The sequence below is a fragment of the Psychrobacter sp. PG1 genome, from assembly GCF_014897815.1.
In the GTDB taxonomy this organism is placed as follows: domain Bacteria; phylum Pseudomonadota; class Gammaproteobacteria; order Pseudomonadales; family Moraxellaceae; genus Psychrobacter.
The window spans coordinates 1-57,671 of sequence record NZ_JABUZG010000084.1; the positions used below are offsets into that span (position 1 = coordinate 1).

The 57,671-nt window shown below is 43.6% G+C and carries 47 protein-coding genes and 1 pseudogene; 20 read left to right on the forward strand and 28 right to left on the reverse strand.

All coding sequences use genetic code 11. From position 1 onward, the window contains the following. Nucleotides 1-344 precede the first annotated feature (344 nt). The 4 genes from msrAB to INT03_RS13245 form a co-directional block, all read right to left on the reverse strand. Nucleotides 345-2,159: a bifunctional peptide-methionine (S)-S-oxide reductase MsrA/peptide-methionine (R)-S-oxide reductase MsrB gene (gene msrAB / locus INT03_RS13230; RefSeq protein WP_193009306.1), complete on the reverse strand. Its 1,815-nt coding sequence runs from the start codon at nt 2,157-2,159 to the stop codon at nt 345-347. Nucleotides 2,160-2,448: 289 nt separating this feature from the next. Continuing rightward, complete coding sequence (locus INT03_RS13235) at nt 2,449-3,357, reverse strand: ATP-binding cassette domain-containing protein (protein WP_193009307.1); 909 nt, start codon at nt 3,355-3,357, stop codon at nt 2,449-2,451. Nucleotides 3,358-3,432: 75 nt separating this feature from the next. Then, entirely contained in the window at nt 3,433-5,364 is a 1,932-nt protein-coding gene (locus tag INT03_RS13240; RefSeq protein ID WP_193009308.1) for a glycine betaine ABC transporter substrate-binding protein, read from the reverse strand. Between the two features lie 349 nt (nt 5,365-5,713). Beyond that, a complete protein-coding gene (locus INT03_RS13245) occupies nt 5,714-7,198 on the reverse strand; it encodes a coniferyl aldehyde dehydrogenase (protein WP_193009309.1) in 1,485 nt (494 codons plus the stop codon). 602 nt (nt 7,199-7,800) lie between these two features. Here INT03_RS13245 and lipB point away from each other — a divergent pair. From lipB to INT03_RS13270, 5 genes are all read left to right on the forward strand, one after another. Further along, nucleotides 7,801-8,634 carry a lipoyl(octanoyl) transferase LipB gene (gene lipB, locus INT03_RS13250; RefSeq protein ID WP_193009310.1) on the forward strand — a complete coding sequence of 278 codons (834 nt, stop codon included), beginning with the start codon at nt 7,801-7,803 and terminating at the stop codon, nt 8,632-8,634. A gap of 208 nt (nt 8,635-8,842) precedes the next feature. Continuing rightward, nucleotides 8,843-9,373 carry an inorganic diphosphatase gene (locus tag INT03_RS13255; protein ID WP_010198287.1) on the forward strand — a complete coding sequence of 177 codons (531 nt, stop codon included), beginning with the start codon at nt 8,843-8,845 and terminating at the stop codon, nt 9,371-9,373. Between the two features lie 161 nt (nt 9,374-9,534). Then, nucleotides 9,535-10,002 carry a hypothetical protein gene (locus tag INT03_RS13260; protein WP_045452183.1) on the forward strand — a complete coding sequence of 156 codons (468 nt, stop codon included), beginning with the start codon at nt 9,535-9,537 and terminating at the stop codon, nt 10,000-10,002. A 156-nt stretch (nt 10,003-10,158) separates the two neighbouring features. After that, a complete protein-coding gene (locus INT03_RS13265) occupies nt 10,159-10,452 on the forward strand; it encodes an Imm40 family immunity protein (protein WP_193009311.1) in 294 nt (97 codons plus the stop codon). Nucleotides 10,453-10,557: 105 nt separating this feature from the next. Continuing rightward, nucleotides 10,558-11,190, forward strand: coding sequence for a hypothetical protein (locus tag INT03_RS13270; RefSeq protein ID WP_193009312.1), 633 nt, complete (start codon nt 10,558-10,560; stop codon nt 11,188-11,190). A 310-nt stretch (nt 11,191-11,500) separates the two neighbouring features. On the opposite strand, the gene cueR is transcribed toward INT03_RS13270, so the two are convergent. Together cueR and INT03_RS13280 are read right to left on the reverse strand one after the other, a co-directional pair. Further along, a complete protein-coding gene (gene cueR / locus INT03_RS13275) occupies nt 11,501-11,893 on the reverse strand; it encodes a Cu(I)-responsive transcriptional regulator (RefSeq protein WP_045452174.1) in 393 nt (130 codons plus the stop codon). A gap of 65 nt (nt 11,894-11,958) precedes the next feature. Continuing rightward, nucleotides 11,959-14,436, reverse strand: coding sequence for a heavy metal translocating P-type ATPase (locus INT03_RS13280; RefSeq protein WP_193009313.1), 2,478 nt, complete (start codon nt 14,434-14,436; stop codon nt 11,959-11,961). Between the two features lie 150 nt (nt 14,437-14,586). Between INT03_RS13280 and INT03_RS13285 the strand changes: the two genes are divergently transcribed. Next, on the forward strand, nt 14,587-14,781 hold the full coding sequence (locus tag INT03_RS13285; protein ID WP_193009314.1) for a heavy-metal-associated domain-containing protein: 195 nt from the start codon (nt 14,587-14,589) through the stop codon (nt 14,779-14,781). A gap of 141 nt (nt 14,782-14,922) precedes the next feature. On the opposite strand, the gene cadR is transcribed toward INT03_RS13285, so the two are convergent. After that, a complete protein-coding gene (cadR, locus tag INT03_RS13290; protein ID WP_226950197.1) occupies nt 14,923-15,333 on the reverse strand; it encodes a Cd(II)/Pb(II)-responsive transcriptional regulator in 411 nt (136 codons plus the stop codon). A gap of 152 nt (nt 15,334-15,485) precedes the next feature. Here cadR and INT03_RS13295 point away from each other — a divergent pair, with 152 nt between their 5' ends. Continuing rightward, nucleotides 15,486-17,639, forward strand: a complete 2,154-nt coding sequence (locus tag INT03_RS13295; protein WP_193009315.1) for a heavy metal translocating P-type ATPase — start codon at nt 15,486-15,488, stop codon at nt 17,637-17,639. Between the two features lie 115 nt (nt 17,640-17,754). Here the strand turns inward: INT03_RS13295 and INT03_RS13300 are convergent, their stop codons facing one another. Further along, nucleotides 17,755-18,735 (reverse strand): GlxA family transcriptional regulator, encoded by a 981-nt coding sequence (locus tag INT03_RS13300; RefSeq protein WP_060490872.1) that lies wholly within the window; start codon nt 18,733-18,735, stop codon nt 17,755-17,757. 108 nt (nt 18,736-18,843) lie between these two features. On the opposite strand from INT03_RS13300, the gene INT03_RS13305 reads away from it, so the two are divergent. The 4 genes from INT03_RS13305 to INT03_RS13320 all read left to right on the forward strand — a co-directional run bounded on the left by INT03_RS13305 (nt 18,844) and on the right by INT03_RS13320 (nt 22,128). After that, entirely contained in the window at nt 18,844-19,389 is a 546-nt protein-coding gene (locus INT03_RS13305) for a cysteine hydrolase family protein (protein ID WP_193009316.1), read from the forward strand. Between the two features lie 93 nt (nt 19,390-19,482). Then, entirely contained in the window at nt 19,483-20,397 is a 915-nt protein-coding gene (locus tag INT03_RS13310; RefSeq protein ID WP_193009317.1) for an MBL fold metallo-hydrolase, read from the forward strand. 92 nt (nt 20,398-20,489) lie between these two features. Then, nucleotides 20,490-21,587, forward strand: a complete 1,098-nt coding sequence (locus INT03_RS13315; protein WP_193009318.1) for an LLM class flavin-dependent oxidoreductase — start codon at nt 20,490-20,492, stop codon at nt 21,585-21,587. 262 nt (nt 21,588-21,849) lie between these two features. Further along, nucleotides 21,850-22,128, forward strand: coding sequence for a peptidylprolyl isomerase (locus INT03_RS13320; protein WP_045446094.1), 279 nt, complete (start codon nt 21,850-21,852; stop codon nt 22,126-22,128). Nucleotides 22,129-22,189: 61 nt separating this feature from the next. On the opposite strand, the gene INT03_RS15045 is transcribed toward INT03_RS13320, so the two are convergent. Both INT03_RS15045 and INT03_RS13325 read right to left on the reverse strand, forming a co-directional pair. Beyond that, nucleotides 22,190-22,312, reverse strand: a complete 123-nt coding sequence (locus tag INT03_RS15045) for a hypothetical protein (RefSeq protein ID WP_264298288.1) — start codon at nt 22,310-22,312, stop codon at nt 22,190-22,192. A gap of 192 nt (nt 22,313-22,504) precedes the next feature. Next, nucleotides 22,505-23,392, reverse strand: a complete 888-nt coding sequence (locus INT03_RS13325) for an SDR family NAD(P)-dependent oxidoreductase (protein WP_193009319.1) — start codon at nt 23,390-23,392, stop codon at nt 22,505-22,507. Between the two features lie 189 nt (nt 23,393-23,581). Between INT03_RS13325 and INT03_RS13330 the strand changes: the two genes are divergently transcribed. Beyond that, a complete protein-coding gene (locus tag INT03_RS13330; RefSeq protein WP_226950198.1) occupies nt 23,582-23,971 on the forward strand; it encodes a DUF1622 domain-containing protein in 390 nt (129 codons plus the stop codon). A 51-nt stretch (nt 23,972-24,022) separates the two neighbouring features. Here the strand turns inward: INT03_RS13330 and dusB are convergent, their stop codons facing one another. The 3 genes and pseudogenes from dusB to INT03_RS13345 form a co-directional block, all read right to left on the reverse strand. Beyond that, nucleotides 24,023-25,054 (reverse strand): tRNA dihydrouridine synthase DusB, encoded by a 1,032-nt coding sequence (gene dusB, locus INT03_RS13335; RefSeq protein WP_193009320.1) that lies wholly within the window; start codon nt 25,052-25,054, stop codon nt 24,023-24,025. 132 nt (nt 25,055-25,186) lie between these two features. Next, nucleotides 25,187-27,248 (reverse strand): annotated as a pseudogene (locus INT03_RS13340) (BCCT family transporter). Nucleotides 27,249-27,567: 319 nt separating this feature from the next. Then, a complete protein-coding gene (locus tag INT03_RS13345) occupies nt 27,568-28,008 on the reverse strand; it encodes an HIT family protein (RefSeq protein WP_193009321.1) in 441 nt (146 codons plus the stop codon). 225 nt (nt 28,009-28,233) lie between these two features. Here INT03_RS13345 and INT03_RS13350 point away from each other — a divergent pair, with 225 nt between their 5' ends. The 3 genes from INT03_RS13350 (at nt 28,234) to INT03_RS13360 (ending at nt 32,577) form a co-directional block, all read left to right on the forward strand. Then, nucleotides 28,234-29,028, forward strand: coding sequence for a hypothetical protein (locus INT03_RS13350; RefSeq protein ID WP_193009322.1), 795 nt, complete (start codon nt 28,234-28,236; stop codon nt 29,026-29,028). A gap of 205 nt (nt 29,029-29,233) precedes the next feature. Continuing rightward, nucleotides 29,234-31,120, forward strand: coding sequence for a dihydroxy-acid dehydratase (gene ilvD, locus INT03_RS13355; RefSeq protein ID WP_193009323.1), 1,887 nt, complete (start codon nt 29,234-29,236; stop codon nt 31,118-31,120). 209 nt (nt 31,121-31,329) lie between these two features. Beyond that, the gene (locus INT03_RS13360) at nt 31,330-32,577 is read left to right on the forward strand and encodes a cation:proton antiporter (RefSeq protein ID WP_193009324.1); all 1,248 of its coding nucleotides are present in this window, start codon (nt 31,330-31,332) and stop codon (nt 32,575-32,577) included. A 27-nt stretch (nt 32,578-32,604) separates the two neighbouring features. Here INT03_RS13360 and INT03_RS13365 read toward each other — a convergent pair whose 3' ends face one another. The 4 genes from INT03_RS13365 to INT03_RS13380 form a co-directional block, all read right to left on the reverse strand. After that, nucleotides 32,605-34,011, reverse strand: a complete 1,407-nt coding sequence (locus INT03_RS13365) for a serine hydrolase domain-containing protein (protein ID WP_193009325.1) — start codon at nt 34,009-34,011, stop codon at nt 32,605-32,607. 263 nt (nt 34,012-34,274) lie between these two features. Continuing rightward, nucleotides 34,275-34,817, reverse strand: coding sequence for a beta-lactamase hydrolase domain-containing protein (locus tag INT03_RS13370; protein ID WP_193009326.1), 543 nt, complete (start codon nt 34,815-34,817; stop codon nt 34,275-34,277). Between the two features lie 176 nt (nt 34,818-34,993). Further along, entirely contained in the window at nt 34,994-35,911 is a 918-nt protein-coding gene (locus tag INT03_RS13375; RefSeq protein ID WP_193009327.1) for a MaoC family dehydratase, read from the reverse strand. A 360-nt stretch (nt 35,912-36,271) separates the two neighbouring features. Further along, a complete protein-coding gene (locus INT03_RS13380; protein ID WP_193009328.1) occupies nt 36,272-37,672 on the reverse strand; it encodes a 3-oxoacyl-ACP reductase in 1,401 nt (466 codons plus the stop codon). Nucleotides 37,673-38,249: 577 nt separating this feature from the next. Here INT03_RS13380 and INT03_RS13385 point away from each other — a divergent pair. Both INT03_RS13385 and ppk2 read left to right on the forward strand, forming a co-directional pair. Beyond that, nucleotides 38,250-39,809 (forward strand): acetyl-CoA C-acetyltransferase, encoded by a 1,560-nt coding sequence (locus tag INT03_RS13385; protein WP_193009329.1) that lies wholly within the window; start codon nt 38,250-38,252, stop codon nt 39,807-39,809. A gap of 248 nt (nt 39,810-40,057) precedes the next feature. Then, nucleotides 40,058-41,071: a polyphosphate kinase 2 gene (ppk2, locus tag INT03_RS13390; RefSeq protein ID WP_264298290.1), complete on the forward strand. Its 1,014-nt coding sequence runs from the start codon at nt 40,058-40,060 to the stop codon at nt 41,069-41,071. A gap of 286 nt (nt 41,072-41,357) precedes the next feature. Here the strand turns inward: ppk2 and INT03_RS13395 are convergent, their stop codons facing one another. The 10 genes from INT03_RS13395 to rsmG all read right to left on the reverse strand — a co-directional run bounded on the left by INT03_RS13395 (nt 41,358) and on the right by rsmG (nt 51,294). Continuing rightward, nucleotides 41,358-41,705, reverse strand: a complete 348-nt coding sequence (locus tag INT03_RS13395) for a PilZ domain-containing protein (RefSeq protein WP_045446052.1) — start codon at nt 41,703-41,705, stop codon at nt 41,358-41,360. A gap of 55 nt (nt 41,706-41,760) precedes the next feature. Next, entirely contained in the window at nt 41,761-42,897 is a 1,137-nt protein-coding gene (locus tag INT03_RS13400) for a DNA polymerase III subunit delta' (protein ID WP_193009330.1), read from the reverse strand. Between the two features lie 84 nt (nt 42,898-42,981). Next, a complete protein-coding gene (kdsB, locus tag INT03_RS13405) occupies nt 42,982-43,794 on the reverse strand; it encodes a 3-deoxy-manno-octulosonate cytidylyltransferase (protein ID WP_193009331.1) in 813 nt (270 codons plus the stop codon). 37 nt (nt 43,795-43,831) lie between these two features. Further along, nucleotides 43,832-44,965 (reverse strand): tetraacyldisaccharide 4'-kinase, encoded by a 1,134-nt coding sequence (gene lpxK / locus INT03_RS13410; protein WP_193009332.1) that lies wholly within the window; start codon nt 44,963-44,965, stop codon nt 43,832-43,834. 86 nt (nt 44,966-45,051) lie between these two features. Further along, nucleotides 45,052-46,839, reverse strand: coding sequence for a lipid A export permease/ATP-binding protein MsbA (gene msbA / locus INT03_RS13415; protein WP_193009333.1), 1,788 nt, complete (start codon nt 46,837-46,839; stop codon nt 45,052-45,054). 94 nt (nt 46,840-46,933) lie between these two features. Beyond that, a complete protein-coding gene (locus INT03_RS13420; protein WP_025651795.1) occupies nt 46,934-47,365 on the reverse strand; it encodes an ExbD/TolR family protein in 432 nt (143 codons plus the stop codon). A 100-nt stretch (nt 47,366-47,465) separates the two neighbouring features. Then, a complete protein-coding gene (locus tag INT03_RS13425) occupies nt 47,466-48,200 on the reverse strand; it encodes a MotA/TolQ/ExbB proton channel family protein (protein WP_193009334.1) in 735 nt (244 codons plus the stop codon). An 85-nt stretch (nt 48,201-48,285) separates the two neighbouring features. After that, a complete protein-coding gene (locus INT03_RS13430; RefSeq protein ID WP_193009335.1) occupies nt 48,286-49,431 on the reverse strand; it encodes a ParB/RepB/Spo0J family partition protein in 1,146 nt (381 codons plus the stop codon). 141 nt (nt 49,432-49,572) lie between these two features. Further along, nucleotides 49,573-50,352 (reverse strand): ParA family protein, encoded by a 780-nt coding sequence (locus INT03_RS13435; RefSeq protein WP_060490851.1) that lies wholly within the window; start codon nt 50,350-50,352, stop codon nt 49,573-49,575. A gap of 225 nt (nt 50,353-50,577) precedes the next feature. Beyond that, complete coding sequence (gene rsmG / locus INT03_RS13440; protein ID WP_193009336.1) at nt 50,578-51,294, reverse strand: 16S rRNA (guanine(527)-N(7))-methyltransferase RsmG; 717 nt, start codon at nt 51,292-51,294, stop codon at nt 50,578-50,580. Between the two features lie 372 nt (nt 51,295-51,666). On the opposite strand from rsmG, the gene INT03_RS13445 reads away from it, so the two are divergent. The 3 genes from INT03_RS13445 to INT03_RS13455 all read left to right on the forward strand — a co-directional run bounded on the left by INT03_RS13445 (nt 51,667) and on the right by INT03_RS13455 (nt 56,560). Further along, nucleotides 51,667-54,522, forward strand: a complete 2,856-nt coding sequence (locus tag INT03_RS13445; protein WP_193009337.1) for an ATP-binding protein — start codon at nt 51,667-51,669, stop codon at nt 54,520-54,522. 165 nt (nt 54,523-54,687) lie between these two features. Then, entirely contained in the window at nt 54,688-55,824 is a 1,137-nt protein-coding gene (locus INT03_RS13450; protein ID WP_193009338.1) for a helix-turn-helix transcriptional regulator, read from the forward strand. 88 nt (nt 55,825-55,912) lie between these two features. Further along, a complete protein-coding gene (locus INT03_RS13455; protein ID WP_045452128.1) occupies nt 55,913-56,560 on the forward strand; it encodes a TerD family protein in 648 nt (215 codons plus the stop codon). Nucleotides 56,561-56,673: 113 nt separating this feature from the next. Here the strand turns inward: INT03_RS13455 and INT03_RS13460 are convergent, their stop codons facing one another. Continuing rightward, complete coding sequence (locus tag INT03_RS13460; RefSeq protein WP_087814355.1) at nt 56,674-57,657, reverse strand: ion transporter; 984 nt, start codon at nt 57,655-57,657, stop codon at nt 56,674-56,676. Between the last annotated feature and the right edge of the window lie 14 nt (nt 57,658-57,671).

The following is a 57,671-nucleotide window of genomic DNA, read 5'->3' on the forward strand; positions in this document are numbered from 1 at the left end:
AGTTTGAGCGTTTTCATGGGGTAATTATGATCTCAATGCATTTGGTTATCAAGGTATGTTCAATCTTAGATAACAACGGTTGACGCCTGATATTCACGCCCTAGAAGGACGTGGTTTTACGGCGCTAGATGATAAAAGTATTAATAATAGAAAACGCTCAGCTTTTGAGTATAACGAAGTTTGGTTGGTTTTTCATAACTCAACGGCTATAACAGCAAAAATACAACGATAATAAAACGAACCATCATGCTGTGATAGTAATTATACTCAAGGCATCAATCATAAAAAAGACGCTAAGAATTATCTTAACATCTCTATATAAAGTCGATTATCAGTATTAATAGTTAAGGTTTTGCAGGCTTAACCAACTTCACTAATGGCGCATAGCCTGACTGCGGCATCACATCGACTGGAATAAACTGTAGCGCACCGCCATTGATACAATAGCGCAGCCCGCCACGATCTTTTGGCCCATCAGGGAATACATGACCCAGATGTGAGTCTGCTATTCGCGAGCGAACTTCAGTGCGTACCATATTAAAAGCGGTGTCTTCATGCTGAGTAATGACTTGCATATCAATCGGCTTAGTAAAGCTTGGCCAACCACAGCCAGACTGGTACTTATCGGTTGATAAAAATAAAGGTTCACCGCTCACCACGTCGACATAGATACCCGGCGCAAATAAATTATCATATTCATGGCTAAAGGCGCGCTCAGTACCGGCATCTTGCGTGATATTGTATTGTGCTTTAGTCAACGTATTTTTCAATGCTTTTTTATCAAATCCTGCATAACGCTTAGGGTCTAAAGTCTCAGCAACGGTACTTACAGGTGCAAGCTTGGTACGCGCAGTACCTTCTGGTTTATCATCGGCAAGGCTTAAATCAACATGACAATAACCGTTTGGATTTTTTGCCAGATAATCCTGATGGTACATTTCAGCTAAGTAGAAATTGTCTAGCGGCTCATTTTCTACCACAATTTTTTGTTTATATTGGCTTTGTACACGTTTGAGGGCAGCATCAATCACTGCTTTATCTTCTTTATCGGTGTAATAAACGCCTGATCGGTACTGCACACCGCGATCATTGCCTTGTTTGTTGAGGCTGGTTGGATCAATCACGCGGAAGTAGTATTTTAAGATAGTATCAAGGTCTGTTTTATCCGCATCGTAAGTGACTTTGACGGCTTCGGCATGACCTGAGCCACGAATCACTTGCTCGTAGCTTGGATTGGGGGTATCGCCGTTGGCATAGCCTGATACAGCGTCGACCACACCCTCGACGCGCTCCATATAAGCTTCTACGCCCCAGAAGCAGCCACCCGCCAAGTAGATTGAGCGCGTATTAATCGCTTTGCCTTTATCGTTATAATAAACGCCCTCTTTTTGTTTGATGGTTTCAATCTTGCTGTTGTTATCTAAGGTTTGCGCATTTGCTGGTTTAGCACTCCCTGCTTTAAGCTCAGCAAAATCATTATTGGCATTTTCAGCGAGAGCATAGGCTTGCTCTGCCGATATATTGCCTTTCACCAAATGCACCAAGTTGCCGCTTTTATCGAGTATCGCCCAGCTTGGATACACTTGCACACCAAGTTTATTAATCAGCTCGCCTGAAGCGTCAGACAATACTGGTAGCTTTGGATAGTCTGCTTGGACGCCTGCATACCAAGTGCTAAAGTCGCTATCGGCTTTTTCGTTTAGATGACCGGGACTGACAACAGTCACGACATTTAAATCAGCGAACTTGGGATCGGTGCGCCATTCTTCGGTTTCTGCCAACGTGCCCAAGCATAATGGGCACCAGCTTGCCCAAAATTTAATCAAGGTTGGTTTATTAGGGTCAATGACTGCTGTGCCCGTGTCACCTAAGCCTTTTGTCAATTGCGGCAGCGCTCGCATTTGCCCAAGCATATCGGAGGGCAACATATCACGTGAGCTAGTTACTCCACTATTTTGCTTGGCTGATTTAGTCGTGCTACTTGCATTGCTCTCCGCACTACTCATTTGTCCACAAGCGACCAATATGCCGGCACTCAGTACTGTCGTGACACCAACGGCACTGGCGTTCTTTAGCCAACGTGATGAATCACGTGGTAAGTCTATCGCTAACTTATTAGTATGACTACGATCATTATGGCGAATTTTCTTATGCGGCATGCGAGGTCCTTTTTACGAAGTCTTACGATCATAAACTGAGTTTTTATACTCGCTCATGGTCTTCTTACGTGGTCAATGAGAGTGGAGAAATCGAGATTTTAGCAAAGCTAATATGCTATTAGAGTATCTTAATAGTATACATCGATGATGGAGTTTAGTTTAATAGTAACTAAGGGGTTGCTACACTTTTTTAACAACAGTGTAAGAATAATGATATAGACAGAAATCTATCATTTTGCAGGTGCCATTTATAAAACAGCATTTAAAAAAACGTCGTATTATTTGTAAATTAAATTTTGGCACCCATAAACTGAGCCACATACTCATCAGCTGGGTTGTGGCGCAATTCACTGGGTGTATCCGTTTGTACCAAACGCCCGCCATTTAAAATACTAATCCGCTGACCGACCTTAATCGCTTCATCGATATCATGAGTGATAAAGACGATGGTTTTGTTTAGCCGTGCTTGTAGCTCAAGTAGTTGGTCTTGTAATTGGGCACGAATGAGCGGATCAAGGGCAGAGAAAGCCTCGTCCATCAGCAATATCGGATTATCGGTTGCTAAGGCACGCGCCAGCCCGACACGCTGCTGCATCCCTCCTGACAGCTCATCAGGGTAACTTTTCTCCAAATTTGCTAGCCCAACTTCATTAAGCCAATGCCGAGCAACCTCGTGGCGTTCTTTGATACTCATTTTTCGCACTCGCAAGCCGTAAGCGACGTTTTGCAGCACCGTCATATGTGGCACCAAACCAAAATGCTGAAAAACCATACTGAGTGTCTGCTGGCGATAATGCTGTAGCGCTTTATCATTTAGCTCTAAAATATTAATAGCAGGCGATGATCTTCCATTTTCTAATAAATCAGCAGAGGGTTTGGCATTAGTGGAGGGCTTAGTAATAGTAGACGGCTTAGCATTAATAGAAGTATCAACCCATATTTTACCGCTGGTTGGGTCAATCAAACGATTAATATGGCGTATCAAGGTTGATTTTCCTGAACCTGACAAGCCCATAATACAATGCAGCTCACCTGCTTTAACGCTTAAATTGATGTCATAAAGCCCGACCGAATAGCCTGTTTGTTCCTTTACCTGAATACTATCCATACCTTCTGCTAATAATGCCAATGCAGACTTTGCTTGCGAGCTATTGGCATTATAAATCTTGCTGATATTTTCCAATTGAATATGGTTCATGATGGCTCTCATTTTTATTTTTCTAGTTATCATTATGATTAGGGCGTGTTGAACATTCGACCATGTCACTGATAATTAACCAATGGGATGCCTGCCAGCATCGATGGTTTTTTGCCGAGCACGCTTACCTTGACCGAACGCTTGCGTAATGCGGTCAATAATAATGGCAACGATGACAATCGCCGTGCCTGCTTGCAAGCCCTGACCGATATTAAGCGTTTGAATCGATTGCAACACATCTTCGCCAAGCCCCGGTGCGCCAATCATAGACGCGAGCACCACCATAGAGAGCGACATCATCACTGCTTGATTCACGCCCGCCATAATACTGGGTAATGCTTGCGGCAATTTAATCCAAATGAGCAGCTGCAAGTGTGTGCTACCGAATGAGCGCCCTGCCTCGATCATCTCGTGATTGACTTGGGTAATCCCCAATGTCGTCAGCCGAATCAGTGGCGGCAAGGCATAAATAATAGTGGCAAATAACGCAGGCACTTTGCCAATCCCAAATAACATCAATACGGGTATCAAATAGACAAAACTTGGCATGGTCTGCATCACATCCAGAATCGGCGTCACAACCTTGCGAAGAATTTTACTGCCCGACATAGCAATGCCAATAGGAATACCAATCACGACGGTCACCAACACTGATACGATGAGCAGTGCCAAGGTATCAATCAATGCGCCCCATAGTCCAAATGCACCAATGAGAAACAGTCCTACGGCGCATGCCAGTGCAAACCAGATTTTACGGACACCAAACCATGCCAATACGCTCACAAGCGCAATGATAAGCCAAGGCGGCATAGTGGTTAATAGACGCTCAATCGGTAGCAATAGATAGGTTAACGCCATGGTACTGACGGTACGAAACACATCGCCATAATTTTGGACAACGCTTGCCAATGTGTTATTAAGCGGGGTTTCAAGCGACCATGAAGGAAAGCTCGATAATGAGGTCGCTCGATTAGTGCTAGAGGCGGTTGCATCCGCAGTGATAGCCTCGCCCGTTAAGCTGATGCCTAGCTTAGCCGCAAGGTTACTGGCTGCTTCATCAGACAACCATGCTTGCCAGACGCTCGGATATTTACGCAAAAATGCTAGTGCTTGCTCATCGCCACTGCGTTTATTTTCACTCATCTCCAAGATAGCGCCATTGAGCTCATCGGAGCTAAACTGAACTTTTTTAAAAACATCAGCAAGCTCTGGATTGGATTCAATAAAGGGGGTAGATACTGCGATACCTAAAGGTGAGACAGGGAAGCCAGACACACAATCGGCGGTGCCATCCGCTCGTAACAAGTCTTGCCAACAGGCATCTTTATGAGCAGGGAACTCTAATGGCGCAAAGTCATATTTTGCCATCAAGCCCGTAGGCTGCCAGTAATAAAATAGTAGTGGCTTATGTTGCTCAAAAGCAGAGGCAATCTCGGCGTCGAGCGCCGCCCCAGTACCGGGATGGGCATTGTTAAATATACTATCTAAACCAGTATTTTTCAGCAAGCGAGTATTGAAAATCTCACACGTCCAACCAGACGGACAATTCATAAAGCGTGATTTGCTAGGGTCTTCGGGATCTTTAAACAGCTCAGCATATTTAGGCAAATCTTGATAGCGGCGTAGACCTGGGTTTTCTTCTAATACATATTTGGGTACGTACCAGCCTTGAGTTGCACCGCCTTTGAGCGTATCACCGATGACTGCTACTTTATTCTGCTCGATGGCTTGTTCCATAATTGGCGAGCGTCCAACCCACTGCTCCCCAATCACTTGAATATCGTTTTGTGACAATGCCGTTTCGAGAGCAGGACCAGCACCCGGCACCTCTTCGATCGCACAATCGTAGCCATCTTCAGCGATATACTTGAGCACCCCAGAGATAAACTGACCGCTCTCCCATGTCAGTGCGCCAAATTTGATTGGTGCATCACAAGCTGCTGATGCCGATACTGGCAGTAACAATACGCTTATGCATAGTAAACTTAACGCAATCCATTGGCGCATAAGGTGTCCTATTTATAATTTTTATTATGGAAATTAACGCCCAAGGCAATAATATTATTGCTTTACGCCAAGCGTGTATTGCTTTTGACTCATTCAGTCGTTGAAGACTAGGCAACGTCTTCATCTAAAACTAATATTGCAATCGTTTAGGCTCACTACAAAGTGTAGCGATTTATAGACAAGATGACAAATGCTCATTAATTTTTTATCGTTTACTTTTATACAAAAAAATAGCACCTACCTCAGTAGATGCTATTTTTTGACATTGCTTATATGATTGCTCACAATGATTAAGTATTTTTGTTTGCTTGAAAGAAAGCTATGTCAACTTTGCTCGCTTTAGCATTTGTTATTTTAAAAACATTGCCATGGCTTTTTTAAACAACCCGCCATAAGGTGGCAACAACAAATTCAACCCATTCAACTTGGATTGTACAAATACTGGTTTCATATGACTAAGACGCTCGAATCCCGCTTTACCATGGTAAGCCCCCGTTCCTGAATCGCCAACCCCGCCAAACGGTAAGTCATGCTGGGCAACATGTATCAGCACTTCATTAATACATAGACCACCAGAGACCGTATTATTACGTACTTTCTCTAGCGCGTTGTAGTTATCACCAAAAACGTATAACGCCAGTGGGCGTGGTCGCTCGTTGACAAAATGAATGGCATCATCAAGCGTATCGTAATGCATCAATGGCAAAATCGGTGCAAAAATCTCGTCCTGCATCACATCACTATCAGGGGCAGGCTCACTCACGATGACAGGCGGCATTAGACGCGTTTCGATATTAGACTCAGCATCAGTAAGCTTATGGATCCCATCGCTCGATAATCCATCTAAATACCCTTTGACACGCTTAAATTGCTCGCCATTGATAATACGTGAGTAATCTGGATTGGTCTCAATATTTGGATAGTGCTTTTCCATCCACTCTTTTGCTAAACGGATAAACTCTTCATGATATTGGCGTTGAATCAGCACATAATCAGGGGCAATACAGGTCTGACCCGCATTTAGTGTTTTGCCCATCATCACACGATTGACGACGTTTTCTAAGTTTGCGCCCTCTAACACGACGACCGGTGATTTACCACCCAGCTCGAGCGTGACAGGTGTTAAGTTAGGAGCTGCCGCCGCCATGACTTTTTTGCCCACAGCCGTAGAACCCGTATAAAGCAGATGATCAAAAGGCAGCTCACTAAAAGCAACCGCAATGTCTACCTCACCCAGTACTACACAAATCATGTCTGGTGAAAAATAACGAGCAATCGCACTGGCAAATGCTTGGGCGAACTGCGGTGCCGCTTCACTCATCTTGATCATAACTCTGTTGCCAGCAGTGAGTGCATCAATCATCGGTCCTACTGCTAAAAATAGCGGATAGTTCCAAGGCACCATGATACCAACCACGCCCAATGGCTGAGGTTGAATTTCATTATGAGCTGGCATATACAGCGCTGAAATAGAAGCTCGCTGAACTTTCATCCATTTTTTACCGTGCTTTTTGGCATGGCTGATACCAGTAAAGCTAGGAAACAACTCGGCAAACTGGGTCTCTGATTCGCTACGATAACCAAAGTCGGCACTGATCGCTTTGGCGAAACTGGCTTGGTTATCGCTAAGCATGATTTCCAGACTGTCTAGTTGGGTTTCACGAGTGGCCCAGTCATTGATTGGCTGCGTGCGACTGAGTGTTTGTAAGCGTGAAAATTGCGCTCGCATCTCATCAACCGTATTAGCAATACTAGGCGATTTTGGCGCAGGTTGCTGCAACATATCCGTGTCGATTGAGGTCTGCTCATTCATGTTTTGATTATTATCTGTCATTTATCTTCCTTGTCATCTGCGTTGGAATCAATATACTCTATTGGGTTAGAGACTCTGTATTTCTAGGGCTTGTCCTCATTTTAAAAATGGTGATAAACATGAGATAAATTGCCGTCAAACAAGGAAAGTAGCGCAAATAATATCGAGATATTCATAAGCTATTTGACGATGTTTGGCAAAATTTAGCCATTTTTAGCCCATTTAGAAAGCAATCGATTAAATTGAGGACACGTCCTAATCAGCGGGTTACATTGATGGCAACCCCTGAATATAAGTAATGCGATTCCATTCATTGCACTTTAATGTAGCGCATCAACGAATCAATGAACAGCACATTAAGTTGACTCCTGCGTCTGTATGAAATAAGTGTCTATAAACACGCATCACAATGCTAGAAATTTCATATTAAGCACTGAGAAATTTTGCTTATTATGGCTACTCCGTTAGGGCATTTATCAGTGTTTTGATTGTTGAGTTTTACAGCGTGACCAGAGATAATCTTGGGTACCAATCGCAAAAACTGCTACACTCACTATCGATATCACGACTGAATATCAGTGATACACCTCTTCGAACCAGACCACAATAAGACTGCGACTCTCATGCAAAACACCACGCAACAGCTTAATGACACACTGATCAGCAAATCTCTAACAACAGCCGATTACGTTCCCACTCTCGATGCGATGCTAGCACGTACGCTTGCACGTATTGACTTAAAAAAACAGCAAGGACTGCGCACACCTGACGAATTATGGATTGTCGATCACAATGATGTCTATACTTTAGGGCAAGCAGGTAAAGAAGAGCACATCTTGCAACGTACCAATACGCCTATTATAAAAACGGATCGCGGCGGTCAAGTGACATGGCATGGTCACGGACAGCTGGTTATTTATTGGTTGTTCGATTTGAATAGCTTGGGCTGGAGTGTGCGCAACTTGGTCTCGCATGCCGAGCAAGCAATCGAAGACGTCATCAATGACTGCTTGCAAAATTCTGCTTCATCAGACACAACAGCCATCAGCGCCCATGCGCGCCGTGACGCACCCGGTGTTTATCTATATGCTGATACATCTGTAGCGGATGACAGTGACAATACCGATATCGATGCACCAGCCAACAGTACCTTCCTCGATGATAAAATTATGCTTGGAAAAATGGCATCGTTAGGCTTCAAAATTAAACATGGATTTAGCTATCACGGTATCGCACTTAATTTAAATTGTGACTTGTCCGCATTTAATGCGATTAATCCGTGCGGCTATGCGGGGATGCAAATGTTACGGTTATCCGACTTTACGGCTATGCAAAAAGAGTCAGATGAACAAACTGGTGAAGCCTTAAGCTATGAGCAAGTGACCCAAAAACTTATTGATAACATTGCTAAGCGTCATGCCGGACTCATTGAGCTACGCGCACTCGCACCCAAGTGAGTTCTTTGAGTCCGTTTTTGCATAATCTTTTTTTGCATAATATCGTGCACGCTTAGACTTAAGCATTGTGAGAAAATTTGAGTCAAACTTGTTATAATCGCAGGCGGCACATATTGGGCACAGTGATAATATCGCAGTGCCGCGACGTTATTCTTTTATCACCACTTATTATTCAAGCACTTAAAACAAAAGCAAATTGGAGTACTTTATGGCAGATTTTAACAAAATTTTGGACGCAGGCGATGTAGACGGCGGCATTATCAACGTAGTAGTAGAAATCCCAGCTGGTAGCAGCCATAAAATTGAGTGGAATCGCGAACTGGCGGTATTTGAGCTTGATCGTATTGATCCACAGATTTTTGCCAAGCCTTGTAACTATGGTTTTATCCCGCAAACGCTTGACGAAGATGGTGATGAGCTTGATGTGTTACTGCTAACTGAGCAGCCACTACCAACTGGTATTTTCTTAAAAGCCAAAGTCATTGGTGTGATGAAATTCGTTGATGATGGCGAAGTCGATGACAAGATCGTCGTCGTACCTGCTGACGACCGTGATACAGGCAATGCTTATAACAGCCTAGCGGATCTACCAAAGCAGCTAATCAACCAGTTAGAGTTCCATTTCAGCCACTATAAAGATCTGAAAAAACCAGGCACTACGGTCGTTGAATCTTGGGGCGACGTTGCAGAAGCAAAAGAAGTCATCAAAGAGTCTATCCAACGCTGGAAAGACCTATAGGCTATCAAAAATTGGTAGAAATGCTAATAAATGATAGCTATTAAAATGCCGCAGTCATTATCGTGATTGCGGTATTTTTTTGATTGAATATTACTGCTATAAAATGGTTATAATAATCAACACTATCGATGCCTATTTTTCATATCGCCATAAGGACAGTCATGTTTAACCCCGACCCTAGCTCAAAACCAGTCAACCCAAAGCTGCCAAGAGACGTCATCATGATGATCGAAAAAAACAATTTAGTGATGGCGATCAAGACTTTGGCGGCAGATGAAGACATTAGTATGGATGACGCCAAGAATAGGATTGATGCCTATGAGACACAACTAAAGGTAAAGCAGCAGCAAAAACTCAACACTATCGCCAGCAAGCAAGGCATTCCTAATCATGCTATTAGCTTTGATAGAGAGCAAGGTGCTGAGGATGAAACTGGACAGCTGATCAAAAATCGCGTCAAAACGACTAAGCAAAGTCGAGGATTCAAGAGCCTACAAAATGGTGTGGACAGCCAGCTTAATGATTTAGGCTATAAAAAACCGCTGATACCCTATTGGCTGAAAAGGCTATTGGTGATTGCCATCATTATGGCTGGATTATTTTGGATATTATGGCGGGTATTTGGTTAAATAGGACAGGATGTTGTCGTGTTAAATTTTTTATAGTCTGTTATAAGTGGTTCCATTATAGCAGTCTGTTAATAGGTTTAGAGGGCTGAAATAGCTGGTTCCCTTGGGGTATAGTCAATGCACTCAAAAAATCAGTTTAGATGAGAGGTTAAAATATTGAATAGAATCTTAGATTTATGCTCACATTTAGGCGAAAGCTTGAGGGGTAATGGTATTGAGAATTTCGCTTTCCCTATACATGAAATGGATAGTGTTTTAGAGGTTTACAGAACTAATAGAGTACTAATTTTAGGTGGTGATATTTATATCAAAAATTCATCTGAAAATTTTGCTCCATTTTATGAAAACTGGTTTTATGAAGGCAGTAGTGTTGAAGATAGTATAATTAAAGCTCAAGACTACCTTAGAATATTTAAAGGAAAAGATTTATATGTCTGCTTCGTAGCCTAAAGACTAACAGTTCAACAGTTCGAAGCCTGTATAGCGCACCGAACCATATTTGAAAAAACCATAATATCAACGGACGAAATTTCTACTTCCCTTAAGGAAAATATAATGAAAAAGCTATTTTTATTATCGGGAAGTTTATTAATATTAGTTAGTTGTACTAAACCAAATATATATAACCCTAATATTCGAATTAAAGTAGGTGTAGATGGTGACAATTATATAATTCCATTAAACCATATTGTTAGACCAGACACAGGTAGTTACGCAAGTTTTAAGACGGATATGGGTCTTAGTTATTTCTTTTGGCCTAGTGGTCGAGGTCTTACCAATGAAGATGAAGATCCAAACGCATTGCAGTATGATGCGAATATTATAAAATTCCATTGGTCGGCTATGAACTCAGTTATTGAAGGCAACGATATGCTTACTAGGGTCGATATTATAAAGAAGACCAATCGTAAAGATATTAGGCATGACAACTTTGAATTAAAGGCATACGTTGATACTGAGGATAACTCGATCCTATCATATGTAGGTAATATCTACCCAAATTCGTCAACTACTATTCGCTGTTTGATGGCAACCAACAATGATCAAAACAGCGTTTGCCAAATGGAATATTTACATCCTATTTATAATAACAACGTCTTGCTTGAATTCTCAGGAAAAAACCTAGCTAATTGGCAGGCAATTAATACAATGGCTATTAATTATTTGGACAAGTGGCATAAGGATTGAATAAGAAATAGTGCCTGTTTATAAACCTTAGTAAGCAGGACAATCAGACGATATTTTAAAGCTTGTATACAGCGTTGAGCATGTTCCTATAACCGCGCTTATGGTAAATAAAAATAATGATCCAAAAGCTCATTTCATGTACATAACGAAGTACACCGCGACTACCTAAATAACTCAATATACCGATACTATTAGCCTACAGCCAAAGATTCAAGTCCTCACTAGGGAACCATAGCCTTAATTTTTTCTGAAACTATTTTTTTAGACTGAGATATGCATAAAAAACAGGTAAGATTATATCTAATTTACTTTATTTATTCTGTTCAAGATCTTTTAGTATGGCACAATCGGCGTTTGCATCACCTGAGCAATGATCAGCAGAAACCTGTAATAAGCTCACCATATCTTGCAATTGAGCTATTTTTTGGTTCAAAGTTGCGATATGTTGCAGTGTCAATTGTTTAACATCAGCACTCTGCCGATCTGTATTTTTCCGCAAATCAAGTAACTCTTTCATCTGTTTGGAGGAAAAACCTAAATCACGAGCCTGTCTCAAAAAGCATAAGTCTTTTATATCTTGTTTAGAATAGATTCGATATCCTGAATTTGAGCGTTTTGCGGCATCAAGTAACCCAATCTGTTCATAATAGCGGATCATTTTGGGAGAGATTCCTGATTGCTCTGACGCTTGACCGATATTCATAACTTTCCTCCTGATATAAAAAGGGTTAAAGCCAAACGGCTACTTTAACCCTATCTTAATATAATCTATGCTTTAATCGTTGGCACCTGAAAATACTTTAAGCGTAAGGCATTACCTAGCACAAAAACAGAGGATAGCGCCATTGCTCCTGCTGCAAAAATTGGTGACAACAAAATTCCAAACGCTGGATACAAGACCCCTGCAGCAATTGGAATCAGAGCAATATTATAGAAAAATGCCCAAAATAGATTTTGTCGAATATTTTTGATGGTGGCCTTACTTAAAGCAATCGCATTAGGAACCCCTTGTAAACTACCCGACATCAACACTACATCTGCGGCTTCAATTGCCACATCTGTCCCTGTCCCAATCGCCAGACCGACATCAGCTTGAGCGAGAGCGGGCGCATCATTGATACCATCACCAACGAAAGCCACTCGTCCATATTGTTGTTGCAGTTGACGTATTGCATCTACTTTTCCATCAGGCAACACTTCTGCGATCACTTGGTCAATATGTAATTTTTCGGCAATCGCTTGCGCAGTATGGCGATTGTCGCCTGTAATCATGGCTACTTTTAAGCCCAGTTGATGTAAACCTGCAATAGCGGCATAAGTGCTGTCTTTAATAGGATCTGCAACGGCAATAATGGCTGCTAGCTTCTGGTCAATCGCAATATATATGGGGGTTTTAGCTTCTTGTCCTAAGTGCGCGGCTTCGTCTTTAAAGGGAGTAACATCAAGTCCTAATTGCTGCATATAACGATCAGCACCAATATGAACGGCTTGACCTTCAACTTCTGCTTTGATTCCAAATCCCGTCACAGAATCAAAAGTGGTAATCGGTAATAAGCTAATATTCTGTTGCTCTGCGGCCTGAACAATGGCTAGGGCAATGGGATGTTCAGATTTTGCTTCAACCGATGCCACAATGCGCAAGACTTGGTTCTGTTCGAACCCTTGTTGGACATGAAAATCTATTAAGGTTGGTTTGCCTTCAGTCAATGTACCAGTTTTATCGACCGCAATGACTTTCACTTCCTGTAAAGCTTGTAATGCTTCACCTTTGCGGAATAAGACGCCCATTTCTGCACCGCGACCTGTGCCAACCATAATGGAGGTAGGTGTTGCCAATCCCATTGCACAGGGACAAGCAATGATTAGGACGGCAACGGCGTTGACGAGACTAAACGTCAAAGCAGGGTCAGGACCAAAAATAAACCACACAGCAAAAGTCAGAGTGGCTAAGAGCATGACCATGGGGACAAACCACATAGTGACTTTATCGACCAATGTCTGGATCGGTAATTTAGACCCTTGAGCCTGTTCAACCATGCGAATGATTTGTGCCAATACTGACGATTCCCCGATAGCAGTCGCCCGAAAATTCAAGGTCCCATTCTGATTGACCGTGCCTCCGACCACTTGATCACCCACTTGTTTTTTGACAGGCACGGGTTCACCTGTAATCATGGATTCATCAATATAACTTTGACCTTCAACGACTTCACCATCGACTGGAACACGCTCACCGGGACGAATCTCAACAATCGTTTCTGTGGTCACTTCTGCAATCGGCACTTCAATCACTTGCCCATTGTGGTGAACACGTGCTGTTTTTGCTTGCATACCCACTAGGTGTTGAATGGCTTGAGAGGTACGTCCTTTGGCTTTTGCCTCAAAATAACGCCCCAATAAAATTAAGCTTACAATCACAGCGGCCGCTTCGTAATAAACATTCACAGTGCCTTCAGGTAGAACTTGTGGAATAAATGTTGCGACTAGCGAAAAACTATAAGCTGCCAGTGTTCCAACAGCCACCAATGAATTCATATCTGGAGCAAAACGCCATAATGCTGGAATACCTTTTTGATAAAAACGTCGCCCTGGAAAGATGAGTACCAGCGTGGTCAAAACAAATTGAATCAGCCAGCTTTGTTGCGTGCCGATATTATCCATGACCCACATATGAAAAGCTGGAATCATATGTGACCCCATTTCTAGAATAAAAACAGGCACGGCTAGAATTAAAGAGATCGCTAAATCTCGTTTCAGCTGCTGCTGTTCCGTGGCTTTTTTATCCTGTTGAACACTCACACTCTGCTCAATCTGCTTAGCCGTGTACCCCGCTTTTTTAACGGCTTGAATCAAATCGCTGCTCTGTACTTGAGCGTTGCCTTGTACCCATGCGCGTTCAGTAGCAAGGTTGACGTTTGCTTGTTGTACGCCCTCGACTTTTTTTAATGCTTTTTCTACCCGTCCAACGCAGGAAGCACAGGTCATACCTTCTATCGACAGCTCAATCGGCTGAGATGCCAAGATCTTATAACCGGCTCGTTCTACTGATTTGGTTGCTGCGATAAGATCTAAAGGTTGAGACGAGGAAATCATGGCTTTTTCAGTCGCAAGATTCACCTCAGCATTTTCAACACCTTCAACTTTTTTTAATGCTTTTTCCACCCGCCCCACACAGGAAGCACAGGTCATACCTTCAATGGGTAATGTTTCATTGTAAAGATAAGACCTACTATTTTCTGAGTTCATAACACCCTCTATCATGTTCAATCTGTTATCAACAGCATAGAGGTTGACATAATGGTAAGGTCAAGCGTGTTTTTTTAAAATGTGTTTGACCTTACCATCATGACAAGGCTTAAGCTTAGTGATGAAATAAAACTTATTTGGAGAAAGGCTATGAAACTATTAATTGTAAATATGAAATGTGGCGGTTGCGCCCGTGGTGTGACAGCCATCATTCACGATATCGACTCAAACGCCAAAATTGACATGGATCTAGCAGCCAAAGTGGTCAATATCGACACCATCGCAAGTGTTGATCAGATGATGGCTGCTTTAGCAAGAGATGATTTCCCTGCACAAGTGCAATGAATCAGTCTGATAGACGCGCAGTCTATACGATTAACAGAAAGGATTATGGGCTGAATCATTTTGAATTTATTGACCACGCGCGTTTGGTGATATGTCTACTTTTACGTATGAAAAGTGGATAATGTTACCAAAATGAATACTTTATTTATGACAGGAGTTATCGGCAAGCGCATGCAGTATTCCGCAGGATTCAGCCAGCGCTTCACTTGCGCATTTTTGCCGCAACGCTAGTAGATGTTGCTTTAACTGAACCAATTCTTCCATACGTGTTTCTACCGCATCGATATGCTCATCCAATAGCACATTGACCTCACCGCAGTTTTCCTCAGGTTTATCTCTATACTGAAGCAGGGTTCGTACTTCATCCAAAGTCATATCGAGCGTACGGCAGTGCAGGATAAATTGTAGACGCTCAAAATGCGCTTCATTGTACAAACGATAATTGCCTTGGCTACGCGCAGGCTCTGGTAATAACCTCTCTTTCTCATAATAGCGAATGGTTTCGACCGTCGCACTGGTGCGCGTAGCAAGTTCACCAATTTTGATTAGCATGTGTATCTCCTTAAATAGTATTTTCTATTATCTAAAACAATAAAGTAACTATAAGGTTTGCTGATAAAAGATCAAACCCCTTTGTCGTTAAAAGCCTTGACCCTGAAGCTACTATAGGGTTCATAATGTCTTTAATAAGAGGATAAATAACTATGCAATATCATATTGAAGGTATGGACTGTGCCAGTTGTGTTGGCAAAATTGAGCGGGCACTAGCACGTATGCCTGGTGTCTCTGAGGTTCAGCTAAACTTTTCGACTCAGAAGCTAGAATTAACCCTAGAACAAGATACGAGTACTGACGTTAAAGATATCGAAAAAACTATTAAGCGCTTAGGGTTTGGTGTATCAGCGTTAACGAGTCAACAAAATGAGATGGGTATTGATGGTGGTCAAGCAGCGGTAAACGATCAGCGCTGGTGGCAAACCATAAAGGGTAAGCAGGTTATTGGTACTGGGATTTTGATGAGTGCCGCATATATGTTGTCCTTAATTTTCCCTGAATATGGCGCATGGGTTTTTATTGCCGCTGTGGCTATCGGTGTCCTACCGTTTGCCCGTAAAGCTTTTGCACTGGCGTTAGTAGGCTCACCTTTTTCAATTGAAATGCTCATGTCTGTTGCGGCTATCGGCGCTCTTATCATTGGAGAGGCGGAAGAAGCCGCTGCCGTGGTGTTCCTATTTTCGGTTGGTGAGCTTTTAGAGAGCATCGCGGCTGATCGTGCGCGCGCTGGCATCAGAGCGTTATCCTCGCTAGTGCCAAAGACTGCTATTCTATTGGACGCACAAGGACAACAACGTCAGGTGGCAGCGACTGCATTACAGATTAACGATAAGGTGCTTGTGCGTCCCGGTGATAGAGTTTCCGCTGATGGAGTGATTGTTCAAGGGATATCTAGCCTTGATGAGTCACCTGTAACTGGAGAATCTGTTCCTGTTGCCAAAACCATAGGCGATGAGGTCTTTGCTGGATCTATTAACGTTGATGGGGTACTACAAATACGCGTGGAAAAAACAGCGGCAGATAATACGATTGCGCGTATTATTGAACTTGTGGAGCAGGCGCAATCTTCCAAAGCACCGACCGCACGCTTTATTGAAACCTTTAGCCGCTACTATACGCCTATCGTTATGGCGATTGCAGCGCTGGTCATTATTATCCCACCTCTACTGATGGGAGCAGAATGGGGAATATGGTTATATCGCGGTTTGGCGCTATTACTGATAGCTTGTCCTTGTGCTCTTGTGCTGTCAACACCTGCCGCTATTGCCTCAGGTTTGGCTGTCGGCACGCGCCATGGACTGCTTATCAAAGGCGGTAATGTCATGGAGTTGGTGGGTCAGGTCAGTACTGTCGCTTTTGATAAAACGGGTACTTTGACCGAGGGCAAACCTCGAGTAACGGATGTCATTGATTTTAAAACAGTACATGACGATGCTGAGGGTCACGATAAACTACTGTCACTGTTTGCAAGTGTTGATGCTACCTCTAGTCATCCGCTTGCTATCGCTATTGTGGATCATGCCAAAGCCGCTAAGGTAGTGATACCAGATGCCGCTAATACTTTTGCCACTGCCGGTAAAGCCGTTCATGCAACGGTTGCTGGACGCTCTTTGGCCATCGGCTCACCAGTCTACGTCGCTGAGAAAGTGATGTTGCCAGCTGAGCAGCAGATTCAAATTGAGATGCTACAAAATGATGGTAAAACGGTTTCTATTTTGTTTGATGAGCATACGAGGGATGCGCTCGGATTGGTCGCTTTACGTGATGAGTTACGAGAAGATGCACAGCAAGCTATTGCCCAGCTTAATAAGATGAATGTGCGTTCTGTCATGCTCACAGGTGACAATAGCCGTACGGCAAAAGCGCTAGCCAGTCAGTTAGATATAGAGTGGCAAGCTGAGCTGTTACCTGAAGACAAGCTACGTCTACTCAGAGAGATGCAAAGCAATAGTAAAATAGCGATGATTGGTGATGGTATCAATGATGCACCCGCTTTGGCAGCGGCAGATATTGGCATTGCGATGGGAAGTGGCACGGATGTGGCTATCGAAACGGCTGATATTGCCCTATTAAAAAGCCGCGTGATGGACGTTGCTAACCTTATTGCCTTATCCCGCGCCACCATGAGAAATATCCATCAAAATGTCATATTTGCACTTGGGTTAAAAGGCATATTTCTGATAACCACTGTGCTCGGCGTGACAGGACTTTGGATTGCTGTGCTAGCAGATACTGGTGCTACGGTACTGGTCACGCTGAATGCATTGCGTTTACTGCGTTTTAAAGGAGTGTCTTCCCGTTAATGACAGTTAAAAAATAAAACGGTTATGGCTACATCAGTGGCCGTTTTATTACATCTAACTCTTATCTATAAGCAGTCAATGTGCCTACCTTTAAAAAAATCATTACCTAAACCTATCACGCCTTATTCGTATTAAATCTGCGCCGATACTCACTTGGCGTCAAACCAACAAGGCGCTTAAATATTTTACGAAATGCACTGGCATCACTATAACCAACTTTCCACGCTATTTGCTCAACAGGAGACGACGAGAACTGTAGAAAGTCTTTTGCTTCTCCGATGCGTAATCGCTGACAATATTCTGTGGATGTCATCCCCGTTGCCTTATGAAAGCGCCGCAGAAAAGTACGCTCTTCTAACTGCGCGCAATTGGCTAAGGTAGATAAATCAATATCTTGTGCATTGGTTCTTTGTAACCAATGCTGCACTTTTAATATGGCTGTGTCTCCATGGGTGAGGTTGGGTGAGAAAGCACTGTAATAACATTGTTCACGCCTTGAAGGGTCGATTAACAACATACGAGCGGTCTCATTCATCACCTGAGAACCAAGAAAGCGATCTACCATCCTAAGCCCCAAATCTGTCCAAGCCATTGCGCCCCCAGCGGTCACAATATCACCATCCTCAATGATAATACGATCCACATCAAGATCCACATCAGGGAAACGCTGCTTAAAATCCTCTACATAGCCCCAATGTGTGGTTGCCTTGCGTTTGGAGAGTAGTCCTGTTTCGCCCAATAAAAAAGCACCGGCGCAGACAGACGACAGTATCACCCCTGTCGAATGCTGCTCTTTTAGCCATTCTAGCCAAGGTTCTGCCGCTTGCTTTGCAATCGGTGCTTCTAACGTGGGTGGAATGATGACGGCTATTAATTTTCCTATGCTATCAGGATTGCTCGAAAAAGTGCGCTTAGGCTGCTGCTCAGCACCCTTAATTTCCCAGTGGCTGACTTGTAAAGGCAGATCAATTGTATCTTGACGTTTGGCGGCGAGTTTACTGGCCACCACTAATAAATCAGTCAGTCCAAGGACAGCCGCCATTTGTGCTTTCTCATAGATGACCAGCCCAATTTCAATAGCATGTTTATGACTCATATGTCGTTATTAACCTCTTATGTGTCGATGTAGCCACTCGTTAGTGTAGCATAGTACTTGTAAAATATACGCCTATACAGTCACTTCCATAAACAAAAAGGAATTATCATGAACACACAAGCATTGATCGTTGTCGACATTCAAAATGAGTATTTTCCACAAGGTAACTTATCACTTGTAGGTATTAACGAAGCCGCTGATAATGCCGCTTTGGTGATTGCGTCTGCCAGAGAAAAAGGTCATACCGTCATTCATATCCGTCATGAAATGCCTGCTGACGCACCACTCTTTACGCCGGGCAGCGATGGTGTAGAGATTAATGAAAAGGTAAAACCAATAGAGAATGAAGCCGTCATCACTAAGCATTACCCCAATTCGTTCCGTGAAACCAATCTGAAAGAGCTATTGGATAAAGAAGGTATCAAAGAAGTGACTGTGATTGGCGCCATGAGCCACATGTGTGTCGATGCCACCGTTCGTGCGGCAGTAGATTTTGGTTATACAACCACTACGGTTCATGATGCCTGTGCCACGCTTGATCTTGAGTTTAATGGCACAAAAGTACCTGCTGCTCAGGCTCATGCCACTATCATGGCAGCGATTGAGTTTCTATATGGCGAAATGATTGATACTCAAACGTGGATTGCGCGTTAATCCAGAGTTGTTAATCAAATCATGATTTAGTCATGAAATAGACTTTTAAACCCTATTCCGATTAAGAAGGATTTCCTCAATAAGGTAACTATTATGAATATCGTAAAATCACTGACTGGCACCACACTGTTAAGTGGCGTCATGTTGTTAACGGCATGTACCACCTTTGCCAGTCCAGCAGCAAATTCTAACGCGGTAAAACAGACAGCGACCAATACCGTTGAATTTCAGCAAATCCGTAATGCCACAATTAAGCTTGATTATGACGGCACCACGTTTTTAGTGGATCCGATGCTAGCGGTTAAAAACGCTTATCCAGGGTTTGATGGCACAGTAAATAACCAAATACGCTATCCAATGGTAGATCTGCCGATGTCTGTTGACGAAGTGCTTAAGGCTGATGCCATTATTTTGACCCACTTACATGACGATCATTGGGATGAAGCTGCACGTAACCTTGTGCCTCGTGACATGCCAATTTTCACCCAAGATGCAGCCGATGCGGCAATCGTACGTAAAGATGGTTTTACCGATGTCAGAGTATTAACCGAACAAGGCGTTGTGTTTAAAGGCGTTACAATTCATAAAACCATCGGACAGCATGGTACTGATGAGATGTACAAAGTGGCACCATTAGCTGAACTACTGGGCAAAACGATGGGGATTGTATTCCAGAAACCAAACTACAAGACCGTTTATGTCGCAGGGGATACCGTTTGGAATAAGGAAGTGGAAGATGCATTCACTCGCTATAAGCCTGATGCGGTCATCCTTAATACAGGCTATGCGAAGTTAACTACCTTTGTTGATGACTCTATCATTATGGGTAAAGAGGATGTATACCGTGCGTATAAACTCTCTCCTAATGCTCAGATCGTGAGCGTGCACATGGATACGGTCAATCATGCCACCCTCACCAAGGCAGAGCTGCGCCGCTTTATCGAAGAAAAGCACTTAGACAAGCAGCGTGCGCTTGTCCCTAATGATGGTCAAACCTATAAATTCTAGTGCCTGATGGTTGGGTCTTTAAATCTTCCCTGTGTGGCAATACCCAAAGTGTGTTGCTATGCATCGTTAATACGGTAAAAATGAGATCGTTTATGAATATGCCAAATCATTCAGGTAGCGCCCCTTTCGTTCTTTCGGTGCTCGACAATGCCTTCACCGGCGTTGGTCACACGGCAGAGGACACCTTTCAAGAGATGATTGCTCTTGCAAAACTGGCAGATAGTAGAGGCTTTCAGCGGTTTTGGATGTCTGAACATCACGCCATGCCTGGTGCTTCGGTGCCTTCGCCGCAGATGATGGTGGCTCGGCTGACTGGGGAAACTGAGCGAATTAGACTTGGTGCAGGCGGCATCATGCTACCGAATCATGTGCCTTTGGTCATTGCTGAACAATTTGGTATGCTCGATGCGATGGCGCCAGGACGAATTGATCTTGGTTTGGGACGGGCACTGGGTACGGATGGTGCAACGGCTTCCGCTTTGCGTCGGCATAAGGCAGCAAACGATGAATTTCCTCAGCAAGTCGCAGAGTTGTTGGGCTTTTTAGAAAACAGCTTTCCAAAAGACCATCCTTATAGTGAGGTTCATGCGGTGCCAGGTCCGTGGCAAGCTGAGCAAAACCGAGTACCACCATCAAAGACAGCCACTGATGTTTGGATCCTGGGGTCATCGACTTATTCAGCCCACATGGCAGCACAGCTTGGCAGACCATATGCGTTCGCTCTACAGTTTGGTAGTTCTGATGTTTTAAATGCGATGCGCATTTACCGAGAGAATTTCCGTCCTTCAAAAATTCTAGCCAAGCCATACTGCTTAGTCAGCATTGGCGCGATTGCGGACGAAGATCCTGTAGAGGCACGTCGCCAATCAACATCGACTGCCATGGCAATGTTGAGAATGTTTCAGCGCAAGCCTTTTGCTTTACTGCCTCCTGATGAAGTGGCGGCTTTTCAAGGCAATATGCAAGAGCGCCAGATTATTGAACAGTATACCGATCAAACTCTGCATGGCACTGCTGCCGAGGTCGCAAAAGGTTTAGAGAATCTTCAGGAGCAGACAGGTGTCGATGAGATCATGATAGTTGTTCAGGGCTATTCGCGCCGCGCCCAATCGCGTACTGTTGAGCTAATCGCAGATCACTATCGTATGCCAAGTCACTATATCCTGTTGGAAATAACGATTAATGCCTAACCATTAGGCTTGATTGGGCTCGTAAGCTACCCTTGATTCTTAGCTCAGATCAAGGTGCGATTGATCTGCTCATGCACATCTGCCAAATGCATTGCACCGATGTAATGACAGCGACATTCAAAAGACACCAATTCTCATCCAAATTGTAGCCCCTGTGTAGATAATGACTTTTGAGAAAATAGCGCATACAAGTGAAGTTAGCAACCAAGATAAGCCGTGATATAATGACCCGATAATCGATACTTTATAAAAGGTTTACATTATGGCTCGTACAGCTAGCGCATTACACATTTTAGTAAAACACAAAGAACAGGCTGAAGACATTATTGCCAAGCTTCAAAAAGGCGCTAAGTTCGATGTGCTGGCGAAACGACATTCAACCTGCCCATCAGGTAAAAAAGGCGGCAGCTTAGGTGAGTTTCAACAAGGCGACATGGTACCGCCATTTGATAAAATCTGCTTCAGCGGCAAACTTTTCACCCCACATTTAGTAAAAACCAAATTTGGCTGGCATGTGGTCAAAGTACTTTACAGGACATAAGCATTAGGGGCGGAGCTTTCATTATAAGCCGACTGACATATGCCTTAAAAATTATTCTGACTCATACAGGATCTAACATCATGGCAATCACGATTTGAGCTGCCATGATTGACTCATTTATGACCCGAAACGACTTATGATCTAATGTCCGTACCATATCTAAATCTAAATTTGAGTTGAACACACTTTAGTTCCCATAAAAGTGATGATGATAGACAGTTATAAATAGGTTTTGATCATAATAAAGCGTTAAGAACAAAAGGCTGCTACTGCCCTCTCTCCTCTTTTGTATCAACATTAATAATTTTTAAGGCATTAAAAAAGGACACAGCAGCGTCCTTTTTTATTCTAAATCAAGGCTCATATACAGCCTATTCTAATGATGCTCACCAGGAAGTATTCTGGCAAAGGCACGCTGAGCAAGGTTTGGCTTCTTATCGGTAGTCAGTCCAGCGCGGGTGCTTGGGAAAATACGATAACCCATCGACTGAATACCAACATTGATTGCTGGTGCCAGTGAATAAGTAGCTGACGCAAATTTACCCATGTTGCTGGCAATACTGTTTGGTTTATGGACAATCGCTTTGGCAACCATCATCGCGGCTTCATCAGGCATTAACGCAGGCATGTAGCGGTACAACTTAGTAGGCTCAATCATAGGCGTACGCACCAATGGCATAAAAATATTGGTGATCGTCACATTATCGCCTTTCACTTCAGCAGCTAAGCAGCGGCTAAAAGCATCCAATGCCGATTTTGAGGCAACATAAGCGGCAAAACGCGGACTGTTTGCCAATACGCCAATAGAGGAGATATTCACAATTTGACCAGTCTGACGTTCAATCATCGTCGGCAAAACCCCAAGAACTATTTTAACCGCGCCAAAGTAATTGATATCCATAGTACGCTCAAAATCATGGAAACGATCAATAGACTCGTGAACCGAACGCCGAATTGAACGACCAGCGTTATTGACCAAGACATCAACATGTCCGAAATCTGCCAAAATTTGCGTGCTAACTTTTTCGATATCATCCATATTGGTCAAATCACAAGGGTAATAACTGGCATTGCCACCAAGCTCCTCGATACTTTCTTTAACGGCTTTTAGTTTGTCTTCGGTACGTGCTAATAAGATAACATGCGCACCGCATTCACTGAGTAAATACGCTGTACGCTCACCAATACCGCTTGATGCCCCTGTGATAATGACATGCTTATCTTTGACCGCTTTGTTGATTGCTTTTTTTGAGGGATTGGCCATAAAAAATCCTTTTTGTTGTTTCTATGCCTATGAATGTTCGATTACAGCATAGCAAAAAATTATGGCTTAAAGTGAACAAAACCGCCGTCTCAGCCAGATAATTTGACGATTATAAGGATTGATAAACGTATAATCGCAGTACTGCTTAGACTTACGCTTTTCACCGAACATCGATAAGGAGTATCTGTTTTGATTGCAACTCTAGCTCATTACATTGATTTAATTGCTAAGATAGTCGAAATCATAGGTGTACTTATTATGTTTTTTGGACTATTTTTTGCTTTTTATCGAGGGATTCGCCTAACCAGTGGTTTTAATCACGAGACCTATATCGAAATCAGACAAACTGTGGGTAAATCTATTTTGTTAGGATTAGAAGTCCTCATCGCCGCTGATATTATGGCGACTGTCGTCACAGAACCGACGTTACGCAGCGTTTTAGTACTAGGTTTTATCGTACTCATTCGGACTTTTTTGAGCTTGTCACTACAAGTAGAGTTAGAAGGCAAATTTCCTTGGCAAAAAGAAGATACAGTGCTCAAAAAAGAACCACATACCGCTAAAGTGGACGAGCTTTAAAGCTTTTTTTGTCATGTAACAAACGCTTAGCGTGAACCCTCTGCTCACTTACTATCCGTGCGCCTGCAAAAAATCTTCGACCACGCGAAACTGTCCAGCGGTACTTTCTTCGCCATACATTGCTTGGCGAAAAGCATTAGAATTAGGAATGCCTGTGGTATACCAAGCAATGTGCTTGCGAGCGATACGGCAGCCGGAGTACTCACCATAAAAGTCATATAGCTCTTGCAAATGCGCCAATACGATCTCTTTTATCTCATTGACACTGGGTGCATCAAGACTCTCACCAGTGCGTAAGAAATGCTCGATATCGCGGAATATCCATGGTTGTCCTTGGGCAGCACGCCCAATCATCACCGCGTCACAGCCTGTCAACTCATAGACACGCTGGGCTTTTTGCGCACTGTCGATATCGCCATTGGCAATGACGGGAATGTTGATGCTTTCTTTAACTTCGCGTATCAGCTCATAACGCGCCTCGCCAGTGTACATATCCTCGCGCGTGCGCCCATGAATGGCAATCGCTGCAATACCTGCTTGCTCAGCGCGCTTCGCCACACGCAAGATATTCTCACGACCGTTTTCATAACCCAATCGCGTTTTTAAGGTCACGGGGGCATTTACGGCATTTACCGCCGCATCTAGTAAACGGGCAACCAAATCTTCGTCTTGCAACAGTGCAGAACCTGCCAGCCTACGGCAAACTTTTTTGGCAGGGCAGCCCATATTGATATCAATAATTTGCGCGCCATTATCAATCTGATAACGTGCCGCTTCTGCCAATTTATCAGGCTCAGCCCCTGCAATTTGCGCTGAAATAGGCGCAATTTCATTGTCAAAATTGGCACGATACAAGGACTTTTTGCGTGCGTAAAGCGCCGTATCAGCGATAATCATTTCACTCACCGCATGACCAGCGCCAAAGGATTTACATAAACGCCGAAAAGGATTGTCCGTCACGCCCGCCATAGGAGCAACCATGAGGCGGTTTTCAATCGTCAGGCCGCCGATATTCAATGGCTGCAATAAAGGATGATCAGATACTGGTAAAGACGACGGTAAATCAGGAGAATCAGTAGACATAAAAAGCGGCTTGCCATTAATTAAAATAAGATAATAAAAACAAGCCGTTATTCTAAGGAATCGTACGCATATTGCAAGCTATTAACGTGAATAACTTGCATTAAGAAACACTACTTTTTCAACAGTACACCCTTACTTATCAAACACACTGCCCTGCTCTAGTGTGATGTCCTCATCATGCTCCTGCATACGCCACGGCAAACTATCTGGCGACACATTTAAGAAGTGTAGGTATTTTTCGAACTGATCAATAATATCGTTAATCACCGACTCTGATTGATAGCCATATAAATCATAGGTTTGACCACCACGGCGCAAATACACCTCAGCACGATGATGGTGCTCTTGTGGTAATTCATTGGCCATATCTTCCGTATAATAATCAGGAATTTCATGCTCTGACAAACGAACTTCATACCAGAACTCTACATTGTCACCGCGTCTTAATTCCAATACAGCACGGTTATTGACCTCATCATAATTTACATCAGGCAACCAGCCTGTTTCGGCAAACTTCTCTGCCACCTCATGCATCGATGATAAAACCGTACCTTTGATATAACCCAGCACTTTATCTCGCGTTGGTTGATTGGTGATATAGTCAATACGATCACGCCATGCGTCAAGCTTAAGTAGATGCGGCGGCAGATGGTTGTCATTGGCTAGGCTTTGATTGCGATGTCCTTCAATACGTAGCGCGCGCCACATACCAAATGTCGAAATCAATATAATGATCGCAAACGGTAAAGCACTAACGATAGCCGCTGTTTGTAGTGCACTCAGACCACCCGCGATAAGTAGAACTGCCGCGACCGCACCCTCAGTTATCACCCAAAACGAGCGCTGCCACCAAGGCGTATCACTACGTCCACCTGCGGCGAGCGAATCAATCACTAATGACCCTGAATCCGATGACGTCACAAAAAAGGTAATAATTAACAGTACTGTCAATGATGAGACAATCTGTGTAAATGGTAAATTCTCTAGCAATTTAAATAACGCAATTGCTTGGTTGTTTTGCACTTCGCTAATCAGCGCGTCGTAGCCATCAACCATAATCATATGCAGTGCCGTATCGCCAAACACCGAAAACCAAAAGAAGGTAAATAACGTTGGCACTAACATGACGCCCAATACAAACTCACGAATGGTGCGACCGCGACTGATTTTGGCAATGAACAGACCCACAAAAGGCGCCCAAGCAATCGTCCATGCAAAAATAAATAGTGTCCAACTACCAATCCAATCACTCGATTGATACGCTTGCAAGCTAAAAGTACGCTCAACGATATTGCCCAGATAGCTGCCCGTGTTTTCCATAAAAGCATTGAGAATAAAGATCGACGGACCAACGATAAAGACAAATAACATGAGTGCCGTTGCCAATACCATGTTTAGAATAGACAAGCGCTTGACGCCTTTATCCATACCTGCCAGCACGGATACCAAGGCAGCTGCTGTTACTAAGGCAATGATAATAACCTGCACGGTCGTATTAACTGGCACCATCTCTGGTAGCAAATAATTTAGACCTGCGTTAATTTGCGCCACCGACAGACCCAAGCTGGTGGCGATACCGAACATCGTGCCCACGATCGCAAACACATCAACCGTATGTCCGATAGGACCATAGATTTTGTCACCGATTAATGGATATAGCGTTTAATGGATATAGCGTTGAGCGTACCGACAATGGCAAGCCATGACGAAAAGAGAAATACGCCAGCGACAAACCTACTACGCCATAAATCGCCCAAATATGAAAACCCCAATGGAAATAGGCAATTTGCATGGCTTCTTTAGCAGCTTCAATCGTCTGCGGCGTGGAAAGTGGCGGACTGGCAAAATGCAATACGGGCTCTGCTACGCCATAAAACAGCAAGGCTATGCCGTAGCCTGCGGAAAAAAGCATGGCAAACCATTCCAGAAACTTATACTCAGCCTCCGCATGGTCAGGGCCCAATTTAATACTGCCATAAGGCGAAAATGCCAAGGCGATAATAAACATCAAAAATATGGCGACTGCCAACATATAAAACCAGCCGAAAGTGTCGGTGGTAAATGCCAGCACTTTGCTGAACAACTCGCCAGCAGCGTCAGGGTTGATTGCTGTACCGATCACCAATAACAGCATAATCGCTGCTGCTGGTACGAATACAGGCAACAAAATAGTGGAGCGAGGTAATTTACTCATAGAAAGTGATATCCCCAAAAAGTAGCAATGAAAAATAATCTTCGATATAAAGATTAATAATCAGAAGGAGCAGTGCCTTTTTTATAAAAAGTGACTCACAAAGGCGAAAATGCATCAGTTGTTATTAAATAAATACAATTTTTATCACACTATGTTCAAAAACCCCAGACAAGCGCCCAACTTGTAACATGACTTTAACGATTGTTACATGACTATTACCAAGTAATAAAAAAGGCCGCTTGTTAGCGACCTTTTTATTTTGTTCTGGAACAATTTACGTTTTGCTTGTTAATTCGACAGACATCTCGTTTTTTTATTATTAAACAGTAATGGCAGCAGCAAGTTGCTTTGCCATTTCAGCCAGTTCTGTGTGATCAGCTTGGGTCACTGCATGGCGACCGAGCTCATGAATACTCGATGGAATGAGATGTACATGGTAATGAAAAACGGTTTGACCCGCTTCGCTACCATTTAATTGCATCTGAATAATGCCTTCACGCGCAAATACTTGACGCTGTGCTTGCATGACCTTTTTAGCGGTCATTAACACCGCGGCGGCATACTCTGGTTCAAGGTCTGCCAAATCAACGGCTTTTTGCTTAGGAATCACCAGCACATGCCCCTCTGCTTGTGGCATGATATCCATAAAGGCAAGAGTTTTATCATCTTCATAGACTTTGTGATAGGGGATGTCACCGTTTAGCATTTTGGCAAAGATATTGTTATCGTCATACGCGGCTTGCTCATTGGCTTGGGTCATTATTTTTTCCTTTACTTGTTTGATTATTGGTTGCTCGACAGCTTTTAGAAGGGATGGAATAGCCTGTAATATAGTGGACGAAATGTCGTTTAAGCACAAGTTGCTATAGCACTCGTTATTAAAAATTAGCAATACATAAGCTAATCGCGGTAGCTCACTAATTTGGTTGGCGAGTCAGGCGCTTTAAATGTTATATTAACCCTCTACTTTAACAACGCTACGTTTATGGATTCGTCTACTTTGCCGACTCAATCAAATATGAGTAACATTTATACAGAACCTGCTCAAGCAGCGCAAACGTCTATCACAGCTGACTCTGTATTCAATAATGAAAAAGAACCAAGCAGCGCTGAGACTGAAAATGAGACTCAAGCCCCCATTCAAAGCATTGAGCCTAGCGCGCTCATTCTGGCCGAAGCACTGAGCGACAAGACGATTGGTTGGAAAATACACAATTGCAAAATCACTAAAAAGACAGTGACACAGGATTTACCACTACCGTTCTTATATCATTACGACAGTTTAAATGATGCGATTAAGCAAGCAAATCCGCTCACACCTGCCCTACTGTCACAGTTCAATACGCCCATGAGCGCTCGTGAAGCAGCCAAGCTGATTGGTATTAGCGAAGCACTAATCACCAGCCCTTGGCATGTCAAAATCATCGGGTCATTGGTGGTTTTTAGCGAAGCGTTGCAGTTAGCCGTACGCTTGCATTGGACCAATACAGGCAAAGACACCCAACAACTTTATACCCAGAATGAAGCAGACGCTATTACAGCCGCTTTTAAAGATTGGCAGTTTTTTGGTCGCATCGATGTACTCTACAAAAATAATAAGCAAACCTTAATCAGTATAGATGAACAAGCTGAAGGCAATGAGCAACTACTTCGTATTGAAGCAAACGCTGATTATCAATGCTTGCCAGCGACTCATGCGTTAGTGGTTATCGCTAAATTGGAAGCGGACAAAACAGAGCTACCTTGGTTTGAGACGGCGATAGTAGAGCGCGTCGAATAACATCTTGTCTTCCAATTATTTACGATGTTATGACTACTATTGACTTGGCATTATCAATGAATAGTTTTCAGTGATTCATATCTAATGGTATGGTAACGACCTAGTATTATTCACTAGTCCTCGCATTTTATAAAAAGCACACTATCAATATTAAAATTGAGGGTGCACATTTTCACAAACCTCGCCTATTTGTAAGGAATATCACATGGATTATCGCTCAAAAACCTCTACTGGCGGCCGTAATATGGCAGGCGCGCGCGCATTATGGCGTGCGACTGGCATGACTGATGGCGACTTTGGTAAACCAATCATTGCCATTGCCAACTCGTTTACCCAGTTCGTACCCGGCCATGTGCATTTAAAAGACTTGGGGCAACTGGTCGCACGTGAGATTGAACAAGCAGGCGGCGTGGCTAAAGAGTTCAATACCATTGCGGTCGATGATGGTATTGCCATGGGTCATAGCGGTATGTTGTACTCACTGCCAAGTCGCGATTTGATTGCCGACTCTGTAGAATACATGGTCAATGCCCATTGCGCAGATGCCTTAGTTTGTATCTCCAACTGCGATAAAATAACGCCGGGTATGTTGATGGCAGCCATGCGCCTCAATATTCCAGTAGTGTTTATTTCAGGTGGCCCAATGGAAGCGGGCAAAATCTTAGCCAGTACCGTTGGTAAAAGCCATAATACCGATGGTAGTGACAGTAGTGCCATTCGCAAACTTGACCTCGTTGATGCGATGATGGATGCCGCTGATGACAGCATTAGTGATGAAGATGTAGCCGCTATTGAAGCCTCTGCCTGCCCAACTTGTGGTTCGTGCTCTGGTATGTTTACGGCCAACTCAATGAACTGCTTAACCGAAGCGTTGGGCTTGGCATTACCGGGTAATGGCTCGTTACTCGCCACCCACTCGCTACGTCGCGAGTTGTTTTTAGAAGCAGGACGCACCATTGTCTCACTTGCCAAACGTCGCTATGAGCAAGATGATGATTCAGTATTGCCACGCTCCATCGCTAGCAAAGCAGCTTTTGAAAACGCGATGACCTTAGATATCGCAATGGGCGGCTCAACCAATACTATTTTGCATCTGTTAGCGGCTGCTAACGAAGCAGAAGTCGATTTCAAAATGTCAGATATCGATCGTCTAAGTCGCGGTGTACCTTGCCTTGCAAAAGTCGCCCCTGCCTCGCAGAAATACCATATGGAAGATGTGCATCGTGCTGGCGGTGTCTTTGCGTTATTGGCCGAGCTTGATCGTGCTGGATTACTGAAGACTGACGTACCGACCATCCATAGTCCAACGATGAAAGCTGCAATTGATAAGTGGGACATCATGAATCCTGATAATCAAGAGGCTCGCGCACGCTTCCTTGCAGCACCGGGTGGCATACGTACCACTGAGGCATTTTCGCAATCAAAAGAATGGTCAAACCTCGACGTCAACCGTGAGTCAGGTTGCATCCGTAGTGCCCAACATGCCTATTCTACAGATGGTGGTTTAGCAGTATTGTATGGCAATATCGCTGAGCGTGGCTGCGTAGTCAAAACCGCAGGTGTGGATGACAGCATCCTAGTATTTACTGGTCGTGCTCGTCTATTTGAGTCACAAGATGATGCTGTCGCTGCGGTATTGGCTGACGATATCGTTGCAGGCGATGTGGTTATCATTCGCTACGAAGGCCCTAAAGGTGGCCCTGGTATGCAAGAAATGCTGTACCCAACGACTTACCTAAAATCTAAAGGCTTGGGTAAAGAATGCGCCCTACTCACTGATGGTCGTTTCTCTGGTGGTACGTCAGGTTTATCCATTGGTCATGCCAGCCCAGAAGCAGCGGAAGGCGGCGCAATTGGTCTGGTTGAAGAAGGCGATACCATCCATATCGACATTCCTAATCGTACGATTAACATGCAAGTCAGTGATGCCGATTTGGCCACTCGCCGCGAGGCGATGGAAGCTCGTGGCCGCGATGCATGGAAGCCTGTAAGCCGTGATCGTCATGTGACCCCTGCGCTACGTGCCTATGCTGCCATGACTACCAGTGCCGATACCGGTGCGGTACGTGACGTGAGTCAAGTTGAGCGCTGAGCCTTCAATTATTAATCGTTAAAGTATATTGGTAAAAATCTATTAAGCCTGCGCTATGCAGGCTTTTTTTTCACCAAAAAACAACGCATATGTCGTTTTGATAACGATTTTTTGCGGTAATCATTATTTTTTAGCGTCATTATAATGGACTAGTAAATATGGCCTCACTCTAACTTTTTAAGATAAACATAACAGCGTGCACCTACCTTATGATTGAAAACTACAATTTATTTTTATTGGTCTGCGGCATCGCTTTTTTACTGGGGGCGTTGTTCCCCATTATATTTAAGCGCACGCCTATCTCTTTGCCTATGTTGCAGGTCAGCTTTGGACTACTCATGGGGTACTGGTGGACGACCTTATCATTTTTAGACCCTATGAATAACGGCTTAATTATCGAAAAATTAACCGAAATTGTAGTGCTCGTATCCTTGGTTGGTGCTGGTATTAAAATTGATACGAAGCTGTCTTGGCAATTGTGGCGGCCAACCGTGCGTCTGTTGCTTATTACCATGCCGATTGGCATCTTTGCGATGGCGGTACTGGGCTACTATGCATTTGGTCTCAGTCTGGGAGCTGCTATATTGCTGGGCGCAGTACTGGCTCCAACCGATCCCGTATTGGCTTCTAGTATTCAAGTAGGGCCACCCAACACAGGTCGCGAAGACACACCGCGCTTTACTTTGACCTCAGAAGCAGGATTGAATGACGGACTGGCTTTCCCATTTGTTTATTTGGCCATAAAAATAGCGGAAGCCTTTAGCCAAGGCAATCGCTTTACCCTTGAGATGCTCTGGTCATGGTTCACTCATGATGTCTTATGGAAAATTGGTGCTGGGCTGGTGGTTGGGATTGTCGTTGGTAAAATTATGGCCAAGCTGGTATTTTCAAAATATAGCCAAAACACCACTATTTCTCAAGGATATGTGGTCATTGCGCTAACGTTAGTGGCTTATGGACTTGCCGAATTTGTACATAGTTATGGCTTTATCGCCGTATTTATCGCGGCATTTGCCTTTCGCCGCTCAGAACATGAGCACAGCTATCACCACAAGCTCCATGATTTTGCAGAACAATCAGAAGGCTTACTCATGTCTCTAGTGCTGGTCACTTTCGGCATGTTTCTTGGTCAAGGATTGCAGTCGGGTGTTGAGCTGACATGGCGTGTTTACATCGTCAGCTTCACTTTCCTCTTGTTGATACGTCCCATTGGCGGGTTTATTGCTTTATCAGGACTAAACATGGCACACACTGAAAAATATGCCATCTCTGCTTTGGGCATCCGTGGCATTGGTACGCTATACTATTTATCTTATGCACTCAACCAAGGTTTTTTCGGTGATGAAGATGCGCTTAAGCTATGGGTCGTCTGTTCGATTGTCATTTTGGCGTCAATCTTTATTCATGGTCTTAGCGCCACAAGGTTGCTTAAAATGACGCCGAATAAATCACATTAACCTTATCGATAGAGCTATTTAGCGCTTTTAAAGCTCCGAATCGATTAAGTTAAGTACCGCTTCCGTTAGTGCAAACTGACGGACATCATTCAGCATCGTGGTGTCAAAATTATGGATAAAGGCAAATGACAATTGACGCTCTGGGTCACACCAAGCCACTGAACCGTTATAGCCCATATGCCCAAACCCTTGCTTGTTTGCATCAACTTTTTCACTGTCTGTATGCTGACAAAGACTAAATAACCGATGATAACCCAAGCGCCAATCCATGTTTGCTGGCATGACGGCATCTATCCCTGTGACTTGCGGTTTGGATAGTTGCTCAAAAGTGCCGCTATTAATAAATGTGTGTCCTTGCCATGTTCCGCCGTTGGCTAACATCGCATAGATGGTGGCCAATGCCTGAGCTGAAGCGACACCATTTGCTGCTGGAATAATCGCCTGTAGTGTCTCACGACTGTGATAATCGATCGCTTGTTTGCCAGCAGGTATGAGTGCCGCCTTATAATTTTTTAGATTAAGCTGACTGGTATTGAAGTACAAACGATTAATATGAGCCGTGTCTAATATCGGTAAAGTATTTTGCTCATCATCTGAACTTAGGTCTGCCGCTTTGCCATCCATTAAAGCTTGCTGCTGCCAGCAAGCATAACTAGGCAGACTAGCATAAGTACGTAAAGTACTTTGTGAGTCGGCTTTTAGCGTTGGTTTATGACGTTTATTACGCAGTTGTGAGCCAGCCTCATTTGATACTTCGAAGTCTTTGGCGAGTCTTGCTACTTGGTTGACTTTATTCTTTGGTACACCAAAATAGCAACTATCAGCAATATCTAAAGGCTCAGTGAGATAATGGCGCAATGCCTCAGCTAAAGACATTTCAGTAACGGCTTCTATGACCCCGCCCAACACCCAACCATATACCAGAGCACTATAAGCGCTGTCATATAGCTCGCCATGGTCTGGTGCTGTGATTGGCATGGCAGCAACTTTATTGAGCATTTGATCCCAATCAAGCAAAGTTTCGCTATCCACATCAATACTCTGAATTGAGAATAAGTTGGCTTGATGTGACATCACGCTACGTAGCGTAATATCCCCTTTATTCTGTGCAGAAAATGCGGGCCAATAATGGGCAATAGGTTGGTCATAATCAAGCATCTGCTGCGAAACCAATATATGCACAAGCGTCGCCAATACACCTTTACCCGTCGAAAAGTTAATCGCCAAAGTATCAGGCTGCCATGGCATCTCTGGACGTGCCATCCCCACACTCGCCTGTGCAATACATTCTCCTGCCTGATAGACAACCACGGCACCCCCTGCTGGTGCATCATCAAGCTGTAAGTCGGTGAGTATTTGCTGCAAACGTTGTTGCAACGTTATATTTATCTGTTGATCAAAAATCTGCGTGGTTTTATTATTATTGTCGATCATGGCTACCCTGCTCCATTTCTATAAAACAGCTAAACGGTAAAAAACTATTTAGCCCCCAATATTAAGTATTCATATGATAAAAAATACATTATTTGCTAAGGCGTAACTGTTCAATATCTCAATATTAGCAATTTATCTTTTCGTTTGCTTAGGGCGTGTCCTCATTTTTAAAAATAACAACGCACCTTAATAAAAAAGGCAACCTAGTGGTCGCCTCTCAGTCATTCAATGCTGCCCAATAATACGTTGTCATCCTTATGGTCTTAACGCGGTACCAACAGACGATTATGAACTTCTTGCTCAAGCTTCGTTAAACCATGACTGCGCCCACGTTCCATAGCGGTGTCCATTTTACGTCCCCGTAGCCATCCTGCGCGTAGCGCCATTGCGGCACCCACTCTATTGCCTGAGCCACAATGCACTGCCGTTTTTTTGCCATGATGTTGGCGCAATATATTATCAAATGCCAATATATTAAGCTGCTTTAAGTCTGCAGCACCATTAATAGGCAGATGCTCATAGTCCATGCCAGCTCGCTCGACCGCTGCAGCTTCATCAAAGCTCAATTCATCATCTGGCTGTAAGTTAATCACTAACTCAACCCCAGCGTTCGCTAAGGCAACCACTTTTTCGTCATTGAGTGCACCGCATACAATGGTAGTGTCATCAGGACGAAAATAAGGCTCAAGAATAATACTAAGATCAACGCCATTGTCTAAAACGTTATTGCCAGCATTCGATACTGTGTCAATAGCTACTGAATGATTCAGTTGATCTGGGTTTGGTACGGCGGTATGTGAAGTCATAATTATAAATTTGTTCGTTATATTTACTATGGTCAATTCCAGTTAAAATAAGTACAAAGCAACCGCGTGTCGATGTATAAGCAATACTTCAAGCGAGGTTAACGCTATCACTTTTCTATCAAGAATCGACCATATTGAGATATTTTTTAGTTAAATGACATTTGTTCTACTGGCTTTTATTCATTGCCACTCTGTAATTTAACCGTACCTGCCAAATGTGGCTTGTCATTTTTAGAACTAAATAAGCCAAACTCACAGGTATCGTCTGTGTCTTTAAGTGCAGCCACCGGATCAGCGATAAGCTCTACTTCGGCTGGCAAAAAGATAGGCAGTTTAAATGACACCTCAACCGTACAAGCATCCGGCAACTCGTCCATCATAGCAAGGCATTTGGCCTTTGACCACATGCCGTGAGCAATCGCTTTAGGAAAGCCAAACGCACGCGCAGATAATGGATGGAGATGAATGAGGTTAAAGTCACCTGAAACAAAAGCATAACGACGACCGATATCTTCTGGCACTTCAAAGATACTATGCACGCCTTCTGGGTTGACTAATGGCTTGACCGTTATTGGACGTGGAGTGCTTTTTTTGTCTTTGCTGCTGATGGGTTTTTTGCTGCGTGACAGATACGTCGAAGTACCTTCCCAAATCACCTTATCTTCTGACTTGACCGTCGTCACAAAATCAAACTGCTGACCCTGAGCATGGTCACGCAAATTATCAAAGGTAACTGACATAGCAACCGTTTCACGCTCACCGATAGGACGATACTGAGTCACACTATTATCGACGTGCACTAGACCCAACATAGCAAATGGAAATGGCTCTTTGACCATCATATTCATTTGCAGCGTCTGAGACAGCACTGAAAAGTAAGTAATAGGTACTTTGCCATTATCTGCAAAACCACAAATTTTACGATAATCGTTTAAGTTACTTTGGTCAATGTGCAAATCGTCCACATAGTAAGTCGCTTGCGGCAATTGGTCTTTACTGATTTTGCCGTTATTACCAATAGGCAATAAACTTTTAACGATATTGGCATAGGTCGTATGCGCTTTCGGCAACGCATCATAATGTTTGTCTGACATAATAAATCCTAAGTGGGGCTTGAGCAAATTTTCTTGGTGTATCTAAAGATGCTATGACATTATTGGTTACAGCCTATCATTGAGCAATGCCACCAGTATTATGCCTAAATTAGGCACAATTCATAGGCGTGGTTTTAGACAATGTAAGCAACTCTCACAGCAAAAAACAATTTGGCTACTGGTTCTCTGTGTTTTTATCATAAAAAAGCCACCCTTGGGCAGCTTTATTACGATTTATGAGCAATTTTTTCGTAAGCATATGTGAGGAAAATTAAAAATACTGATTAATATCAGCTATTTACCATTATCTAAATCATCATTTATACTTACTTATAATTGACACTTACTTATAAAGTGATATTAAGCACCCAATAAGCTTTGACCACAAACGCGAACAATGTTGCCATTTAAGCCACCAGAAGCAGGTGATGCAAACCATGCGATGGTCTCAGCCACGTCTACTGGCAAGCCGCCTTGGCTCATAGAGTTCATACGGCGCCCCGCTTCACGAATAGCAAATGGAATAGCTTCGGTCATTTGCGTTTCAATAAACCCTGGAGCAACAGCGTTGATCGTCATGCCTTTGGCGTTACCTTCTAACTGCTTGGCAGTGGCATTAACCAAACCAATCACCCCTGCTTTAGAGGTGGCATAGTTGGTTTGACCCAAGTTGCCAGCGATACCTGAAATTGATGACACACAAACGATACGTGCATTGTCTTTTAATACGTCGTTGTCTAGTAAATAGCGGTTCAGCCTAGCAATACTACCTAGGTTAATATCGATAACCATGTCCCACTTTTTCTCGTCCATGTTTGCCAATGTCTTATCACGAGTGACGCCAGCATTATGGATGATTGAATCTAATCCGCCACGCTTTTGTGCAGCTTCGGCGATTTGTTTGCCAGCGTCATCACTGGTGATGTCGACGGTCAATACTGAGCCACTAATTTCGCTAGCGACTTTTTGTAGGTCTGCTTGCTGCTGCGGTACATCAAGGCAGATAACGTGAGCGCCTTCGCGAGCCAAAACGCGAGCAATTGCTTCACCAATACCGCGGCTTGCGCCAGTTACCAGCATGGTTTTACCGCCAAGAGGCTGCGTCCAATCGACATCAACATTGCTACCCTTACTAACGCGTACGACTTGTCCTGAGACATAAGCTGAACGAGCGGAGGTGAAAAAGCGTAAAGTCGAATCTAGGTTTTGCTCTGCGCCATCTTCCACATAAATAAGCTGTGCCGTAATACCGCGTTTGAACTCTTTACCGACAGACTTCACAAAGCCTTCAAGCGCGCGCTGAGCCAAAGCTGTATCAATGTCAGAGATATTTTCTGGTGGGCGACCAATAATAATGACGCGACCAGACTTTTCTACACGACGAGCCACAGTATGGAAGAACTCATACACTTCTTTTAATTGATCGGCATTGCTAATATTACTGGCATCAAACAATAAAACTTTAAATTTATCATCGCCGCCCGTATTGGCTTTTGCTTCAACGCCTGCATCAGCAAGGGCATCTTTGATATCATCACTGCTGTTTACATAAACATCAGCATGTACGTCTGACAAAATTCGCGCCACAGACTCACTGACGCTTTTATCATCGCCATTAGCACGACCAACCAATACGCTACCACGTACTAAAGGCTCACCGCTTTCGAAGCGATCAAGGGTAACAGGTAACGGTAAACCCAAATTTTTGGCCACTTTTTTGCCAATAGAAGACTGAACAAAATCACCATAACGGTCTGACATAATATAATCCCTATAACGAACGGTTAGAATAATAGTAATAAATGTAATGTGCCTATTATATAGACTCAATAACCTCATAATTATTGATATTTAGTAAATGAGTCTAAAGCTGGCCTAACTATACACTGCCATCTTAAACAAGTCCAAAAACCGATAATGTCTACAACAATCTGTAAACAAGTCAGTATACAAGACGGTCACTTTTTCTGGATTTAAAAATCACCACATTGTGCTAAAATCAGACCTATAAGTTATAGCAAATGCAATTATCGATAACAATATATTATCAAATCTATCGTTATGCAATGCCAATAATCGATACTAGCCAGTCTACGAAAGTCATATTGATGTCTTTCAAAGCTAATACCGACCTTAGATAAGCGTCACATAGTTTGCCAAAGATATACAGTAAGGTCGTAAAAACGTCTTATCATAAACAGTTATGCGGCGTAATAAGTGATAATATTTGCTTCTTGTTTATTTTCTATTGTTGAATTTTTTAATGTAATCATTTTTATTATTAGCTTTACTATTGTTACCCTCTTTTCTTCTGCCCGTATTTTTTAAGGATAATATTATGAGTAATAAAAACAATCACTCTGATAGCCCTGTTGTTGAAAGCACAGTGGTAAAAGCCAGTGCGTCAAAATCTACTGATAATAAATCAGACAGCGCCAAAACAGAAACGGCTGTTAAAAAAGCTAAAAGCACGACAGCTACAGACACGTCTAATAAAGAGTCTTCTAGTAATAAAGAGTCTTCCAGCACCACAGAAGTGAATGATAAATCACCAGCTTCTACTACGAAAAAGCCAGCATCTGCTGCCAAAAAACCCAGCAAAACCAAAGCCGTTGCTGGTCAAAATCGCGTGGCTATCGTAGGTGGTAACCGTATTCCATTTGCACGCTCGAACGGTTCATACGCTGACGTTAGCAACACCGACATGTTGACAGCTGCATTAGATGGCTTGATTGAACGCTATAACCTACAAGACGAAGTGTTGGGTGAAGTGGTATCTGGTGCCGTCATGAAACTAAGCCGTGACATCAACCTAACTCGCGAAGCCACGCTTAACACAGCGCTCAACCCACATACGCCAACTTACGATATCTCACAAGCTTGCGGTACTGGCTTGCAAGCGACTTTTGCTTCTGCCAATAAAATCGCACTGGGTCTTATCGATTCAGCAATTACTGGCGGCGTAGACACGACCTCTGATGCACCGATCGCGATTGGTGATGGTCTACGTAAAGTACTGATCAAACTGGGCGCGGCTAAAGACAACAAACAACGCCTAAAAGCGTTAATGGGTCTAAATCCAAAAGACTTAATCGATTCGCCACAAAATGGTGAGCCACGTACTGGCCTATCAATGGGCGATCATCAAGCCATCACCACACTTGAGTGGAATATCAGCCGCGAAGCACAAGATGAGCTTGCTTTTAACAGTCATCAAAACCTAGCGCGCGCTTATGATGAAGGGTTCTTTGATGACCTTATTACTCCATACAAAGGTCTGACGCGCGATAACAACTTGCGCCCTGATACTACTTTGGAAAAACTGGCTAAATTAAAGCCTGTGTTTGGTAAAAAGAACGCCAATCCAACGATGACAGCAGCCAACTCTACCCCATTAACGGATGGTGCCTCTTGTGTCCTATTAGGAACCGATGAGTGGGCAAAAGAGCGTGGTCTTAAGCCATTGGCGTATATCGTTCATCAAGAAACGGCCGCCGTTGATTTCATTGGTAAATCTGGCACCACAGAAGGCCTATTAATGGCACCTGCTTATGCCGTACCGCGTATGCTTGAGCGTGCAGGTCTAACACTACAAGATTTCGATTTTTATGAAATCCATGAAGCCTTTGCATCACAAGTGTTATCAACACTAGCTGCTTGGGAAGATGAAAAGTTCTGTGAAGAGCGTCTAGGACTAGATGCACCACTAGGCTCTATCGATCGTAGCAAGCTAAACGTGAATGGCTCGTCGTTAGCTGCGGGTCATCCATTTGCCGCAACGGGCGGTCGTATCCTAGCCACTGCAGCGAAGCTATTGGATCAAAAAGGCTCAGGTCGTGCACTAATCTCTATCTGTGCAGCTGGTGGTCAGGGCGTGACTTGTATTTTAGAGAAATAACTCTTTGACTGCTATTATTTGATTGCTATTACCAGTCAATAGTTAGCATGAATATTTTAAAGCACTCTTTAATCGATGGATTAGAGAGTGCTTTTTTATACCCATTCACTATTCAAAACTGGATATTAGTCACGGTCTTGCTAACAACACAATAATGAAACGTAGCCAACGCATAGCTCTATCGGTAGTTATGCTAAAGTAAGAGGATAACCAATAAAAATCATAACAACACTGATTAGGAGTTTTTTATGGGTAAGATACCTTCGTCCATCAATCCCAAATCCCTTACGCCACAAGAGCGTCAGGAACTTAGCTCACCTGAGCAACACAGTTTTATCGAGCGTATGGATAAGGAGGTTTTTAATGATCAGTTGCCTCGTAAGATGCACGAAGACCTCATCGATACTTATGATGAAGAGTTAGAAAACGAGATAGATGATTATGTGCGTGACTTTCGTTTTGATGGGCGCGAAATGAGTGAGCAAGAAAGACTTGATCGTCGTATGTACTTTCAAGAGTTGGTAAGGCTACAGCGCGAGCTTATTAAGTTGCAAGACTGGGTCGTTGATCGCGGTGAGCGTATCGTCGTCATATTTGAGGGTCGTGATTCGGCGGGTAAAGGTGGCGCTATCAAGCGTATCACGCAGCGCTTAAACCCTCGTGTGTGTCGAGTGGCTGCCCTACCTGCACCGACGGAACGTGAGCAATCACAATGGTATTTTCAGCGTTATGTTGCCCATTTACCTGCTGCTGGTGAAATTGTTCTGTTTGACCGCAGTTGGTATAACCGTGTGGGGGTTGAGCGTGTGATGGGTTTTTGTACCGATGCACAGTATGAAGAATTTTTTCAGTCAGTACCTGAGTTTGAACGTATGCTAGTACGCTCAGGTATTCGCCTGGTGAAGTACTGGTTTTCGATCACTGATGATGAGCAGCATTCACGCTTTATGAGCCGTATTCATGACCCGCTCAAGCAATGGAAGCTCTCAGCCATGGACTTACAGTCACGCCGCCGTTGGGAAGACTATACTAAGGCTAAAGAGACCATGTTTGAGCGAACGCATATCCCTGAAGCACCTTGGTGGGTGGTTGAAGGTAACAATAAAAAACGCGCAAGGCTAAACTGTATTGCTCATCTACTCGAACAAATTCCTTATAAGGAAGTGCCACGTGATGAGGTAGAATTACCCGATCGTAAACGTGATGACGAATACTACCGTGAGCCTATTCCAGATGATATGTATGTGCCACCGCGCTATTAAAAGATATGCTGGCTTTACGTAGGCCGTGTCCTCAATTTAATCGATTGTCCTCTAAATGGGCTAAAAATGGCTACATTTTGCCAAGAATCGTCAAATAACTTATTGATATCTCGATATTATTTGCATTACCTTCATTGTTTGACGGCAATTTTTATCACCATTTTTAAAATGAAGACACGCCCTAGTCTTATGCTCATAAAAAAAGCCGCCTTATCGATATATAAGGTGGCTTTTTTTATACTGTTTATTTATCGTTTAATACTTATCAAAACCATTACAAGTACAATTACATGGTATAGGTGGACTGCAAACCATCTATTTTACCCGCCAATAATCGCTCAACTTCGTTTTTAATTCTTTGACCTGCAATATCAGTTCCAATCTGTACCGCAAAACCTGCCGGTCGACCACCTTGAGTTTTGGCGTTAATCCAAACCACTTTGCCATTCATAGGCAAACGCTCGCTAGAATTGGGTAAAGTGATGGCGATAAATACCTCGTTACCTAGCTGCTGAGCGTCATTGGATGGCACAAATAATGCGCCATTACTGACAAAGGACAAGTAGCTGGCATATAACATTTCGATATTTTCAATGTGACAGGTTAATATCCCGCCGCGTCCTGGCATAGCCATAGTCAGCTTCCTTCATTAAGTTTGGTATTTTTATTTGCTATCAAGGCAGATTTTCTTATAAACAAGCCAATTCTTGCATTAGCTTATCATAGGCAAATTTTTCTTGCACATTTTGTTGCAGAGCGATTTTTGTCTGCTGTAAGCTAGTAGAAAAAAGTGCTAGACCATTATTATCAGGTGGATACTTTTCTAAGGCAGCGGATAGATTGACGTCTTTTTGAAGCTCATTAAGCCCTAAGCAAACACGGCGCATATCAAGTAGCATCAGCTCAGACAGCTGAATAAATTCCGTGATACTCAGTTGGTTTTGCCAATAGTCACTGGCTGCCACACTACTACGTTTACCACTACGCAATGCCTGCCACGTCGTCAACCATAATGCACGTTTGCTATACCATGGCGCTTGTGCCATGGCTATCGCTGCCAAAGGTGCGCCATTTGCCAATTGGATAAGCTGCTCAATCGCAGCCGTTCCGACCGCTTCACGATTGACCGTAGAGCCAAGTGCCTGTGTCACATAGTCAACGGCGATTACAGGCTGAATGGTCTGTAATGGCAACTGCTGCACCCGACTTTTAATGGTGGGCAGTAATTGTGCTGGAGTATCGCTGATCAAAAATAAATGGACTTGAGCTTGTGGTTCTTCCAAGGTTTTGAGTAGCGCGTTGGCTGCGGCAATCGTCATTTTCTCTGCATGCTCTAACACACAGATACGCATCCCTTGACCACCTTGGTAGATAAAAGGCTGCAAGTTACGGATATCATCTACTTTAATCTTAAGAGCACTGTTATTGGCTGTTTTGGGTGATTTTTTATCCTTTGCAGCGTTACTTAATTTCTCTTTATTATCAGCATTGTCTGCACTGATTGGCATACTGATCAGTGGCAATACCTGTAAGCTTGGATGCGTGCCAGACCTTAGCCATTGGCAACTTTCACACGCGCCGCAAGCCCCTGTGGGATGGCTATCACGCTCACGGCATAACAACCAAGCAACCAAACGCCATACAAAAGCCCGTTTGCCCATACCTTGCATACCAGCAGCTAATAGTGCATGTGGCAAAGATTGCTGTGATGTCAAAACTCGCTTGGTCAATTGCGACCACAGATTTTGCTGCCATGGCAATAACGCGGCGAAATAAATGTGGTCTGTAGTATCCATTGTGCCTGTATTTTGCGTCTTATCACTCATAGCTAACGTCCTATCACTTCGCTTGATTATTCAGGATATAGCGTGTTCATGACGCTTTAGGTGAAATATTTTTGCTTAGGCTATTCATCCAATGGGGCTCTGAAATTCAGTCAAACTCATGGCATTTAAGCGGTCTAAATCTTCTTGGGTATCGACCCCTGCAGGTAGATGACAAGCGGCAACTGCAATAGCAATCTGCGCTCCATTTTCTAAAACGCGTAACTGCTCTAGGCTCTCAAGTCTCTCAAGTGGCGTTTGCGGCCAATGCACAAACTGCTGTAATAAACGGACGCGATAAGCATATAACCCTAAATGACGATAAGCATTTTTTGGTGGGTTTCTATGATTATCATTGGACAATACGACATCACGATCACAAGGAATGGGCGCTCGGCTAAAATAAAGCGCACGTTGCAAGTCATTAGCGTGTTGACTGACAACCTTGACCACTGATGGACGCATAAAGGTCTCATAGTCGTCGATAGACTCACACAAAGTCGCCATCACGCTATCACTGTCTGCGACCAAAAGCGCCTTTACCTGCTCCAATAACAACGGTGGCACTAACGGTTCATCGCCTTGCATGTTGACCACGATATCATGGTCAGCCCACCCTTTGATGGCGGCAACTTCTGCCAAACGGTCAGTGCCTGAAGCATGCTCGCTACTGGTCATCACCACATCGAACCCTGCATCCATGCATATCTTGGCAATATCGTCATCATCCGTGGCAATACACATATCATCAGCGAAGTGCGCTGTTTGCGCCTTTTCAGCAACCCAAAGAATCATCGGCTTACCATGTATCTCTAGTAATGGCTTGCCGGGCAGCCGCGTGCTCTTAAAACGAGCAGGGATAACAATATGAGTTTTGGCGGGCATAATCACTGACGACATGGGGTTTCCTATAGCAATTTTTATACGGTTTAAAGCATCATCTATTATTTGCTTTGGTACTGTTATTGTCATTGTTTGCGATATCAATACCTAGCTTTTTTAGCTGCTGCTGCAGATTATCATAACAGCTGTCAGAGAGTTCGGCGGTTACTGGCAGTACCCATAGTCTGTTTATCAGCGTTTGATATTCATTATTCAGCGCTTTATCAGTAGTGGCTTTCGATAGCAACGCTCTTATTTTTACCGCATCTTTACTAGTGACTACGATTGGATATTCGGTATACTGCAATAATTCCGCCAACTCAAAATCATGATGATCAGGATAAGGATGTCCAACGACATCGAAGCCTAGCGAACTTAAAGTATCAAAAAACCGCTGCGGATAACCAATACCGCTCACCGCATGCACTCTACAACCCTTTTTAGGCGCATCAATTTGAGAATAGGATAAAGTAGGTTGCCATAAGAGTTGCAGAGCATCCGCTTCTAGATGCATTGTCAAACGATGGGCTCGGTACAGATTGCTATTATTTTTATTCTTGTCCACTGAATCTGTTGTTAGTGGTTCATGGTAGATGACAGTTGCACCCTGCAACCGCGACATGGGTTCACGCAAAAACCCTGTTGGCAGGAGTTGCTGATTACCAAAGCCCCGTGCTGAATCGACCACAATCCATTCAATGTCACGTTGCAGTGCATAATGCTGCAAGCCATCGTCGGCAATAATAAATTGCAAGTCAGGATGGGCAGCTAACAAGGTTATAATCGCCTGCTTACGATCAGGACATACTGCCATGGGTGCATTTGTCATATTGACAATCAAACAAGGCTCATCCCCTACCACGTTGGGCAAACTGGCGGCATCGACTAAAGCGGGCATTTGACTGGTATCGCCACCGTAACCACGGCTGATAACCCCTACCTTTATTCCGCGTTCTTGCAAATAATCAACCAAGGCAATAATCAATGGTGTTTTGCCACTACCGCCCACGCTAATATTGCCGATCACCATAACGGGAACAGGCGCACGATAACTTGCTAACAGCCCAGCTTTATAAGCTTGACGACGCAGCGTGGTGATAAGTCCGTACAACCAACTAATAGGTAGCAATAGCCATAGCCAAGCGGCTTGACGTTGCCAGGCACGCGTCACTGTCGTTTCAATACTCATGATAGTTTGACCACTTACCTATTCAGCTAAACTTTAACTTAGCACGATTTGAACGTCAAAGCTGCTCAAAGAATAGTCCAATAATTTTATTCAAAGTCGCGTTCATACATTTGCGCATAATGACCTTGCAATTGCATAAGCTCATCGTGCGTGCCTAACTCGACGATTTGACCGCTGTCTAATACGGCAATACGATCGGCTGATTCAATGGTGGTCAGTCGATGTGCAATGACTAACGTGGTACGATCTTTCATCACATTATCAAGCGCTTGCTGAATGTAATACTCTGATTCATTGTCTAACGCACTGGTTGCTTCATCTAAAATTAAAATCGGCGCGTCTTTTAATAGCGCACGAGCAATCGATAAGCGCTGACGCTGCCCGCCAGACAACTGCAAACCTTCAGCACCAATTTCACTTTGATAGCCGTTTGGCATTTTCATAATAAAATCATGAGCAAAGGCATCTTTTGCGGCACGCTCAACCTCAGCTTGGGTTTTATTGGCTAAGCCACCATAAGCAATATTGTTAAATACCGTGGTATTGAATAGGACTACTTGTTGATTGACCATCGCAATCTGCGCCCGTAAGCTCTCAAGCTTAATGTCTTCAATCGGTATACCATCCAAGGTAATTTGCCCAGAAGAGGTCGATAAGGTGCGCGTCAGTAAGTTTACTAAAGATGACTTACCAGCACCACTTCGCCCTACCAATGCAACCGTCTCACCTGCTCTTACCTCTAACGTAAAGTCACGCAAAGCGACCGTTGAGTCAGGATAAACCAGACTGACATTGTCCAGCTTGATTTTGCCCGTCAAAGCAGGGCTAAGCACACCAGTATCTTTTTCTTCTGGCTCATCCAACAAGGCAAAAATAGACTCACCTGCCGCGATACCTTTTTGCAGTTTTTGATTGATATCAGTCAATGAGCGTACCGGCTTGCTGAGCAAACCTGCAGCGGCGATATATGAGATAAACTCACCCGCTGAGATATTGTCGATCACCGATGGGCGTAGTGCGAGCCACACCACAACTGACATGGCGACAGCCATTAGCAGCTGTACTGCTGGCGTATTGATACTGTTGGTCACCACGACCTTCATGCCTTGGCGTAAGTTCTTTTTTGATGTTTTATCGAAGCGTGCGGCTTCGTATGCTTGACCGCCATAGTTTTTGACAACCTGATAGCCACCAATCACTTCATTGGTAATATGGCTGACATCACCCATCGTCTCTTGTATACCCTTAGACAACTTTAGATAACGCTTTGAGGCGATGCGAATAAGCCACAATATTGGCGGTAGCACAACGAATAAAATCAACGTCAAACGCCAATTGCTATAAAGCAAGAAACCTATCAAGGCGACGACTGTCAGACCATCCCGCAGTAGCGTCTTCATAGAGTCTGTACTAGCTGCGGTGACTTGCTCAACATCAAATATCAGCTTGGATGAAATGGTACCAGCAGGATTGGCTAAGTAAAAAGAGCTTGGCAGACGAAGCAATTTATTAAAGACTTCCACTCGCAGCTCATATACCAAATTACGTGAGACCAGAGCAGAATAGTAATTACCCAAAAAGCTACCAACACCGCGGACAAAAAACAGACCAATGATCAATAATGGAAATAAATCCTGTTTGCTTTGATCGTTCTGATTAATGGCATCGGTGATATATTGAAGTAATTTGGCAATCCAAATCTCTGTCGCCGCATTAATTGCAAAGCCCAACACAGTAAGCATTAATGCCCACCAGTATGGTTTTAAATAACTCAGCAAACGCAGTAAGGTCTTATGCTTAGGTATGTTTGACGGCTCTGCTGATAGTTTTTTAGCAGCAGTTTTTGCAGAGTCAGGTTGATATGCTTGGCTCATAAAAGCCTCAATTTGGGGGTCATCATATGAATGGACTGCGTTAAAAACACAGTTTTATAAGAGCATCTATCAATGGCACTAAAGTAGCTATAGGCTACTGCGGTAACGGCTGACCAAGTGGCACGACCGTACTGATATTAAGATTCAAAAATCCCAGTTTACCCGCAATGTCCATCACTCGCACAACCGATTGATGGGTGGCATTGGCATCCGCAGCAATAACAAATAGCATGTCACGATTACTACCAGCTTCTTGTTGTAGCATACTGGTCAACTCTGCCTCATTGCTACTAGCCAGCGTAATACCGTTCACAAGATAACTGCCATCTTCTTGTACTGCCACTTCGATACTGTTTTTCTCTTCTGTCAGCGCAACACCTTCAGCTTCAGGAAGAATAATATTTAAACGACTAAAATGATTAAACGACGTTGCTAACAGCAAAAACACAATCAAAAACAATAAACAGTCAATCATCGGGGTCAAGTTAATTTCGAGCGGCTCAACAGTTGGTTTTCTAAAGCGCATATCACTCTCTTTAATTTACTGAATACTCATGTGCTTGATGGATTATTAGGGCGTGCTGAACAGTCACAAATACTAAGAAATAAATACTAAAAAATAAATGCTAAGAAGTGACGGCAACACCATTATTTGAGCTTAACCCATCCACTGCATACTCATTATCTACAACGTCAGCCGATGGCGCACGATGTGCAGGCACATTCAAGCCAGCAGTAGACGTATTTTCCAGCAAATGATAATCATACAACTCTTGAATCATGAGTCCCGCTTGCGTCTCAAACTGGGCATTAATATCGATAATACGGCGCTGAAAATAACGATAGGCAACCAGTGCTGGAATAGCCACGATCATACCAGCAGCAGTCGTAATCAACGCTTGTGACACACCAGCAGCAAGCATCGTTGGGTCTTGCATCGCCCCATCGGTAATCGCCAAAAACGACGAAATAATACCTAACACCGTGCCTAACAACCCCAGTAGTGGCGCAATCGCCCCTATGGTCCCAAGCATATTGATGTTTTTTTCTAACTGATGCACTTGTACGCTAGCGCGGTTTTGCATATGCATCGTCATCGAGTCTAAGCCATATTGACGATACAGCAGCCCTGTCGCTAAAATATCTCCCAAAGGTGTTTTTTCTTTGACATTCATCAACTGTGTACGACCAATATCCCCATTCTCACGTAAGCGCGTGATTAGCTGTTCGCGCAATCTACTCGGAGCAACTTTATTAAACTGTAAGGTGTGACTACGCTCGATGATGATAACCAATGCCAATATTGAGCACACCACGATAGGTGTCATCAACCAACCACCCGCTTTTACCAACTCCCACATATTGACTCTCTTTTATATTTTTATAAAAATAGCGGCTATCAAAATATCTTAAATTTACAGTATCATGACAAACTTGTTAGCGATATCAAGCCTGTGCTTCTATGTGCTTAATTAAAGCTGCTAACTGATCTTGGTTATGGAAAAATATCTCAACACTACCTTGACCATCTTTTTTGTGTTTGAGTTTGACTTCAGCCCCTAACATATCTGTCAGTCTTTGCGTCAAGCGCTCAACCTCACGAGATTGCGTTTGCTCAGCACGATTGGCTTTAGGCGCAGGCTGCAAGATCGATTTAACCAACTTTTCAGCGTCGCGTACCGTCATACCGCCGTCGATAATTTTTTGCGCGATAATCGGCTGCTGCTCAGAAGATAATGCCAAAAGCGTGCGCGCATGACCCATATCTAGGGCACTATTTGCCAAATGATCTTTGACGGTATCATGCAGTTGATTGAGACGCAGCAGGTTCGATACGGTGGTGCGCGCCTTGCCAACGACTTCGGCAATCATCGCATGACTCATACCAAATTCAGTATGAAAACGTTGTAATGCGGCGGCCTGTTCAATCACAGACAAATCTTCACGCTGGATATTTTCAATCAAGGCCAGTGCGATGGCAAGCTCATCAGATAAAGCACGTTCAATCGCTGGAATGACAGATTTGCCTGCCATTTTTGCCGCACGCCAGCGACGCTCACCAGCAATGATCTCATGAGTAACGAATGCTTCACTCTTGTCTTCATTGGCCAATAACGGACGGATAACGATCGGTTGCATGACGCCATGCTGCTCAATCGAAGACGCCAGCTCTGCAAGCGCCGTTTCACTCATATCACGGCGTGGCTGATACTTACCCGCTTGCAAACGCGTGACATCTATTTGCACCAAGCTGATCTGGTCTTCAGAGGCAATGGCATCTGTTCCATTAACACGACTCTTATTAACCGTACCTTTATTTATCGTGCGCGGCGACCGTGTGGTTCGACTGCTGGCAGTGGTGTCAGAGGCAATAGGTTTGGTCGTTGGTTTTTCACTGGTCTCATTATCATCAGATTGAGCAGGCGTGCTAATATTTAATCTATCAGCGTTTAGCGTTTCAGCTGGCAAAGTACTCTCACGCGCCGCCATGTCGTCTTGCAAGGCAGAGGCGGTGATTTGCTTTTCTTTTTTGATTGACCCCAATAAGGCATCTAAGCCTCGATTGGCAGCCAACCCTCTTTTCTTCGCCATGATTACCTATCCTCTAACGCTAAAATAAAAGCCAAATAATTATTAATACAGCTTACTCATTACTTATAAATACGATATTCAATGTTCAATATCTGTTTGGTCGCTTGTGCTGACAGCACTATCATTGGTGCTAAAAAAATATTAGTCACTTTGTTTCATGACTTCAGCCGCCAATTTTTGATAAGCGCGTGCACCTTTTGACCATCTCTCATAAGCGATAACTGGCAAACCATGCGCTGGCGCTTCTGCCAAGCGAATATTTCTTGGAATATGGGTTTTATACATAATATCGCCAAAGTGCGCTTCCAGCTCGGCAGACACATCCCGAGCCAGTGTATTGCGTGCATCAAACAATGTTCTCACCACGCCGCGGATATATAGCTTTGGATTCAATTCCGTCAAGCGCTCTATCGTCTGCGACAAATCAGCCAAGCCTTCTAATGCATAGTATTCACACTGCATGGGAATAATAACGCTATCTGTAGCAACTAACGCGTTAATCGTCAGCAAATTCAAGCTGGGTGCACAGTCTATAACCACATAATCGTAAGCAGGTTTTTTAGCAGCTATCTGATCATTAACCAAAGCCACCATTGCTGTTTTAAACAGCTCATGACTATCGGTCTTGTTCATTAGGGTGATATCCATGCCAGCCAAATCACGATTGGCGCCGATCACATCAAACCCCGCCGGACTAGTAACAATAGCATCAGACAGCGACACCCCGTCCAATAATACGTCCGCTATTGTCAGTGCTAATTCATTCTTATCGACACCCGTACCACTGGTCGCATTACCCTGTGGGTCTAAGTCAATCAGCAGTACATGCTTGCGCTTCGCAGCCAAGCTGGCGGTCAAATTTACTGCCGTCGTGGTTTTGCCCACGCCGCCTTTTTGATTCGCAATTGCTATGATTTCCATACACTCACTCAATTTAATTAGGGTCTATTACTGTTATTTTACTTTTGGCTTACACAATCAATTTTTCGCTGAACCTTGCAAAACAAAATACTCATAAGTGTGAACAATACGAGTATCTCTATATAATTAGCGCAATCTGTATCGCCATATTTTGAATATCTTGCCATTCAAATATCAACAAAACCATGTGTCACCGACATGTATCACTTAAAAGGTGTTCATAGCTTAGACATTTTTATAGGACAATTCAATTAAATGACGACTATCATGTAAACGAGGCACTTTAAGCTTAATCGTCTTAATATGCCAGTCATTGTCTAGTGCTTGTAGCTCTTCATCGCTTGGCGCTTTACCTTTCATCGCACATAGGTAACCATTATCTGATAAGCGCGGCTGAGCCACTTCGACAAAATCGATCAAACTGGCAAAGGCTCTAGAAGTCACAACGTCATAGCTGGCTTCATGCGCCTCGATACGAGAAGCAATTGGCTGCATATTATTCAAGCCAAGCTCGCTGCTGATTTGCTTAATGAAACGAATTTTTTTCTGATTACTATCAAGTGCGGTGCATTGACGTTCTGGCTGACAAATCGCAATAATAACCGCTGGCATCCCTGCTCCTGTGCCAATATCTAACAGTGACCCTGACGGTAAATGCGTTATAATAGCCAAACAATCAATTATATGTTTGATTAAAGCCTCTTCTGGATCAGTGATGGCGGTCAGATTATACGCTTTATTCCACAACAAAAGCTGGTCTAAGTACAATAATAATGTGCGCTGCTGCGTCTCACTCAAGGATAAATTGAGCTCATTGACCGCTTGAGCCAAGGTATTCGCCAGCGCTGGCAACTGTGCGCCAAGCTTTACAAAGCCAGTCGGATCAATACGGATATTGCCCGTGTTGGCAGAGGATGAAGATGTTTTAGTAAAGTCTGACATACAACGAGTTATCCAGTTTTGACATGTGAACCGTCTATTTTATCATGCAGTCTGCCCATTGAATAGTTGCAGATTGCGCCAATGTGAGACATCTTATACTATCTGAGCCTATATTGAGGCGTTATTGTTCTTTAATCGCCTTAAATGGATGATGAATGATGGCTTATATAGGCGTTTTTAACAGAGCCTGCTAATGATACAAAACTGCTTTTAATGATTTATTTAAAATATCGTTTTATCTTGTAAGATGTTTTTATGAACGATGCAAATTAACTAGAAAAAACCAAGTATTAGCACTCATTAGTAAACTTAATAACACTTAATAGCACTTAATAACCACGCCACTTTCTACAAACGATATAATTTATACCTATGACCAAACAGCCACACATTCCTACCTCTCAATTATCAAGAGACGCTAATAAAAAAGACGCTAATAATATGGCAACACCCATCATTGAATTAAAAAGTACCAAATCAGCAACACCGAATGCACCGCATCCGTGCTTTATTGATATCAAGCAGCGCTGCCTTGTCACCGCTGAGCAACTAAAACGCTATAGCGACCCTGATGAATTGCCCTCGGATACCCGTACGGCACCAGATCTAGATGTTGGCTTTGGTCAGCAGCGTGCCCTAAAAGCCTTACAAACAGCTTTGGATATCAAAGCCAGTGGCTATCATGTGTTTGCTGCTGGTGAAAATGGCTTGGGCAAACGCACCGTCATCAGCCGCTTGCTAACGCGCATTGCCGCCGATGCCCCCACACCTGACGACTGGGTATATGTGCATAATTTCACCGATCCACGTACCCCTTTAGCGCTGCGACTACCTGCGGGGCAAGCCTCCTTATTGCAGCAGCAAGTCAATCAATTATGGCAACAAGCCAAAAAACGATTGAGCCAACGCTTTCGTAGTGACCAATATCAAAGCAAAATCGAAGCCATCAAAAATGACACACATCAAAAAGAAAGTCAGGCTTATGATGTGCTCAATGCGGAAGGCAAACAATATGATTTGGCGTTGACGTTTCGCTCCTTTGATAATAAAGCGGTGTTTGTACATCCCAGTCAACTCGCGACAGAAACTAGTGGTGGTGAGGATAAATTATCTGCTAGCCATAAAAATAAATCCGTGAGCGATAATAGTAGCAAAGCGAGCATTTCTAACACCGAGTATAACGATCCTACGAATGCAGAGCAGAATGAAAACAATACTGAATACGGCAATAGTGAATACGAAGCTGAGCTAAATAACTTTGTCCAAAAAAACCATATGCAAAAACGCTTAAGTCAGTTGACCATCGCGTTAGAGCAGTTAGAAGACGAAGCCAATGATGCGATAGAAGCCCTGCATCGCAATATTGCACGTCGTGCACTACAACCTTTATTTGCCCCTGTTTATGAGCAATTTGCCAGTCACCCGCTTGTCATTGATTATCTCAAGACCGTATTTGCCGACATGGTTACGCATGTCGAGCGCATCGTCAATGGCGATGACGAAGAATTTGTGACAGCAGTTTTGGCCACAACCCCAAGTCGCTATGCGGTCAACGTCATTGTCAGTCACACGCCGGACGACGGTGCACCTGTCATCTTTGAGGACTTACCGACGCACTTGAACTTGTTGGGTCATGTCGAGCAAATCACTCAATTGGGCACGGTCACCACTGATGTCAGTATGATTCGAGCAGGTGCTCTACACCGTGCCAATGGTGGGTATTTACTATTAGAAGCGAGTCACTTACTTGAGCATCCGTATGCTTGGCAGGGTCTCAAGCGGGCGTTACAATCACGCAAAATCAAACTCTCAAGCCTTGAACAAATGCTGACCTTAACAGGCAGCTTATCGTTAGCACCTGCCCCCATTGACCTTGATGTTAAAGTGATTTTGCTTGGTGAAGCAGACTTATATTATGAGCTGTTAGAGCTTGAGCCTGAGTTTGATGCGGTCTTTAAAGTACGTGCGGATTTTCACGATGATGTGCCTCGCAGCAGTGAGCACGAATTGGCGTTAGTCGCAAAAATGGCTGATATCATTGACTATGCCAATCTCTATCCGTTTGATCGTAGCGCGCAAGCTGCCCTACTTGAGCATTTAAGCTTACAAGCAGAAGACCAAGACCGCTTAAGCTTGCACAGTGATTTATTAATCAAGCTATTGCATGAGTCTAACCGCCACGCGCATTTAAGCGGAAAAAACATTGTCAATGCCTATCATGTCACACAAGCCATCGATGATATGGACGAGCGTTCAGGATACCTGCGTGACCTCTATTGGGATGAGCTAAAAAACGGTCAGCAGCTTATTCAAACTCAAGGCAGCGCGGTCGGACAAGTCAATGCGCTAACAGTGGTCAGTTATGCCGATAGCGAGTTTGGTATGCCCGCCCGCCTGACTGCCGTCATTCAACCAAATATTGGTACGGGTGAAATTCTCGATATCGAGCGTGACGTGGATTTGGGCGGTAGTTTACACGCCAAAGGCATGCTGATTATGACCAGCTATTTGCGCGCATTATTCAGCCAACATCATGCGCTCAACTTTAGCGCCTCGCTCGCTTTTGAACAAAGCTACGCCCATATCGATGGCGATAGTGCTACCGTCAGCGAAGGCTGTGCGCTGCTATCTGCCTTAGCAAACGTCCCGATTGATCAATCATTTGCCATTACTGGCTCTATGAACCAATTGGGCGAAGTGCAAGCGGTTGGCGGTATCAACTCTAAAATCGCCGGATTCTTTGATGCATGCCGCGAGCAAGAATTGACTGGGCAGCAAGGCGTGGTCATTCCAATGGCCAATGTCAAACAGCTCATGCTGCGTGACGACATCATTGCTGCCGTCAAAGCGAACGAATTTCATATTTATGGTGTCTATACACTGAGCGAAGCATTGACGCTGATGACTGGTTTGCCTATCGATACCATGAACAAGAAAGGTCGCTATCGTAAAGACACGTTGTTTGGCAAAGTTTTAAGTCGTCTGATGTTATGGGATGAAAATCAAGATAACAATGACGATGGTATTGATGATAAAAAGTCCAAAAAGAAAGATAAAAAAAAGCAAAAAGCAAAACGTCAAAAAAAACGGGACAAGAGAAAAAAAGAAAAATGTAAAGACAAGGCGGAGCACAAAGAAGTCATTATCAATGAGGATCAAGGCATCGACAAAAGCATCAATCAAGGTATCGATAACAATGACACTAAAACACCCATTGACGCCATATAAGCTGATTTATAGTGAAATTTAGCCGTGTCAAAACCAATCAATAAATCAGTGTGCTAATTGAAGACATGCCCTAGACGCTATGATGCTTTTCTGCGATGATGAATGGTTAATACTCCGCTAAGCTATACAAAAGCCAACTCGTAATTTCATAAAGGTTATCGCTTAATGACTGTACATTCTACTGACGCCGACCACTCTCATGCTCAAACGAACTCTGTTGAGCAAGCTAATACTGTAGCGGCAGCGGACAGTCATGTCTCAGGAGATAGCCACGTCTCAGGAGATAATAACGATAATCGCCATGGCGCGGCGACGACGGCGCGCCAGTGGCAAGTGCTATCGCAACTACAGCGCAACCGCTGGGTGGGCACAACCCATATCTACGAGCAGCTGATGATGGCAGGCTTTGACATCAGCTTGCGCACTGTTCAACGCGACTTAAATGCGCTGGCAAAACGCTTTCCGATAGAAAAAAATAACGCCAACCCACAAGGCTGGCGCTGGCGTGATGATGCACCACTCCAAAGCTTACCGCACATGAATCTATCGCAAGCAGTCGCCTTTAATATGGTTGAAGCCAATCTAACTCAGCTACTACCACCTGTTATTTTAGATGAATTATTTCCATGGTTTGACTTGGCAAGGCGGCAGCTAAAAAACAGTAAAGTCACCCATTCATGGATCGACAGAGTGCGTATTGAGCCTGCCACTCAGCCACTAATCGCGCCGCATATTGACTTGGATAGCAAAGACAATATTTACCATGCGCTGTTTTATCAATTACAAATCAAAGCCTGCTATACCCGCAGCGATAAATCACAGGCCAGTGAATATCTTTTGAATCCCATCGCTATTATCCAGCGCGGTGTGATTATTTATCTGCTGGCAACTCGTACTGATGATCCAAACTTTACCATTCGTACCTTTGCCCTACATCGATTTGCTAGCGTTGACATTCTCGAAAGCGCCGCACAAACACCTGAGAGTTTCCAACTCGATACTTATTTGGATGCGGGTGGTATGGGCTTTAGCCACCCCTTATTCGGTGATCTGCCTAATCATGGCAAAAACACTGCTATTGAGCTACAATTCACCAAACAAGCGGGCAAAAGCCTGACTGAAAGCAAGCTCAGTGACGATCAAACTGTTACGTTGGATGATGACACGCTGACCATTCAAGCCACTGTCAACCTAACTTCACAACTGGTTTGGTGGTTACGTGGTTTTGGCAATGGTTTATTGAATGCCAAACCAGAATTGTTACATCAAGCCGTATTGGATAAGTTTTTTGATCATAAATAATAACTGCGGGTAATGACGCTCAAATTTAACCGTATTCAGACGATTACCACTATTTAAAAATAAAGAACGAAAATAGATAAGGAATGTTATGCCGACCACTGCCTCATTGCCATTACTGTCAGACAGTTTAAGAGGACTGGGCTTAGACGCGGGAACCTTATTTTTTGCGCTAAACTATGAATTTACCAAGATTGAGCCAAAAGGCATGTTTAAGCGCTTTAAAAAAAACCAGAGTGCTATTGATATTGATTTGGCTTGCGTACTATATGACGACAATTGCACCATCAGTGATATCGTTTGGTTCAAACAATTGCGCGATAAAGCGGAATCAGTGAAACATCAAGGCGACAGTCTCAATGGCAAAGATCGCGGCGAACAAGCGATGTATTTGGCACCTCTTGACCAAGAGCAAATCAGGCTTTACTTAGATAAAATTCCAGCACATATCACCCACATTGCTATGATAGCCAACTCTTACCACGGTCATCCGTTTTCAAGAGTCAAAAAAGGCGAGATTCATCTAAGCGATGATGAGGGCAATCGTTGTTTTGAAGTCAATCTAAAGCAACTGCCACGTGATTGCACGACGCTGTGGGTGGCACATTTACGCCGAGAAGTGGATGATTGGCATCTCACACTGCAAAACTTACCCCTTCCTGCCGAAGATTTAGCAACGGCGGCGCAGCAAGTCGCCCATGAATTGGCACGTGCGCTACCCATTCCACAAGCTATCTAAATACCATAAAATATCCGTTTATTGCTAATAAAAAGGGTGCAACGTTCTGATAACGTTGCACCCTTTTGTTAAACACCCATTTTTTGAAACCTAAAATAATTACTATAAAAGACTTACAGTGGCTCACCGCAATGTGGGCAAAAGTTCTTTTGTCGTTCTTCCACTTCTCTTTCGCGGCGCTCAAGCTCTTGTTCGCGTAATACCTGCAATACGATATTTTGCGCCTGCTCTTTATCCAGTCCCAGCTCACGGCGAATTTTATCGATCATCATCTGATTTTTCACCAAATCAAAATCGCTATCAATCAGCTGCGCTCGAAAGTCTTGTTCAAGCTCTTCACGGCGCTGAGCAAGCTCATTTGCCAAACCAGTCGCTAAAATACCTGCAGGTAATGCCGCCAGACCCACACCTAATATAGTAATAACCGCACCCAATATTTTACCCGCATTGGTAATCGGCGTGACATCGCCATAGCCCACCGTCGTTAGCGTCACCACCGCCCACCACATCGCTTTAGGTATCGACTCAAATTCTTCTGGCTGGGCGTGGTTTTCAACCAAGTAAATGCCGCTAGATGCCGTCACAATCATAATTATTAAAATAAAAATAACCGCTTGGAACGAGCCTTTTTCTTTGCTAATGACCACCAATAAGATGCGTAACGAAGCAAAATAGCGTGTCAGTTTGAGAATCCGGAATAAACGTAAAATACGTAAGAAGCGTAAATCAATCGTAACAAAGAAATTCAAGAAAGCTGGCGCAATGGCGACTAAATCAATCAACGCAGAAGGACTTTTCAACCACTCCCAACGCTGACGCCAAGTGGTGTCATCTGGTTTTTCCTCGGCCACACTCCACAAACGCAGCAAATACTCAATAGAAAACACTACGATAGAGAAATTTTCAAACCAAGTAAAATACTCCTGATAAGGGTAATACCAACTGTCAACCGACTCAGCAATGACCGCTGCTACATTGGTCATGATTAAAAATATTAAAAAGTAGTCAACGCAACGGCTAAACAGCGTATCGTGCTCATCATTTTGCAAAATATCGTAAACGAAAAGACGCAAGCGCCGTATAGATTGGAATAGCATGCCGTCCCTATGCG

Excerpts from the sequence above, each read along its gene's own strand:
- INT03_RS13435 (WP_060490851.1), bottom strand. The coding sequence starts at position 50,352 with ATGGAAATCATAGCAATTGCGAATCAAAAAGGCGGCGTGGGCAAAACC.
- INT03_RS13450 (WP_193009338.1), top strand. The coding sequence starts at position 54,688 with ATGACTGTACATTCTACTGACGCCGACCACTCTCATGCTCAAACGAAC.
- INT03_RS13385 (WP_193009329.1), top strand. The coding sequence starts at position 38,250 with ATGAGTAATAAAAACAATCACTCTGATAGCCCTGTTGTTGAAAGCACA.
- INT03_RS13430 (WP_193009335.1), bottom strand. The coding sequence starts at position 49,431 with ATGGCGAAGAAAAGAGGGTTGGCTGCCAATCGAGGCTTAGATGCCTTA.
- INT03_RS13425 (WP_193009334.1), bottom strand. The coding sequence starts at position 48,200 with ATGTGGGAGTTGGTAAAAGCGGGTGGTTGGTTGATGACACCTATCGTG.
- INT03_RS13305 (WP_193009316.1), top strand. The coding sequence starts at position 18,844 with ATGAACACACAAGCATTGATCGTTGTCGACATTCAAAATGAGTATTTT.
- kdsB (WP_193009331.1), bottom strand. The coding sequence starts at position 43,794 with ATGTCGTCAGTGATTATGCCCGCCAAAACTCATATTGTTATCCCTGCT.
- INT03_RS13300 (WP_060490872.1), bottom strand. The coding sequence starts at position 18,735 with ATGAGTCATAAACATGCTATTGAAATTGGGCTGGTCATCTATGAGAAA.
- INT03_RS13240 (WP_193009308.1), bottom strand. The coding sequence starts at position 5,364 with ATGCGCCAATGGATTGCGTTAAGTTTACTATGCATAAGCGTATTGTTA.
- INT03_RS13315 (WP_193009318.1), top strand. The coding sequence starts at position 20,490 with ATGAATATGCCAAATCATTCAGGTAGCGCCCCTTTCGTTCTTTCGGTG.
- rsmG (WP_193009336.1), bottom strand. The coding sequence starts at position 51,294 with ATGTCAGACTTTACTAAAACATCTTCATCCTCTGCCAACACGGGCAAT.
- lpxK (WP_193009332.1), bottom strand. The coding sequence starts at position 44,965 with ATGAGTATTGAAACGACAGTGACGCGTGCCTGGCAACGTCAAGCCGCT.
- INT03_RS13370 (WP_193009326.1), bottom strand. The coding sequence starts at position 34,817 with ATGACTTCACATACCGCCGTACCAAACCCAGATCAACTGAATCATTCA.
- cueR (WP_045452174.1), bottom strand. The coding sequence starts at position 11,893 with ATGAATATCGGTCAAGCGTCAGAGCAATCAGGAATCTCTCCCAAAATG.
- INT03_RS13280 (WP_193009313.1), bottom strand. The coding sequence starts at position 14,436 with ATGAACTCAGAAAATAGTAGGTCTTATCTTTACAATGAAACATTACCC.
- ppk2 (WP_264298290.1), top strand. The coding sequence starts at position 40,058 with ATGGGTAAGATACCTTCGTCCATCAATCCCAAATCCCTTACGCCACAA.
- ilvD (WP_193009323.1), top strand. The coding sequence starts at position 29,234 with ATGGATTATCGCTCAAAAACCTCTACTGGCGGCCGTAATATGGCAGGC.
- INT03_RS13295 (WP_193009315.1), top strand. The coding sequence starts at position 15,486 with ATGCAATATCATATTGAAGGTATGGACTGTGCCAGTTGTGTTGGCAAA.
- INT03_RS13325 (WP_193009319.1), bottom strand. The coding sequence starts at position 23,392 with ATGGCCAATCCCTCAAAAAAAGCAATCAACAAAGCGGTCAAAGATAAG.
- INT03_RS13395 (WP_045446052.1), bottom strand. The coding sequence starts at position 41,705 with ATGGCTATGCCAGGACGCGGCGGGATATTAACCTGTCACATTGAAAAT.
- msrAB (WP_193009306.1), bottom strand. The coding sequence starts at position 2,159 with ATGCCGCATAAGAAAATTCGCCATAATGATCGTAGTCATACTAATAAG.
- lipB (WP_193009310.1), top strand. The coding sequence starts at position 7,801 with ATGCAAAACACCACGCAACAGCTTAATGACACACTGATCAGCAAATCT.
- INT03_RS13400 (WP_193009330.1), bottom strand. The coding sequence starts at position 42,897 with ATGAGTGATAAGACGCAAAATACAGGCACAATGGATACTACAGACCAC.
- INT03_RS13310 (WP_193009317.1), top strand. The coding sequence starts at position 19,483 with ATGAATATCGTAAAATCACTGACTGGCACCACACTGTTAAGTGGCGTC.
- INT03_RS13455 (WP_045452128.1), top strand. The coding sequence starts at position 55,913 with ATGCCGACCACTGCCTCATTGCCATTACTGTCAGACAGTTTAAGAGGA.
- INT03_RS13420 (WP_025651795.1), bottom strand. The coding sequence starts at position 47,365 with ATGCGCTTTAGAAAACCAACTGTTGAGCCGCTCGAAATTAACTTGACC.
- INT03_RS13245 (WP_193009309.1), bottom strand. The coding sequence starts at position 7,198 with ATGACAGATAATAATCAAAACATGAATGAGCAGACCTCAATCGACACG.
- INT03_RS13365 (WP_193009325.1), bottom strand. The coding sequence starts at position 34,011 with ATGATCGACAATAATAATAAAACCACGCAGATTTTTGATCAACAGATA.
- INT03_RS13445 (WP_193009337.1), top strand. The coding sequence starts at position 51,667 with ATGACCAAACAGCCACACATTCCTACCTCTCAATTATCAAGAGACGCT.
- INT03_RS13235 (WP_193009307.1), bottom strand. The coding sequence starts at position 3,357 with ATGAACCATATTCAATTGGAAAATATCAGCAAGATTTATAATGCCAAT.
- INT03_RS13285 (WP_193009314.1), top strand. The coding sequence starts at position 14,587 with ATGAAACTATTAATTGTAAATATGAAATGTGGCGGTTGCGCCCGTGGT.
- INT03_RS13380 (WP_193009328.1), bottom strand. The coding sequence starts at position 37,672 with ATGTCAGACCGTTATGGTGATTTTGTTCAGTCTTCTATTGGCAAAAAA.
- INT03_RS13260 (WP_045452183.1), top strand. The coding sequence starts at position 9,535 with ATGTTTAACCCCGACCCTAGCTCAAAACCAGTCAACCCAAAGCTGCCA.
- INT03_RS13320 (WP_045446094.1), top strand. The coding sequence starts at position 21,850 with ATGGCTCGTACAGCTAGCGCATTACACATTTTAGTAAAACACAAAGAA.
- INT03_RS13360 (WP_193009324.1), top strand. The coding sequence starts at position 31,330 with ATGATTGAAAACTACAATTTATTTTTATTGGTCTGCGGCATCGCTTTT.
- INT03_RS13270 (WP_193009312.1), top strand. The coding sequence starts at position 10,558 with ATGAAAAAGCTATTTTTATTATCGGGAAGTTTATTAATATTAGTTAGT.
- INT03_RS13345 (WP_193009321.1), bottom strand. The coding sequence starts at position 28,008 with ATGACCCAAGCCAATGAGCAAGCCGCGTATGACGATAACAATATCTTT.
- msbA (WP_193009333.1), bottom strand. The coding sequence starts at position 46,839 with ATGAGCCAAGCATATCAACCTGACTCTGCAAAAACTGCTGCTAAAAAA.
- dusB (WP_193009320.1), bottom strand. The coding sequence starts at position 25,054 with ATGTCTACTGATTCTCCTGATTTACCGTCGTCTTTACCAGTATCTGAT.
- INT03_RS13460 (WP_087814355.1), bottom strand. The coding sequence starts at position 57,657 with ATGCTATTCCAATCTATACGGCGCTTGCGTCTTTTCGTTTACGATATT.
- INT03_RS13255 (WP_010198287.1), top strand. The coding sequence starts at position 8,843 with ATGGCAGATTTTAACAAAATTTTGGACGCAGGCGATGTAGACGGCGGC.
- INT03_RS13375 (WP_193009327.1), bottom strand. The coding sequence starts at position 35,911 with ATGTCAGACAAACATTATGATGCGTTGCCGAAAGCGCATACGACCTAT.
- INT03_RS13350 (WP_193009322.1), top strand. The coding sequence starts at position 28,234 with ATGGATTCGTCTACTTTGCCGACTCAATCAAATATGAGTAACATTTAT.
- cadR (WP_226950197.1), bottom strand. The coding sequence starts at position 15,333 with ATGCTAATCAAAATTGGTGAACTTGCTACGCGCACCAGTGCGACGGTC.